The organism is Bacillus sp. (in: firmicutes) (assembly GCF_031983925.1).
Classification (GTDB): Bacteria; Bacillota; Bacilli; order Bacillales; family Bacillaceae_G; genus Bacillus_A; species Bacillus_A pacificus.
In genome coordinates, this window is sequence record NZ_DALYZR010000001.1 from 923182 (window position 1) to 980852 (window position 57671).

The following is a 57671-nucleotide window of genomic DNA, read 5'->3' on the forward strand; positions in this document are numbered from 1 at the left end:
TATGTTTCAGAAAGTTTAGCGAATTATATGATGCCATCAGCATTTGTATTGCTAGAAGAATTACCATTAACGCCAAATGGTAAGGTTGACAGAAAGAAATTACCTGCTCCTGATTTTAATGGAATGAACAATGAGAGGGTTGCTAGAAATCCGAAAGAAGAAATATTATGTCATTTATTTGCAGAAGTACTTAGTGTTTCTCGCATTAGCATTGATGATAATTTCTTTGAAATGGGTGGACATTCGCTTCTTGCATCGCGTTTAATGGCAAGAATTCGTGAAATGTTAAGTGTCGAATTAGGAATTGGAAAACTATTTGAATCGCCAACTGTTGCTGAATTAGCGAAACAATTGAATCAAGCGAAAACTGCAAGACCAGCAATTAAGAAAGTAAGAAGACCAAATGAAGTTCCACTTTCATTTGCACAACGTAGATTATGGTTCTTGAATTGTTTAGAAGGTCCAAGCCCTACTTATAATATTCCGTTAGTTATACGTTTGTCTGGAAAGTTGAACGAGGAAGCATTGCAAGGTGCCTTTAATGATGTAGTCGAGAAACATGAAACACTTAGAACAATTTTCCCTAACGTATTAGGTAGTTCCTACCAGGAAATTTTACATATGGAAAATTTAAATCTAGAAATGATTAAAACAAAAACATGTAAAGGTGAATTAGAAAGTGCACTTGCGGAAGCGGTAAGATATAGCTTTAACCTCGATGTTGAACCAGCAGTTCGTTTGCAACTTTTTACAGTGAGTGAAAACGAACATGTAATACTAATTCTATTACACCATATTGTAGGGGATGGCTGGTCATTACAACCGTTAACGAGAGATTTTACAGCGGCGTATAAAGCGCGATGTCAAGGTAACAAAGTACAGCTAGAGACACTTCCGGTTCAATACGCAGATTATGCACTTTGGCAACAACAATTGTTAGGGGATGAAACTACACAAGAAAGTCTCATTTCAACACAATTAGATTTTTGGAAGAAAGAGTTAAAGGGATTACCAGATCAATTGGAGTTACCTACAGATTATCAGCGTCCAATGGAAACGAGTTACAGAGGAGAAACCATTCATTTTCATATAGATGCAGGTATGCATAGTAGGTTAGTAGAGCTCGCACGGAAAAACGGAGTTAGTTTGTTTATGGTATTGCAAGCAGGACTAAGTGCGCTATTTACAAGATTAGGTGCAGGTACTGATATACCAATCGGTAGTCCGATTGCTGGAAGAAACGATGATGCACTCTCTGACATAGTCGGTTTATTTGTAAATACGTTAGTGTTACGTACAAATACTTCAGGAGATCCAAGTTTTAAAGAATTATTAAATAGAGTGAAGCAGGCAAATCTTGCAGCTTATGAAAATCAAGATGTTCCATTTGAACGACTCGTTGAAGTGTTAAACCCGGTGCGTACTCGAAATAGTCATCCGCTATTTCAAGTTATGTTAGCTTTCCAAAATACGCCAGAAGCAATCTTTGATGTCCCGGATATAGAAGCGAGCCTTGAAATTCAAAGTGTTGGCTCTGCGAAGTTTGATTTAACATTTGAAATTAGTGAGAGTAACGGGGTTGATGGTACTCCGAACGGTTTACATGGATTACTAGAGTTTAGTACCGATTTATATAAACATGAAACGGTTCAAAAACTAATAGAACGATTCATTTTGTTATTAGATGATGCGGCGACAAATCCGGATCAATCCATTGGCAGATTAGAAATATTAACTTTAGCAGAGAAAAATACAATGTTAGAAAAGTGGAATGGTGGTTTTCAAATTGTCCCAGAAATGACAGTATCACAATTATTTGAAAAGCAGGTTCATATAAATCCAAATGCTATTGCTGTCGTCTTTGAAAATAAGAAATTAACTTATGAAGAGTTAAATAGAAAAGCAAATAAAATAGCTCGATTCCTAATAGCAAAAGGAATTGGTCCTGATCAACTCGTTGCTTTAGCGATGCCAAGATCATTAAACATGGTTGTAAGTTTATTAGCTGTTCTTAAAGCTGGTGCTGGATACCTTCCGTTAGATCCAGATTACCCAGCAGACCGTATTTCATTTATGCTACACGATGCGAAACCATCATGTGTTTTAACGAATTCAGAAGTGGAAATTGAATGTAATGAGGAACTAAAAGTTTTAGTTGATAATGTAAAAGTAATAGAAGAAATTGAGAAACATAGTGAAGACAATATTGATGAAATGGAGCGCGTGAAGCCATTAACTCCATCACATATTGCTTACGTTATTTATACATCAGGTTCAACAGGTAGACCGAAAGGTGTTATGATACCTCATCAAAATGTAGTAAGACTTTTAGGAGCAACTGATCATTGGTTCCAGTTTGATGGAAACGATGTGTGGACGATGTTCCATTCATATGCTTTTGATTTCTCGGTTTGGGAAATTTGGGGACCTTTATTATACGGAGGGCGTTTAGTTGTAGTTCCACATACTGTAAGTCGCTCGCCGAAAGAATTTTTACAACTTCTTGTTAAAGAAAAGGTAACTGTTTTAAACCAAACTCCATCAGCGTTCTATCAATTGATGCAAGCAGATCGTGAAAATGAAGAGATTGGTCAAAAATTATCTTTACGATATGTTGTTTTTGGAGGTGAAGCACTTGAGCTAAGTCGATTAGAAGATTGGTATAGTCGACATCCTCATGACGCACCGAAGCTTATTAATATGTACGGTATTACTGAGACGACAGTACATGTTAGTTATATTGAGTTAGACGAAACAATCGTTTCTTTACGAGCAAACAGTTTAATTGGGTGCAGTATACCCGACCTTAAAGTATACGTATTAGATCATTATTTACAACCAGTGCCACCTGGAGTAGTTGGAGAAATGTATGTTGCAGGTGCAGGGCTTGCTCGTGGATATTTAGGAAGGGCAGGTTTAACTGCTGAACGTTTTATTGCAGATCCATTTGGCAAGCCAGGTACAAGAATGTATCGTACTGGAGACTTAGCACGTTGGCGTCAAGATGGAACGCTAGATTATATAGGACGTGCAGATCATCAAATAAAAATTCGTGGATTCCGAATTGAATTAGGAGAAATAGAAGCGGTCATAATGAAACACCCTACAGTTGAGCAAGTAGCAGTTATTGTACGGGAAGATCAACTAGGGGATAAACGATTAGTTTCTTATATCGTCGCATCAAATAATGAAGCGATTGATACGAATGAAATGCGTCTGTTTGCTAGTGGTAGTCTACCAGATTACATGGTTCCATATGCTTTTGTAGTAGTAAATGAGTTGCCTTTAACTCCAAACGGTAAATTAGATAGAAAGGCATTGCCAGTTCCAGAATTTATCGCATCATCTTCTAGTCGTGGACCAAGAACACCGCAAGAAGAAATGTTATGTGACTTGTTTACAGAAGTGCTAAGTGTACCTCAAATTGGAATTGATGACGGATTCTTTGATTTAGGTGGTCATTCACTCCTTGCAGTGCAGCTTATGAGCCGTATTAAAGAAGCGCTTGGGATCGAATTAAATATCGGAACTTTATTTGCAGCACCTACTGTTGCAGGCCTTGCTGAAAGACTTGAAGTGGGAAATGGACAAAGTGCACTCGATGTGTTGCTTCCGTTACGAGCAAGCGGAAACCAATTGCCACTATTTTGTGTACACCCAGCAGGTGGATTAAGTTGGTGCTATGCAGGACTTATGAAATCTTTAGGAACAGATTATCCAATCTACGGCGTGCAAGCACGTGGTATCGCTAAAAATGAAGAACTTCCAAGAAGTTTAGAGGAAATGGCAGCGGATTATTTAAAACACGTTCGTGAAGTACAGCCTCACGGACCATATCGTTTACTCGGTTGGTCGCTCGGAGGAAATGTTGTGCATGCAATGGCAGCGCAACTACAAAATGAAGGGGAAGAAGTAGAATTACTCGTTATGCTAGATTCTTATCCTGGTCACTTCCTACCGAATACGGAAGCGCCTACTGAAGAAGAAGCGTTAATCGCACTACTGGCTCTAGGTGGATATGATCCAGACAACATGGATGGCAAACCACTTACGATGGAAAGTGCGATTGAAATACTTCGTAAAGATGGAAGTGCATTAGCAAGTCTTGAAGAAGAGACCATTTTAAATTTGAAAGAAACATATGTAAATTCGGTAGGATTATTAGGGAGATACGTACCGAAAGTTTATAACGGAGATATTTTATTCTTTAGATCTACTGTTATACCAGACTGGTTTGATCCCATTTCTCCAAATACATGGCTAAATTATTTAGACGGACAAATTGTGCAGCATGATATTGATTGTAGACATAAAGATTTATGTCAGCCAGGTCCACTTACGGAAATTGGACAAGTATTAGCGAAATATTTGCAGAATAAGAAAGGGGTAAGGAGAGTATGACGAATCCATTTGAAAATGATAATTACACATATAAAGTATTAATAAATGAGGAGGGCCAGTATTCTCTCTGGCCTATCTTTCTTGATGTACCTATTGGGTGGAATGTTGTACATGAAGAAGCTAGTAGAAAAGATTGTTTACAATATGTTGAGAATAACTGGAAAGATTTGAATCCAAAAAGTAATCAAGCTGGCGAAAAAATAGTAGTAGGAAAACGATAATGAAAGAAAAAATAAATCCAAAAGTAGTGGTAAGTATCGTATATATAACAGCGATGTTTATGGCTGCTATGGATGCAACGATTGTAAATGTAGCACTACAAACGATAAGTAAGGAACTGCAAGTGCCACCATCTGCTATGGGGACAGTTAATGTTGGGTATTTAGTTAGCTTAGCTGTTTTCCTTCCGATTTCTGGTTGGCTAGGAGATCGATTCGGTACGAAAAGAGTATTTCTAACTGCTCTTTTCGTATTTACAACCGCATCTGCGTTATGTGGGATAGCGAACGATATTACTTCCTTGAATATTTTTCGTATTATTCAAGGTGCTGGTGGGGGGCTTTTAACACCAGTTGGGATGGCGATGTTATTCCGAACATTTTCACCAGAGGAAAGGCCGAGAATTTCTCGGTTTATTGTGTTGCCAATTGCTGTCGCACCGGCAGTAGGACCAATTATTGGTGGCTTTTTTGTAGATCAAATGTCTTGGCGCTGGGCATTTTATATTAATTTACCATTTGGAATTATGGCGTTACTATTCGGTCTTCTATTTTTAAAAGAGCATATTGAAAAATCAGCTGGTCGCTTTGATTATCTCGGTTTTGTTTTTTCAGCACCAGGGTTTGCGATGCTAATCTATGCGCTCAGTCAAGGACCATCAAGAGGCTGGATTTCTACAGAGGTTATAAGTACTGGAATAGCTGGGGTTGTATTTATTACACTGTTTATCATTGTAGAACTTAAAGTAAAGCAACCGATGCTAGATTTACGCTTATTCAAAGAACCAGTCTTTAGAAAAATGAGTCTTATTTCATTGTTTTCTTCAGCTGGTTTACTAGGAATGTTATTTGTTTTTCCGCTTATGTATCAAAATGTAATAGGGGTATCCGCACTGGAATCAGGCCTTACTACATTCCCAGAGGCCATTGGATTAATGATATCGTCACAGATCGTACCATGGTCATATAAGAAATTAGGAGCTCGTAAGGTAATTTCTATAGGGTTAATTTGTACGGCGATTATCTTTATTTTATTAAGTTTTGTAAATCACGATACGAACCCTTGGCAAATACGGGTATTATTGTTTGGCATAGGTATTTTCTTAGGCCAATCAGTTGGAGCAGTTCAATTTTCTGCATTTAACAATATAACGCCGCCTTCTATGGGGAGAGCAACTACTATATTTAATGTGCAAAATCGATTAGGTTCAGCGATAGGAGTTGCTGTTTTAGCTAGTATACTAGCCGGTTTTGGAAATAGCAGTGTACAACATAATACTCATTCAGATTTATTGCCATATCAAGCAGCATTAATTGGATCAGCAATATTTTTACTCGTAGCATTACTATTTTCTTTACGTATTTCTGATAAAGAGGTAATGTCAAAAAAGAAGAAAAAACCGTTACCTGTATTACAAAAAGAGAAAGAAATTGTCAATGAATAAGTTTGGTAATATTATTTTGGAATAAATCTACATTGGGTATTTAGAAGGAGAGAGTTTACATGATAGAAAGTAAAGTTGTAGATTCTATACCAATTTTGAATGAGAATGATTGTCAAATATGGTGGGGAAGGATTTCGGATTTACAATCATGGCATTACAATTTACTAAATGATGTTGAACGAGAAAAAGCAAATTCATATCATCATTCGGCAGATCGTGCCCGTTTTATAATAGGCTGTGTAATTAGTAGATTAGTTCTAGGTAAAATGCTTTCTATGTCGCCAGTTCAAGTTCCAATTAATCGAATGTGCCCAGTATGTAAGCTACAACATGGTAGACCACAATTACCAGAGGGGATGCCGCAGTTATCGGTTTCACATTCGGGTGAGTGGGTTGTTGTTGCATTTACAAAGTCTGCACCTGTAGGCGTTGATGTTGAACAAATGAATCCAAATGTTGATGTTATGAAAATGGCAGAAGGCGTATTAACCGACATTGAAATAGCGCAAGTTATGAAATTACCTAATGAACAAAAAATAGAAGGTTTTTTAACATATTGGACTAGAAAGGAAGCTGTGCTCAAAGCGACAGGTGAAGGTCTAATGATTCCACCAGTGGATATTACTATATCAGCTCCAAATGATTCTCCAAACTTGTTAGTTTTTAAGGATAGACAAGAGTTAGTAGAAAATACAGTGATGAGAGATTTAAGGCCAAGTGTAGATTATATGGCTTCAATTGCAATATTTAGTAAAGAAGTCACCGAAATCATACAGCTGGATGCAGTAGCGCTTTTAAATTATAAATAAGTTTAATAAAATATTTTATAGAAGAGGTGTTCCTCATGCTAGTAGCGGAAAATAGAACAAATGAATTCACTTATCATGTACAAGCAATTAAAAATATTTTATTTTCTGGAGATACATCATCTATTCATGCTTTAGAAAAGTTATTGAATGATACAGTTCAGTTTGATGTTCTAGAACAAGAGGTGCTGGATAGACAGTATATCCCGAAAGAAGCAAAGAGTTTCTTTGATAAAAACGGAACATTTCTTTACCGTGTATCCAATATTAGTTATAAAGGAAAAGTATTATCTGAAAATCTCATTTTTGCGGATACCTCGTTTTTACCAAATACAATAAAGAGGGAGCTAGAGAGTGGAAACATTCCAGTTGAAAAACTTATAGAAAAGATGGAAGTAAGAAGGAACGTATTATATGAAGGATATCAGCCTTCTGGGAATATTATTGAATTGTTCGATGGATGCTCTGTTTCGGCGCATGTGTATCCAACAAGAAAATATCAAATTGTAAGTAACTGCAGATGCATATTTTATATTTGCGAGGTGTATCATGCAGAAAATATAAAGCAATTACTAAATTAAAACAAGAAACCAGCCTATAAAATGGCTGGTTTCTTGTTTATTTCACAGCTTCTTTTAACTCTTTACCTGCTTTAAATGCAGGAACTTTACCAGCAGCGATTTGAATTTCTTCGCCGGTTTGTGGATTACGTCCTGTACGAGCAGATCTTTCACGCACTTCAAAAGTTCCAAAGCCGATTAATTGAACTTTATCGCCAGACTGTAATGCAGTAGCAATTGTGTCAAATACAGATTGTACAGCTGCAGAAGCATCCTTTTGAGAAATATCAGCTGATTGTGCGACATTTTTAATTAATTCTGTTTTGTTCATGTTTTCACCTCATAAAAAAATTTTTTGGAATGAATGATTTAGTATAATAGATAGTAAAGATAAAGCTATTTATATTGTTAGAAAGAATGCTATATAGTTATGTTAATTTCGTTGCAAGAAACTGAATCCCTGCTAACAATTAGGGATTAATTAAGAATTGATGAATAGAAAACGCTGTAATATGAGGATGAGGGGGAGTATACGGATGATTTTTCGTGAAAAGGATGAGAAAGAAAGTATATTAATTCGTCAACATGATCATGGTTTTTTAGCTGGAGAGATTGCAAAGCATATAAAAGAAGATTTTTTTGAAGATGATACATATTTAAAAGAGACAATTGATGCAATATATGAGCATGATAGAGGATGGATAGAACTTGATAAAGTACCAATTTTGAATGATGCTAAAAATATCCCATATACATTTATGGATTGTCCAAGTTCATTACGCTTTGTCTTTTATACGATTGGTTTGAATGAAATTGAAGATTCCAATCCATACGGAGCATTACTTTGTAGTAAGCATTTTTTATCATTTCCATTAAATGAGGAAGATGAAGAGATGATGACATTTTATGCAGGTGAATTGAAACGACAAAAAAGAATATTGACAACGCTAACAAAAGAGCAATTTATGATGTTCGATAAACATTATAGATTATTAAAGTTTTGCGATGAACTTTCTTTATATGTCTGTATGAATAAACCAGGTGTAGAAAAGGAAGAGGAAATTGATTTGTTTAAAGATGGTTTTGAAGGAACAGAAATGTTTAATAGTAAAGAGGAGAAACCTATTCAAGCTGAATGGATAGATGAGGAAACTATTCGGATTACACCGTTTCCATTTCAAACGGAATTTCATACACATGTAAAATATAAAACTATAGATAAACGTGAAATTGAAGAAAAAGGAATTGTAAAGGCTGATAGAGAATCAGAAATGAAGAAACAAACTATTCGTTTCATACAATAAGGAGGCGATTTCGATTGAAAGAGTACATGTTAAAACAAGTGGATTACCATGCTTGGGCTAATCTACGATTATTCAATCGACTAAAAGAATTACCAAACTATGATACTATTTTTACTGAACAGATGCAGAGTGTATTTCCATCAATCAAGGATACGTTTGCCCATATTTATATTACAGATCAAGTGTGGTTACACATATTGCATGGTAAAAGTATGAATGAAGCAATACAAGGCCGAGAAGAATTACGAAAACAAACGGAAAACAAATCGTTACATGAATTAGAAAAAATGTTTGAAAACATGGCAAATCAATATAAAGACTTTTTAAGTACAATACAAGATGTGAATGCTGTATTTGTTATCGAGAATCCATATGTAGGAAAATTAGAAACTTCAATTTTAGAGTTAGTACAACATGTTGTAAATCATGGTACATATCATAGAGGAAATATAACAGCGATGATCCGTCAACTTGGTCATTCGTCGACAATGATGGATTTTGTTCTGTATTTACATATGGTTAAAAAGCAGGGAGAGTAATATAGTTTATAAGAAGGAGAGGCTTTAGTTGTGGGAGTCTCTCCTTCTATTTTATTCCGCATGAATGGTAGATCAACTGATTAAAGTTTTACTTTATTTCTTAAGAAGCTTTATTTTCTTGTAATTGCTTCGCATATTGTACAGCCTTATATGCATTGACTCTACCGTTTTTCCAGTACGTACCTGTACCACTAATTTTATCAGAAGATGACTCAATAATTTGGCGAATTTGTGTATTGCTATATCCTTGATTTGCTAAAAGAGCAGCGACTCCTGCAACGTGAGGTGTTGCCATAGATGTACCACTTAATGATTGATACGTGCTTCCTTTATAAGTAGAATATATATTTGATCCTGGAGCTGCAACATCTACCCAGCTACCATAAGTAGAGAATGAAGATTTCTTATCTGATTGATCTGTAGAAGCGACTGAAATAACTTCGTTGTAATAAGCAGGGTAATTAGCTTTTGTATTTCCAGCATTTCCAGCAGCTGCAACTATAACAGAGCCTTTATTCCATGCATATTGAACGGCTTGTTGTAATGCAGTACCACCATTTGGAGCTCCTAAACTTAAACTAATTACTTTTGCACCCGAATCAGCAGCTTCTCGAATACCTTGCGCTACAGCATCGAGAGTACCACTTCCTTGATTATCTAATACGCGAACAGCATAAATGGAAGTTTGTGGGGCAACACCAGCAATTCCGACGCTGTTATTCGTAAGTGCTCCAGTAATTCCAGCGCAATGTGTACCATGACCATTACCATCATCAGATGTATTGTCGTTATCAACATAATCATGCCCGTAAATTACTTTCGAAGCCAAATCAGGGTGTGAGCCTTGAACTCCTGTATCAATAATGGCTACTTTTACACCAGGGTCACTTCGTTGGCTATCCCAAGCTTGTGGAGCTTGAATCTTTTGTAATCCATATTGATTATTAAAATATGGGTCGTTTGGAGTCCAAAAGGCGTGAACGTAATAATTCGGTTCTGCATATTCCACATCTGGATTATTTTTATAACTCTTTATTTTTTCTTTTACAGTACCTTTTGAAAATTGTACGACTTCAAAACCTAACTTATCATCTTTAGATAAGACATTAGCTCCGACAGATTTATGAAAAGATTGCACATTACTTAAAGATGCATTTTGTTTGAACTTAACGATTAATTGGTTAGGAACGTAATCAGTAGATGATGTTTCAGCACTTGAAGTATTCGTGTTAAAGAAGAAACCACCAATAATAAATGATAAAACAGATAGGAAAACAATGATTTTGTTTTTCAAAAGATTTTTCCTCCCTTTTCTTGGATGAGTTTTTCAGCGACACTTTAATGTCGCATTCCTTTTCAACTATATAGTTAGACCATACGATTTATGACATTTATGTGAAAAACTTTTGGAGGAAGAAAAAGGAGTAAACATTGATATAAATATATTTTTAATGATAGTAATAAAGTAAAAGAGGGGATGAAAAAAGGAATGCTCATCATGTATGAGTCATTCCTTTTTTCATAGATTAACTTGCCTGTTTTTTATTATTTTCTTTCAATTTCTCTGCTTGTAAAAAGCGATTCGTTTCAGCAACAACAATACCACTTAACCCAATAAGACCAATTAAGTTTGGAATCGCCATAAGTCCATTTGCAATATCCGCAAATGTCCATACGATGCCTAATTTTAAATTCGCACCAATAGCAATCATGACAATAAAGATTGCTCTATAATATTTAACAGCACGTTCTCCAAATAAATAAGCCACGCATTTCTCACCGTAATACGACCAGCCTAAAATAGTAGAGTAGGCGAATAAAATAATTGCGATACCAAGAATCATACTACCAGCAGTACCGAATACAGATTGGAACGCAAGTGTTGTAGCTTCAACGCCAGTTTTACCAGACTTCCATGCGCCTGTAGTAATTAATACTAGCCCTGTAATTGTACATACAATAAACGTATCTAGAAAAGTACCAGTCATTGAAACTAAAGCTTGCTTTGCAGGGGAATCAGTTTTTGCAGCCGCCGCGGCAATAGGGGCACTCCCTAAACCAGCTTCGTTCGCAAATACGCCGCGCGCCATTCCAATTTGAATAGCTGATGCAACTGTTGCACCGATAAAACCACCAGCAGCTGCAGTACCGCTAAATGCACCAGAAAAAATAAGTGAAAATGCTTCAGGAATTTGATCGTAGTGATAGAAAATAATGATAAGACCAGCAATGATATAAAAGAAAGCTTTAATAGGAACAACATATCCTGTTACTTTCCCGATTTTTTTTACACCGCCTAAAATAACGATAGCGATTAAAAATGACATTACTATACCAGTTAAAGCAGGAGGGAAAGAGAAATTAATTCGCATTGCCTCTGCAACTGAATTAGATTGCACCATATTCCCGATACCGAAAGAAGCAGTTGTACCGAATATAGCAAATAAAACTGCAAGCCATTTCTTACCTAGACCACGTTCTAAATAGTACATTGGCCCACCTGAATATTCACCATTTTCATTACTAACACGGTATTTCACCGCAAGAATTGCTTCGGCATATTTTGTTGCCATACCGAATAAAGCAGTAATCCACATCCAAAAGATTGCACCAGGCCCACCAATCGTCACAGCAGTTGCAACACCAGCTATATTTCCCATACCGATCGTTGCCGCCATAGCTGTCATAAGTGCTTGGAAGTGGCTAATATCTCCGGAGGAAGATGTATCTTCTGATTTTTTAAAAGCTAGTTTGTGAGCGTATAATAGTTTACTAAACTGTAAACCTTTTAAACGCACTGTGAGAATGATACCAGTACCAACGAGTAACAACAACGTTGGTAATCCCCACACATAGTGATTGATTTGTTCTAATACTTTACTTACTGTCTCCATCTTTATTCTCCTTTTTTAGAAAAAATAAAAACCACTTCAAGTAAATGAAATGGTCTCTGGAGAAACAAGGGATAGAAAAATAAACCGATACAAATCGGCATTTTCTTTCGCTTGTCTCTGTCCTTTTACCTGAGAGATTATCCGCTATAGTAGCGGATTTGCTCCTTCGGTGCTCGTTTTCCTCTACGCTATATAAAGCGAGAGGGAGTCTCTCCAGAGATTCGTCCCCATGCAGTTCTACTTGTAAACAAGACCTGAGAGTTTCAAAGTCGGTTAACAACTTTTTGCCCCGTCGGTAGATCAATAGACCTTCTCCTGAATGGTTCATCCGAATTATAAAATTAATAACCTATACGCATTGAATGTGTATAAGATCAATAAAAATATTATAGATATACTATTAGTGAAATGCAATCATTTTTTATTTTAAAATAGTAAAGAATTCTATTTTTTCGAAAGTCCTAATTTCTCTTCAACTTCAGTTAAAGTAGATAAAGCAATAACAATATGTTGATCCGCAAGCCCTAAAGCATGTTTCGTATTTTCAATTGTTGCACTGTTTAGAGTAGAGTTAGTGGCTCCATCTATAATTAAATCTGCCGCGTTTTTCATAAATTTAGAAGCAGCCTTAAATTCAGTTGTGAAATAAAGAAGTTGTTCTTGTATTTGTACTTCCGATATATTTTCTTTAATTTTCAAAATGTCTATTTCATTCATAATGTTTTCATATTGTTTGGAAACAGCATTCATTGTAACTAATAGTTTATCTCTGTCTACTGAATCACCGTTCGTGTTAATCTCTTCCCAGGCAGGCAACCAATCCTTTTCGATGATATCATTATAATTAGTAGTCAATTCATTAATTTTAGGCTGTAATTTCGTTTTGAAAGTTTTTGTATCCGCTGTTTCTACAGGGGCTTTTTCGGTGTTATTTTTACCATTCGTAACGTAGAAAATTGTACCGAAAATGATGAGAATAGAAATAAAAACTGTCCATTTAGTAAAAAGTAATTTTTGCAATATGTAACGCCTCCAAAATTTAAAAACTTATAATTATAATATATAACAATAATGTTGTTTAAAGTAGAGAAAATAGGAGTTTTAGTGAAAATGAATAGAAGAAAACTAGTTTCAAATATTTCAATGACTGTATTATTAGTTGGTTTAATTGCATTCATATTTATGAATAAAGAATCTAAAATTAAAGATTTTCCAGTGCTAATGTCAGTAATTCATATTAATGATGATAAGGAAGAGGAGTATAAATATATGAGTGTAATGCTTATTACACTGGTAAGTGGAGCGGAGGGGAAAGCGGGTATACTGTTAGTTTTAAAAAGTGGAAAGAAAGGTAAAGATATTACATTACCCAGGAGAAATTACGTATTATATATTTGAAAAATAATTGATAATAAAAGAGATAGGAAGTGAATGATAGTGTAGAATTGTTTACTTTCTATCTCTTTTGATTTTTAATTCTGAATTATTTAAATTATAATTACTATGTGTATAGAATAAAATAATATTTAGTATGGAGATGAGATAATAAATTGCCAAATATAAAAAAGATAGGTCGTTTTTGTCCTACTGATGATGAAGGATATATTATAAATGATGCACATATTGAAAAAGTTCAACCTATATTTATGGAGGTAATACAAGAAATAAAAAATACTTGTTGTGAATTGCTACAGGATGATTTACACAGTGTTTATATAAGAGGCTCAATTCCAAGAGGGATTGGAATTGAAGGAATTGCAGATATAGATGTGATTATAGTAGTACGAAAGGATCCTAAATTAATAGACTTAAGCTGGCGAAAGAAACTAGAAGTTCAAAGTTTGCAAAAGTTTAATTGTATAACAGGAGTGGAATTGAGTTTTTACAGTGAAAAAGAAGTGATAAATTCCAAGAGTTTTTCTTTTATAAGCTTTATGATACAGACACATGGAGTATGTATATTTGGTCAAGATGTAACATTGTCTTTACCTAAATATAAAGTAAGTGAGGAGTTAGCCTATGAACACCTTATTCAATTGCGGAAACAAATTGGACAAGCACGCGAAGAATTAATTCATAATAAAGGCGTGGATGATATTGTGGATTGTTGCCGTTGGATTATGAAGATAATAATCAGGTCAGGTCTAGCATTGACAATTGAGAGAGAAGGACTTTACTCCAGAGACTTATATCCTGCCTATGAATTATTTAGTAAGCATTTTCCCGAACAAGAAAAAAATATGAGAAAGGCATTACAATATGTAATTGAACCGATAAATGATATAAATGAAATTTTATTATTTTTAAGTACGTTTGGTGAATGGCTGATAGAAAGAGCGGATGATTTTTTGAATACTATAGATAACTAGAAGGATATAATTATGTTATGTAAACAAACAGGTGATCTAAATGTTCGTGATTTTGCAGACTATTATGGGATTCCGAAAGACGTGGCAACAGGAAGTTCAAATGGATGTTTAACAGCGTATCTTTTAAAGTAAAAAGATAAATATGCGTGTTGAACAAGGATACGAGATGAAATGGTCCTCTTTAATATATAAGAGCTGAAGAAATAGAGAGTAAAAATAATGTTCGTTTAGGGGAAAAGTAGAAAGTATTGCAGATGAGAAATGGAATGTAAGATAAGGGGGAATTAGATATGCTACTAAAAACAATCTATTGTAAGGTAGAAGAAGAGAAAAAGGAATTGTTTTCAAAAGCACAAGAAAAATGGCGTGATATACAGCATCTAGATGGATTTCATTGGCAATTTGGTGGATGGAATGAAGATGAGGCGTGTGTATTTACTTTATGGGAAAATAAAAGTGCATATCAATCATTTATGAATGGTGCCCACGATACAATTTATTTAAATAGTAATCAAGAGGATACGTTTCTTTTATGTGAAATTGAATTATTCCAAACTTTGTATGATATAACTGATACGCCTCTGAAAGACGTTGTTACAGAGGGATCATTCGTAAGAGTTGCTATATGTGATATTAAAGTGGAAAAAGAAAAGTATTTTTTACATAAACAAGAAACAATTTGGAATAAAGGGATGGAAAAAGCAAAAGGAATGTTAGCTGGCGTTGTTGGGAAGTCTTTAAAAAATGAAAATCGTTACATAGTGTTAACTTATTGGAAAGATGGAATGGCGCATCAAAATTATGTAGAAGAGATTTTCCCTGAGTTGTATAAACTAGCTAATATTCATGAAGATATAGAAGATATAAGAGGTAAACAAGCTATATGTAAGGAAGAATGGCTTGTATATTAAGCACAGAAAAAGTGCATAAATGAATGTATAATAAAGATAATTTCTTATAAACAAGAAATTAATAGAAGACGTTATATACCCTTTCATGTTAATATATTTAAGTTATAATAGGAGGCTTACCCTTTTGTATTGTACGGTAGAAGCAGTGTGAGCTTGAAATTTTTTTAGAAAAGGATGTGCCTAATTTGCGTATCAATAAATTTATTAGTGAAGCTGGAAAAGCGTCTCGACGCGGAGCAGATAAATTAATTAATGAGAGAAGAGTAATTATTAACGGTAAGGTTGCAAAAATTGGTGACCAAGTGAATCCAGGTGATGATGTACGCGTAAATGGAGAGCAACTTCGTATTGCTCGAGATCACGTATATATCGCTTTAAATAAACCAGTAGGTATTACATGTACGAGTGAAAAATCAGTAAAAGGTAATATTATCGATTTAGTGAATCACCCTTTACGAATTAGCCATATTGGACGTCTTGATAAAGACTCAGATGGTTTAATTTTGTTAACGAATGATGGTGATATCGTTAATGAAATTTTACGTGCTGAAAACAAACATGAGAAAGAATATATCGTTTCAGTAGATAAGCCAATTACACCTGATTTCTTAGAAAAAATGGCAGCGGGTGTTAAAATTCTAGGTACAAAAACACTTCCTTGTGAGATCACACAGTTATCAAAATATGAGTTCAAAATTATTTTAACACAAGGGTTGAATCGCCAAATTCGTCGTATGTGTGAAGCTTTAGGTTATCAAGTATACACGTTAAAACGTACGAGAATTATGAATATCGAATTGAATAATTTACCTGTTGGACAGTGGAGAGATTTAACGAAGAAAGAGAAACGACGTCTATTTGCAGACTTAAATTATGAACCACAAGATTGGTAAAATTGAGAAGGAGAAACCAAAAACATTTTTTGGTTTCTTTTTTTATTAAATAAAAAATCTTTTCCAAACACTTGCAAAAATAAAATGAATAAGATATAGTAAATAACAATTAATGGATGTATTAAAAAAAGCAAAGAAAAGGACACGAGTTATTTTCCCCGGTTATACAGAGAAGGAAGGAAAGCTGAGAACTTCCTAACGCAGAAAAATAACTTACCACCTTAGAGCTGCACTAGGGAAACGAAGTATCTAGTGCCGTGTAAGCGACGTTATCGCAAAAGAAGCCATTATGTTTTTTGTGATGGGAATCTGGGTGGAACCACGGATATAAGCATATTCGTCCCTATTTTAGGGATGAATATGCTTTTTTGCATTCAATTTCATAATAAGCGAAGAAAAGGACACGAGTTATTTTCCCCGGTTATACAGAGAAGGAAGGAAAGCTGAGAACTTCCTAACGCAGAAAAATAACTTACCACCTTAGAGCTGCACTGGGGAAATGAAGTATCTAGTGCCGTGTAAACGACGTTACCGTAAATGAAGCCATTATGTTTTTTATGATGGGAATCTGGGTGGAACCACGGGTATAAGCACGCTCGTCCCTATTTTAGGGATGAGTGTGCTTTTTATTATGAAATGGAGAGATGAAAAATGAAAGAACAAATGATTGAAATTAAATTTCCAGATGGTAGTGTGAAAGAATTTGTAAAAGGAATTACTTTAGAAGAAATTGCGGGATCCATTAGCAATAGTTTAAAAAAGAAAGCAGTTGCGGGGAAAGTAAATGATGGGTTATATGATTTACGCCGAAATATTGAAGAAAATGCGGAAGTAGAAATCATTACTATAGATTCAGATGAAGGTGTAGAAATTGCAAGACACTCCGCGGCACATATTTTAGCGCAAGCTGTAAAAAGATTGTATGGTGATATAAATCTTGGAGTAGGGCCTGTTATTGAAAATGGATTTTATTATGATATGGATCTTCCAAGTAGTGTAAACATAGAAGATTTACGGAAAATCGAAAAAGAAATGAAAAAAATCATAAATGAAAATATAAAGATAGAACGAGTTGAGGTTTCTCGAGAAGAAGCAGCTAAACTGTTTCAAGAAATGAACGACCGCTTGAAATTAGAACTTTTAGAAGCAATTCCTAGTGGGGAAAGTGTAACACTATATAAACAAGGTGAATTTGTAGATTTATGTAGAGGACCACATTTACCATCTACAGGTTATTTGAAAGCATTTCAATTAACTCACGTTTCCGGTGCATATTGGCGAGGTGATAGTAATAACCAAGTGCTTCAGCGCATATATGGTGTTGCGTTCGCTTCTCAAAAAGAATTAGAAGAGTATTTACATTTCGTTGAAGAAGCAGCAAAAAGAAATCATCGTAAATTAGGTAGTGAGCTTGAGTTATTTATGTTTTCTGAAGAGGCTCCGGGAATGCCGTTTTATTTACCGAAAGGTCAAATTATCCGAAATGAGTTAGAAGCATTTTTAAGAGAAATTCAAAAAGAGTATAAGTATCAAGAAGTACGTACTCCGTTTATGATGAACCAAGAGTTGTGGGAGAAATCAGGACACTGGGGACATTACAAGGACAACATGTATTTCTCAGAAGTAGATAATAAGAGCTTTGCATTAAAGCCAATGAACTGTCCTGGTCATATGTTAATGTTCAAAAATAAATTACACTCTTATCGCGAATTGCCAATCCGTATGTGTGAGTTCGGTCAAGTGCATCGACATGAATTTAGCGGTGCATTAAATGGACTATTAAGAGTTCGTACTTTTTGCCAAGATGATGCTCATTTATTTGTAACTCCAGAACAAATTGAAGATGAAATTAAATCCGTAATGGCGCAAATTGATTACGTATATAAAACTTTTGGATTCCAGTATGAAGTAGAGCTTTCTACACGTCCAGAAGATTCAATGGGTGATGATAAGTTGTGGGAACAAGCAGAATCGGCGTTAGCAAATGTATTACATTCATTGAATTATAAATATAGACTAAATGAAGGTGACGGTGCATTTTACGGACCAAAAATTGACTTCCATATTAAAGATGCTTTAAATAGAAGTCACCAGTGCGGAACAATCCAGCTTGATTTCCAAATGCCAGAGAAATTTGATTTAAATTATATAGATGAGAAGAATGAAAAGAAAAGACCAGTTGTCATTCATAGGGCAGTATTAGGATCTTTAGATCGTTTCTTAGCAATATTAATTGAGCACTTTGGAGGTGCATTCCCGGCATGGGTGGCGCCAGTTCAAGTGAAGGTCATTCCAGTTTCGAATGCAGTCCATGTACAATACGCAGATGAGGTTGCGGATAAATTAGCACAAGCTGGTGTTCGTGTCGAACGAGATGTACGAGATGAAAAATTAGGATATAAAATTAGAGAAGCACAAATGCAAAAAATTCCTTATGTACTTGTTATTGGGGATAAGGAACTGGAGAACGGAGCTGTGAATGTACGTAAATATGGAGGAGAGAAGTCAGAAGTTGTTGCGCTAGATGTATTTGTCTCAAGTATTGAAGAGGAAATAAAGAATAGAGGATATTGAGTGTAAAGAAAACACACCATTAAAAATTGGTGTGTTTTCTTGTTTACCTTACAAAAATGTAAGGTAAATGTAAGCGAAATCGAAGGAACGAGTTGTAGAAAGATGAGAATATGAAGTAGGAAATAGGTTCATGTTATCTGTATAACCTTTTTAGTTAGAATAATTAAAAAATTATTAAGAATTTACATGAGAAAAAGATAAGAAATGTGTGAGAAATTAAATTTATACAAAAGGGATGGAGTGAAAGAGATGTCAACAAATGTAGTTACTGTAGAAAGTGTAGAAAAAACGTATGGGAAAAGAAATGAGAATCAGTCAAAAGCATTAAGGGGTGTGTCATTAAATATTAAAGAAGGGGAATTTGTCGGGATTATGGGTCCTTCTGGATCTGGAAAAACAACTTTATTGAATGTGATTAGTACATTGGATCAAGCGACAGGTGGTAGTGTGACAATAGCTGGTACAAATATTACTTCTATGAAGGGGAATGCATTATCAGATTTTCGATCTCAAAAATTAGGGTTCATCTTTCAAGATTTTAACTTACTAGAAAATTTATCAATTTATGAAAATATTGCTTTACCACTTTCTCTGCAAGGTGTACCTTCAAGTGAGATTACTGGAAAGGTAAATGAGGTGGCGAAGAAATTAGGGATTACTGAAATTTTAACAAAATATCCAACTGCTGTTTCTGGTGGACAAAAGCAAAGAACAGCGGCAGCACGAGCTTTAGTACATAATCCAGCAATCGTATTAGCAGATGAACCGACAGGAGCGCTTGATAGTAAAAATGCAAAAAGCTTATTAGAAGCGATGCAAGATTTACATGAAAATCACAATGTAAGTATTTTGATGGTTACACACGATGCATTTAGTGCAAGTTATTGTGAGCGTATATTATTTATTCAAGATGGTCTTCTATATAAAGAGTTAAAGCGTCAAGGAACGCGAGAAGATTTCTATCAAGATATATTAGGTGTGCTTGCTCATATGGGCTCAGCTGCAGAGTCTAAGTAGGGGGTGAGACTATGTTATTCAAATTATCACGTCATAGTATGAAAAAAATGTTAAAAGATTATATGGTTTTACTTATCGGTCTCGTTATTAGCATTAGTATTTTCTACATGTTCCAAACGATGGCGATGAATAGTGAATTTACGAAAGATAATAGTCTCATTAGTAGTATTAGACTCGTATTTTGGGTAGGTGCCATACTATTATCTTTCATTACTGTATTTTATATTATATATGCCAATTCTTTCTTACTCACATTAAGAAGAAAAGAACTCGGTATGTACATGATGCTCGGAGCGAAAAAGAAAAAAGTAGCACAGTTATTATTTATTGAAACATTCGGTATGGGTATTGTTAGTATTATTATAGGAATTTTAGTAGGGATGTTACTTGCAAGTGTAGCAGGAAATTTTTTAATGAATGGTATGGAAATTTCAGCAAAAGGTAGTTATTCATCTGTATATACACCAGCAATCTTAGTTACAGCTATTTTCTTCGTAATACTATTTTTTATTACTGGTTTAATGAATAGTATCCGTTTATTACGAAAAACAGAACTAGAATTAATACGTGAAGATGAAACACTAGATGAAGTGAAGAAAAGTAAAACTCGCATTATTATAATGACTGTACTTGGTGTATTATTAGTAAGTACAGGATACTATTTTATGATAAATATAAAAACGTTTGCTGAACTCGGTTTTATAATAGCAACAATCGTTACAACACTTGGAACATATTTTATCTTTAGTTCATTGCTCCCATTTTTTGTGATGAAAATTAAAGGGAATAAAAAACGAAATGAAACGGGCTTAAATAGTTTTACATATGCACAGCTACGTTTCCGAGTGAATAGCTTATCGAGAGTACTAGGTACTGTAGCAATGTTAATTGCATTGGGCGCAGGTGCGATGACTGCAGGTATGGCATTCCAAAAAAATGTAGGTATTATGACAGACTTCTCACGTGTATATGATGTCGTAATTCATGATCCAAATGAACAAGATACAGCTGCATTAAAAGAAATGGAAATTGTTGAAGAAAGCCAGTACAAGTATAAAGTTGATGGAGAAGCGGTTTATTACTTACGTAACGATTTAACTGCGAAACCGCCACTTGTTTCAGACCACTTTGATACAAAAACCTTAAAAGAGCCTGTTCGTAAACGTGTGACTGAACCTTTAACTGAACCAGTATATTCTGCTTTAGAGTCTCCTGAATTAGCAAAATTTCCTCGTATGCCGAGAGATTGGGAAGATGCAATTGTAAGAGAAATACAAATTACACATAATCAATTTAACGGAAAACCTGTAAGAATTGCAGATGAAGCACATTATAAAGGAATTCAAGGAACAGAACACACTGTAACATTAGCAAAAGTAGACGATATGAAAAAATATAAACCGTTGTTGATTGATATAGATAAGAGACAAAAAGAACAAATTGAAAAAGCAACAGGTGCAAAAGTAGACTTATTTACGAAAATGACAATTTATCAATTTATGAACAGCTTCATGAGCGGAACAATGTTTATGGGATTTTTCCTCGGAATTGCATTTTTAGCAATGATGGCAAGTTCCCTTATGTTCAAAATATTAACAGGTGCTTCTCGTGACGTACGACGTTATGAAATGTTACGAAAAATTGGTGTGAGACGTAGTATGTTAACAAAAAGTATATATAAAGAAATTTCATATTTATTTATCTTCCCAGCGGTTATTGGAATTTCCCACGTGTTAGTAGGGCTAAACTTATTTAGCTTCATATTAGTTGACCCGTTTGTAAAAGTGTGGGTGCCAATTGGGATTTTCTTAGTCATTTATTTCATCTATTACTGGATAACTGTTCAACTTTATAAAGGTATGGTAATGCCGAAAGAAGAGGTAGCTAAGTAGTTTATGAAAAGAGTCCTTGTTTGAAAACAAGGGCTTTTTTTCTATATTTGTAATACCAGTGATCAAGTTTTTCTACGATTAATGTATTGAAAATTAAGAAGATATTAAGAGTTTATATAGCGGAATGTTAAGAAGTGTATAGGATATTAATAATGTAGTTTTATAGAATTAAATTGTTATTTTTACAAATTTATAAGAAAGGATGCGTCTTATGAAGAAGATAAAAAAATTAATAACATTTATTGGAGTCATAACTACACTAACACTAATGGTAGCGCTAGTATTTCCTACATGGACCTCGCAAATAAATAGGGAAAATAGTATAAGTACATTAGAGCAAGTAGAGATAAATGGAAGTGGTCATGAAATTATGATACGCGGCAAAGATAAGAACAATCCGGTAATTATTTTTGTACATGGTGGACCAGGTACTTCAGAAATACCATATGCTCAAAAGTATCAAAAATTATTGGAAGAGAAATTCACCGTAGTTAATTATGATCAAAGAGGAAGCGGGAAATCGTATCATTTCTTTGAGGACTATTCAAATCTTACATCAGATCTTCTTGTAGAGGATTTATTAGCTATGACAGAGTATATTTCAAAACGTATGGGAAAAGAAAAGGTAATATTAATTGGTCATTCTTACGGTACATATATCGGAATGCAAGCTGCTAATAAAGCACCTGAAAAATACGAAGTGTATGTTGGGATAGGGCAGATGAGTGATACAGTAGAAAGTGAAATGGATAGTTTAAACTATGTAATTGAACAGGCACAAAATGCTGGGAATACAGATGAAGTTTCCTATTTTAATGGATTGACTGAAAAAATTAAAAATGGCGATACATACACTCCGCGAAATTATGTTGCGAAATATGGTGGAACATCAAGACTCATTGAAAACCCAGATGGTGATAACATCGGAATGTTACTCAGTAATGAATATAACTTGTTTGACGTAATTCGTTATAACGTTGGATTATCAAAATCTCAAACAATCTTATTAGAAAAGGATTTAAAGAATCCATTGCCTACTAAGGTGACGAAACTGAAGCTACCGTTTTATTTCCTTATGGGGAAATATGACTATAACACTTCATCTCATGCAGCAAAAACATATTTTAATACAATTGAAGCAGAGAAAAAAGAATTTATTACTTTTGAAAAATCCGCGCATTATCCGCAATTTGAAGAGAAGGAAAAGTTTTATGAGTGGATGTCCGATACATTTGTAAAATAAATAAAGTGTATCCGAACTATAGAGAATTAAAAAAGTTAGCGAGATATATCATTAAAAAAAGCGAAGTTAAATAAAAAAGACTCTTCTATAAAAAAACAAGAGTCTTTTTTATAATGTTCTCTATATAGAAGGAAAAGATTGGATAATAGTCGAAAAATATAATATAACTTCTGAGAAATGACTAAAATAATACTATTTTGTCGAGAGAAAGGATACGAAGTATGAAAGAAATGTTACAGTTATTTCGCAACAAAGTGTATGCACGTTTTTTTCTAGCGAATATTTTAGAGCGACTCGGTTCTATGATTGCTGGAGTTTCTTTAATGTTTTATTTGCTAGATCAATATGGAAAACAACCAGTTTACGCAACGATGACACAAATTATGATGGCATTACCTGCATTAATCTTTTTTTTATTAGTAGGGACAGTAGTGGATCGTTTTGATAGACAGCGTATTTGTACGGTAAGTAACATATGCTGTTCGTTCTGTAATATTGGAATTCTAATTTCGCTTTATTACGGGATGATTATACTTGTCTTCATATTTTTATTTTTGGAAAATGCATGTATACAATTTTTCTCTCCATCAGAACAGTCGATGATACAGGGTGTAGTTGAATCAGACCAATACGGTGCAGCAGCAGGTGTGAATCAAATGGTAAATAGTTTGTATGCTTTGTTTGGTGTAGGAATTGCAACGATGGTGTACTGGACTTTTGGAATTTACGGGAGCATTTTAGTAAATACGCTCACTTTTATTATGAGTGGTATTTTAATTCAAACGATCTCCATTCCAGAAAAAGTTCGTTTACCAAACGGTATAACAAAATGGAAAGAAGTTAATTTGAAGATGTTAATAACAGAGTTTCAAGGAGGGATCAAGTATATATATCGAAATGAAACTTTAAAAAAATTACTTTTAGGATTTATCGTGTTTGGACTATTAAATGGTATTTTAAGCGTATCCACAACTTACATATTAAAATATAAATTAGCACCAGCAACGTATGAAAGTTTAGCGATGGTGGGCGGTGCAGTTGGAGGGATTTCATTACTAATTGGAAGTATAGTAGCAACAAGTGTAGGTAAGAAATATGCACCCAAACCTATTATTGTATTTGGTATGGCGGGCTCAGGGATCTTTTTCGGTATGTGTTACTTTGTAAACCACGTATGGTCTTTTTACGTATGTATCGCTTTTGCGACATTCTTTTTACCGTTTATTAATGTTGCAATCATGGGCTGGATGTATGAAATTGTAGAAGAGTCATTCATGGGGCGTGTACAAAGCTTACTTAGTCCATTAACGACAGGATTCCAGCTTTTATCTCTCGGTGCGATAGCAATGTTATTCCCAAAATGGATTCGTGCAGATACATTGTATATTATTTTATTTGGTTTATTATTATTTGTTACATGTTTATATCAAGCTATTCTACCTAGTGGGCAAAAGCGAGTACATGCTGTAGCTGAAGAGATGTGATATATTTAGTTTTTGTTTCTGAATATTCTATCGAACGGTAAGGGGAAATCGTTATGTTGATGAGAATGGTTAAGTGGTGTGGGATTACTTGTTTACAACTAGTAGCTGCAATTTTATGTATAATCTGCCTAGGAGCGCTACCGCGTTTATTTAAGGGATTACAAATTGATTTAATCGGTTTTTGGAACACGATTGTATTTCTTGGAGGGAAGTTACTTCAACCGGGTGAAATTACATATGGATTTCGGGATTCAAGAAAATTATTTCCGCAAATATGGATTCATTATATTGAAACGATGATTGTATTTCTATCAGCTTTTTTACTATCTTTGCTTATAGCGTATATACTTGTTGTTTGGGTATTACAGCGTTCTCATATGAAACAGAAAATGTGGAACGGGATTTTTCTTACGCTTGAGAGTATACCAGATATATTACTTATTTTATTATCGCAACTTCTTGTCGTAATTATGTTTCAAAAAACAGGATTTATGCCGATCAAACTGGCTGGATTAGGGGAAGAAAGGATACGTTTGTTACCAATTATATGTCTTACAATACCAACAACATTATTGTTTATTAAACTGTTGTTATTACGGTTTAAAGAAGAATTAGAGAAAGATTATAGTTTGTTTGCTAAGAGTAAAGGGCTAAGCTTACGGTATATTTTGACACATCATATTTCAAGAAATGTTTTATTAACGACAATTTATTACGCGAAAACAAATATTTTATTTATGCTTTCCAATTTATATATTATCGAATGGATTTTCAATACATATGGTATGTTTGTTTTTGTAAAAGAAAATTCGAAATTAGAAATATTTACGGTGAGTCTAGTAATATTATACGTACCGCTTTTTATACTATTTCGTTTATTACATACGTTCTTACAAAATGTTATAAAGGAGCGTGTGTAATATGTGGCAAGTTGTAAAAAGAGATGTGAGATTTTGGATAGGTACTACTTTTTTGAGTGTGCTAATGATTGTTAGTATTGGATATACGTTGTTTTTTGATGGGAATATTCGCGAACTTACGATGATGTATAACGAAAAAGGAGAATTAGAAGCAGCTCCATTTGCACCATCAAGTAAATTTTGGTTTGGAAGTGATGTGAAAGGTCGTGACCTTGTTCAATTAATAATAGAAGGTGCAAAATGGACAGTTGGAGCGAGTATAATTATAGCGATTTTACGAGTTATAGTTGGAGGGGGAATTGGTTTACTTCTTGGTATGTATGGTAAACGTTCTTTTCCAGTTATTTCATCCTTTTTTGATCCTTTTAGTATTGTACCGATGGTTATGATTTCTTATTTTATGTTAAATGAAGTATTAACGTTTGATAGTGGAGCAGAAGTTGTGCCGTTGTATTTGCGGGTAGCATTTCAAATTATAGTTCTTGTATGTCTTGCTGTACCAACAGTGATGTTGTATGTAGCGCAAGAAGTAAAACGTATTAAGAAAGAAGAATTTATGTTGGCAGCTACTGTGCTCGGCGGGAGTAAGTGGCAGAGGTTGAAGCGCCATATATGGCCGCATATGTTACCATCATTTCTTTTATTAGTAGCTCAACAATTTGTAAGTGTACTATTACTTCTTTTACATCTTGGATTACTTAAGTTGTTTTTTGGTGGAACGATATTATTTGGATTAGATGCAGATAGTGTAACAAAGGAATGGACAGGTCTAATTGGTCAAAATTTCCGTCACTTAACTACTCATACATGGATTGTACTTATACCGATTGCTTTTTACAGTATGACAATTCTCGCAGGAAATCTAGTTAGTAATAGTATGCAAGATGCGATTAAACTAGGAAATGTAAGAATGCCTAGGAGTAAGGATAAAGAAGTAAAGGAAGAGAAACAAGTACAATCTACTGTGAATGATTTTTCTTTCTATAGAGATATACAAAAATAAAAAAGATAGCTGAAGACAAATCGTTTTCAGCTATCTTTTTTGTTTATAGTGGAGGTAAATCAATCTTACCTTCTTCAAATAATTCTTTTATCATATGCTTCGTATAACCAGCTGCTTGACCAAATGTGATTTTTGCTGGCATTGGTGCTTCATTAGCATCTACAACTACATCGATAATACATGGTCTACTTTGTTTTACCGCACTTTCGAAAGCAGGAAGTAGTTCATCTAAATTTTCAACGCGGTATCCAATACCTCCGCACGCCTCCGCGTATTTTGCAAAATCAGGGTTTGTTAAGTCTGTACCAAATTCGATATTCCCCATAACTTCTTGTTCGAATTTGATCATGGCGATTTTATTATTGTTTAAAACGACGACAACGATTGGTAGTTTATATTTAACAGCTGTTACGAAATCGTTCATTGTCATTCCAAAACCACCGTCTCCACAAACCGCAAATACTTGTTTATCCGGGAAAGCAATTTTTCCAGCGAGTGCACCAGGTAAACCGCAGCCAAGAGTTGCAAGCCAGCTAGAAATGATAAATTGTTGATTTGTCATACGGAAGTGCCTTGCTGTCCATACTGTTACATTTCCGACATCGACTGATAATATTGCGTCATCTTGAGCTACGTGTTGCAGTGCATGCATAACGCGTTGTGGCTTAATAGGAGTAGAAGAATCGTCTTCTTGATTGTGTAATTTTTCTTCCCACTTTTTCATCATTTCTTGATGATGCTCTAAGAAGGAATGGTCCTCATGTTTTTCTACATTTTCAAGTAACCATTTTAATGTTTTATCAGCATCACCAGCTAAGCCGATATCTGTTACATACCGTTTTCCGATTTGGGCCGGATCGGTATCGATATGGAGTGTTTTTGCTTTTTCAGGTAAGAAACCAGTGAACGGATAGGAAGTACCAACCATAATTAAAGTATCTGCATGTTTCATTGCTTCATAAGAAGGTTTCGTGCCAATTAATCCTAATCCACCAATACAAAGAGGGTGTTCATCAGGAATAATTCCTTTAGCTGGCAATGTAAGTACGATTGGAGCACCAATATGTTCTGCCAATGCAAGTAAAGATTCTCTCGCATGTTTCGTACCTTTTCCAGCTAAAATCACAGGCTTTTTCGCTTCATTTATTGCGAGTTTCGCTGCATCTAAATCTTCTTTTTGCGGAAATAATTCAGGTAAAGTAAAAGAAGTGTTTGTAACACGAGCACCATTTTTTACTTCAAATTTTGGAACATCATCTGGAATCGTAAGAACAGATACACCTTTTTTCGTATAAGCCATTCGAATTGCTTGATTCACGACAGCTGGTAGTTGTTCTGCTGACATAATGCGCTGATTATAAACCGCGACATCATCGAACATTCTTTCCAAGTTTACTTCTTGGAAAAAATCCGTTCCGAGTAAATCAGTTTCTACTTGACCTGAAATTGCTAGCACAGGAGCCTTATCGAGTTTCGCATCATATAAACCATTTAATAAATGAATAGCTCCAGGTCCTGCAATTGCCATACAAACACCAAGTTTCCCTGTTAATTTCGCATAAGCAGCAGCTGCTAATGCGCCAGCCTCTTCGTGGCGAACTTGAATAAATTTGATTTTATCTTGTTTTTTTCTTAAAGCTTCAATAATAGAGTTGATAGAATCTCCAGGCATTCCGTATATGTGTTCTACTCCCCAGTCAATTAACAAATCAACTAGTGCTTCACCGGCCGTTTTCCCAAACATAATTGTTCCTCCTTATAGTAGGTAGATAACATTATGTTTTGGAGAAACAGGAAAAATATACAAATGATTATATTTTTAACTTTAATGATGGCCAGTAAATAGTGTAAATACTGTTATTAATAAAAATCCACTAGTTGCCCACATTAAAAATGTAAGGAAAGAAAGCTGTTTCTTTGCCTTCCAAAGCATTTCATGAATTGTAACATAGCCAAGGGAACCGATAGCACTCCCCATAATGAGTCCTTGTAAATGAAGCGCTTTTCCTTCCATTAAGATACCAAAAACCGTACCGGTACCGAGAATAAGAGAAAGTAATAAAGTTGTTAATAAAAATGAAATATATTTATGTTTTGTAAAGAGAAAGGGGATGATTAATGCTAAGCCTTCAGGAATATGGTGAACGACGATCGCTATTAAAAAAGGTATGGCAGAGTCAGCATGATTAATAAAAGCAGTACCTAAAGCAAAGCCACTCGGCAAATTATGAATAAATATAGCAAAAGAAAGAAAAAGGAAAGTTTGCCATGCTTGTTGATTTTTTTTATGTATGGTTGGATGGTGACAATAGTTATCTAATAAGCTCATAACTAAAATACCAATAGCTATACCAAGTATAGGCCCAATTATTTCATAGCTTGCAAATGTTTCAGGAATAATTTCAAGGGATAAAAGACCAAGCAAAATTCCACCACATAATGCATATAAGCGATGCATTTTTTCTTCAATTAGCTGGCGCGTAGCAATGCCAACAGCACCGCCTAATAATAAGCCACCAAATGAAAAAAATGTAACTATCATAGGAATCCATAATCGTTCCATCGTATCACACTCCGATTCTTCCACCTTATTTTTAGCTTACGAAAAGGAAAGTTAGATTAGTCCAAGTAATTATGTTTGATTATAGAGAAAAAACTAATAATTCGTTATAATTTATATATTAAATTTAAGTGTAAATATGAAATGAGGAAGAATTTTGCAATCAAAATGGAGTTTATCTGAATACGAAAATCCAAAACGATATGATATTGAAAATAAAAGTTTGTCAGATTTTCCGTTCTTACTATCATGGGCACAAAAACTACATATACAAAATGAATGGATTCTAGATATTGCTTGTGGAACAGGAAGAATTACAATTCCATTTATAGAAAACGGATATCAAATGATCGGTGTAGATATACATAAAGGAATGCTTGCTGAAGCGAAGAGAAAAACTATGGATTGTAAGAAGGTAAAATGGTTACAACAAGACTGCTTACAATTGAACATTGAAGATACCATTTCGCTAGCATTTATGGTGGGGCATGGATTCCAGCATTTCCTTACAAATATTCATCAAAATCAATTATTAACATCTATTCATCATGTGTTAGCTGAGAATGGTATATTCATATTCGATACACGTTTCCCTTCAAAAGAAGAATTAATACAGCCATCTGCAGAAGAATATTGGACAACTATTAGTGATGAAAAGGGAAGAAAATGTGATTTATATACTGAAATGATATACGATTCAATTCAGCAAATACAGCATTACATAACAACAAGAAGGTTTTATGAGGACGATGTACTAGTAGAAGAACTGAAAACAACGATAGATCTTCGCTATACATACCCGCAGGAGTTAGAAAGATTATTAGTAGCGAATGGTTTTGAATTATTACATATATATAATGATTGGGAAGGCAATGAGTTAGGGGGAGATTGCTATTCTATGGTAGTAGTTTGCCGGAAGAAAAAATAGTATTATTTTAAAAGTATGAGTGTAAAAAGCCTTTAAGGAGAGAAAAAGATGTCTTGGTACTTAGATAATGTTTATGAAATAAATAAAGAAGCGCCCTATACATTCTATCTTCCTAGCTCAGAAGTGTTGGAGAAATTAAAGATTGGAGATTTGGTAAAGCTAATTTTTGTATCTAAAAATGAGGAAGAAGATGGATTTAATGGTGAAAGAATGTGGGTTGAAATCATTGAAAGAAATGAGAAGAAGTTTGTAGGGGAACTGAGCAATGAACCATATCGCTTAGATTTAAAAATAGGTGATAAAATTTCATTTGGAATTGAAAATATATGTGATACGGAATATAACGACCCATCTTCAAAAGATTGGGATTTTTATTTTGATACGAAGGTAATTGTTAGTAATGATGTACTTGAAAGAAGAGAATTTAACTTTATGCTTAAGGAGGATTCGAGAGAAGAAGGCGACTCTGGTTGGTCAATTTTAAGTGGCTATGAAAGTGATGACTATGTGAATGATCCTAAAAACTTTCAAATTATTTCAATTGGAGTCATATTGAATATAGATGATACTATTTTGAAATTTCTTGAGGAACCACCATTATGTGCATATGAAAGAAATGATGAAGGTAGATTCTATAAAATTGAAGACTACGATTGGGATGCATATTTAAATGGATAGAAAAATTTACTATGTTTTAAAGAAAAGTATATTTTGTTTCGGAATCGTATTTATGTTTTTATTAAGCGGATGTATTAGTTTTGGTAAAGAAACTACAGGATACTATATACTTAATTCCTGAAGAGTACGAAGGGGATTTGATTGTTGTGTACAACGTACCTGGTGCTAAGTTGTTACCGAAGGAAGAGGAGTTTAGTATTGTCACTTTTGCAGCCGACGGGACTGCTTTGACATCTACAAAAAATATGAAATATGGCACGGTAAACGATTTATATTACACAGTAAATAAAGAAGGTCAGCGTACAAAAATTGATTCGAGCTGTATACACTTTGCTTCAACTGGAAGTAGAAGCGAAAATTCGTGGGAATTTCCAGTTGCAAACTTAGAAGTAACTCGTACAGCATGTTCTCAAAAATTTTCAGCAAATGGCAGAGAGGTACCAGAGAATCAAGAACATCCTGCTGAAAAGAAGATGAGAGATTTAATGCAGCATGTACAAGAACAGTATATGAATAAAGTGAAATAGTTATTATGTTAGATTGCAGAAATTTAAAGTGGTGGAAATTGAAGAGAGTAGTAGTAAATGGAGGGTTTTGTAATGCAACAAATTGAAAAAATAGGAAACTCATTTTGGTATATGACACCAGTTTCTGAAACAGATAGACCTATATTAGGAATGGTCGTTGGAAAAGAAAAAACGTTAATGATCGATGGAGGGAATTCAGAGGAACATGCACAATTATTTTTAGAAATGTTAAAAGAAAAAAATGTATCGAATCCTGATTTTGTAGCACTAACGCATTGGCATTGGGATCATATTTTTGGATTATCTGTATTACAGAATGCATTAACTATTTCGCACGCTGAAACGAAAAAAGAAATGCAGTCAATAGTATCTTATGAATGGACAGATGAAGCGTTGGATGCACGCGTGAAAGAGGGTACTGAAATTGCATTTTGTGCGGATTGCATAAAAAAAGAGTTTGAAGAAAAAGCGAGAAATATTAAAATTATTCTTCCAACCTTAACGTTCCAGGATCAAATTGAATTAGACCTTGGTGGAGTGACATGTGTGTTAAAACATGTGGGCGGAGATCATGCACATGATTCAGTTGTTATTTACGTGAAAGAAGAAAAGATATTATTTTTAGGAGACTGTATATATGTAGATATCTTTTCTTCAAAGTGGAACTATACGACGAAAAGAACGTTTGCATTAATAGATGAATTAGAAAAATTTGATGCTGAAACCTATATCCTTTCTCATGGGACAGCTATAAATCGGGATGAGTTTTTACAAGAAATGCGTTTACTAAAAACAGTAGGAACTTATACTGAAATACATAAAGGCGATGAAGGGAAGATAAAGGAAGCGTATAAACGAGACATAGATAGAGAATTAAATGAAGATGAATTAGAAACAATAACGTTTTTTGTAAATGGTTATGAAATGAATAATCTGTAAAATACAAATCTAATCAAATAGCATTAAATTATACAAAAAGAGTATTGAGAGTAAGTGCAATACTCTTTTTGAAATTAAATTTGAAGTTATGAAAAGTCATCAATAATCTCGACTACTTCAATTTCGCCATTAATGAGTAGCTCAGGGAGTTCGTTATTCACATTTCCTTTCCAATATTCTCTAGCTTGTTCCATTTTTTGAGAAAAAGGAATAGCATCTTCTTTCGGTAAAAGATTCCCGTCACCTTCAAAAGAATTTCCGATTACTCGTAGTTTAACAATCTGCAAAACTTCTCGATTGTAAGAATCAAATAACGCTTTCCATTTCAAAGCATCTTCATAGCTTTTAGCAGCATATAAACAAGACAATCTTGACGGATAATTAGGATATTCTTGCAGTCTAATCATTTCCACAATCGTTTCTCTAATGGCTCTAATTGTTTGATCCATGTAATTCATAACTACTGTAGCATTTTCATTCTTTATATGTAATTCTTCATTTGTATAATGCTCTTTTAAAATTTGCATAGAATCTTTACCACTAGAATTTAAATGTTCTCTTTCAAAAAAGAAGTGGAATAGGGTATTTGTTTGATTTTTATTAAATTGAATGATCTGTCCGATCTTCATTTTCTTCCTTGTTACGATATGATATACGAAAAATCCTTGTTCATTCATGGTTCTCCTCCTAGTAGTAATGTTTCAATGTAGTAGTTCAACATTGAAATATATAAAACCTTTATAAGTAAAATTGAGAATTTGGGATGAAAGTAAAGGAAAAATGTGAAAGCGTTTTAAATTTGTTCACAAAATGTTCACTTACGAAGGGGTTTCCAATATCGATATAATGACAAAGACTCAAAGAGAAAGGATGATGAATTTTGCCAACAACAAGAAAGGAAAACCTCCAATTTGGTATGATGATGTGCCTTGGGATGGTTATCGTAATGACGTTTTACAATTTACTAATGAATGGATCAGGAGGGCCAATTCATATTAAGGAGATCGCATTAGAACTATTAATCGGATTCATTATTGCACTATTAATTGAAATGTGTATCGTTGGACCTTGTGCGAAAAAAATTGTATTCATGTTACCGTTTGATAAATCGAAGAAAATAAATATTATTATTGCAATGGCGACAGCAATGGTAATTGGAATGGTGTTCTTTATGTCATTTTTCGGTATGGCTATGATGTATTTACATAATGGACTACATGGTGACTCATTCGTTTCAATGTATTTCTCAATTTTTATTAAAAACTTTATGATGGCGTATCCGTTGCAATTAATTATTATGGGGCCACTTGTGCGTTTCTTATTTGCAAAGTTTGTTTTAAAGAATAAAGTTGTAAAAGTAGTGTGAAATGATTCCTATTATTCGATTATAAAAATTTAATAATATTAATATGCTCTGTGGCATGCAAAAAGAGGGTTGCAAATGCAACCTTCTTTTTACGTTTCTATAAGCTATACCGTGCCAAGGAATATAATATATATAAGAATATGTGCATTGATAGGATTATTGTTTGGATTGAACCAAATCAAAAAAGGATTGTACGTTTTGAGGGCTTGAAAAATTGTCAAATACAATAAAATCGTCTCCATGGTTCATAGTTATTTTTTTGATAAAGGGGATCGCAGACATCTCTAATACAACTCCATCCGTATGACTGAAATCTTCTATTTCAGTGTATTCGAATTCCCATTTTAGCCCTTTTCCAAACATGGCATCAGAGCAGAACAATAATTTTTTATTTGTAGCAGCTAAAATACCAGATCTGCTCATATAACCAAAATGTATTACGCAGTAGAGAGTAGAAAGAATATCTTCCTCACTGTTTAAGTGTTCTTTTATTGTTCTTAGATTCGCCTTCATGATCATGCCTCCTTATTGTTGAAAGTAAAGTGTAAAGTTTTCGTATCTATTTTATCATATATTAATCTTTTTTGATTTTACATCCTATAATCAAAAAATCCCTTTAGAATGGAAATATGTAGTGCTGATTTTTATGTAAGGAATGAAAAGAGAGGGAAGCCTTCTAGTTTTTGTACAATAAAAAGTAAGGAGTAGTGGTGTATGTGTGTGTACCATAATGCAAAGATATTTTAGTTAGAAGCGATGAAGTTCGCGGAACATGTTACAAAGAAAATTAGCTCAGCCTTTCTATGACAAATTCGTTGGTAGTTATAAGGAACTTTGAACTAAGAAAAGCGCCCACTCAATTAAGCTCGTTAAGAGGTACTAAGTGGGGGAGTCGACTATATAAGGTATTAATATGTTACTTCTCAAACCGCAAATGAACAAACTTCAACATCTTTATTAAGTTTACAATTCGTATCATTATACGCGTACTTCCATCCCAACCTTTATTTGTAGGTATATTTTTAAAGAAAGGGGAGCAGCTTAATACTTTTATGTTTGGAGACCATTTTTCTAATGTCTTTGGATTATTTATATAAAAATACATTAGAGCGCCATTATTACCAGATTTTTTTACTGTAGCATTTGAAAGATTTAGGGCAAATTTTGATTCAGCGTCAAAGTATAACTCGCCTCCAGGAAAACGTTTTGACATAGCGACTACAATCTTTTTTAAATCTTCTTCTTTAAAGTAATAAAACACGCCTGCTGATATGAACAGAATACCGTCATTTGGATCATATTTTATATCGTCAAACCAAGAAGTATCAAAAAATGATTTAGCTATACTAGTATTCCTCGATGTATCTTCAATTAAAGTTTTGCGAAAGGAAATGGCATCGGGCAAATCTAGATTATACCAATGTATCGTTCCATTATCAATTCTAGAAAAAGTAGTGTCTAGTCCGGAACCGATATTTACTATAGTAGCATTAGGGTGTTTTGTTATGAATTGTTTTATCGTATCGTCAATTTTTCGTGCACGGGTAATGTAAGTAATACATCCGTATTCGCCAAATGTATTTTCTATTGTTGAAAAGTCAAAATCAAATTCTTTAATAATTCGAATTGCTTCTGTATCATCTAAAATATTCTTATTTTTCTCACTACCATATGCCCTTCCCCATAGTGGAATAAGCATCGTACCTTGTACGGATTGTAAATCTAATTCTTTAACCATGAAACATCCTCCGTTTAGTAATAAACAATATATTTAGTTGTTATTTAACATTTTTGAGAGCATTGTATTTGTTTTATATAGTCCGTAAGTTAAATCCCGCTGATCTTCTTCACTTAGTTTTTCAAGATTGTGAGTGAAATTATTATATATTTGTTTCCATCTCTCATAATGTACTTTTTTAGCTTTTTCTGTCAGAGAAATTAATATGGCTCTTTTGTCTACCGTATCTTGCTTTCTTACAATGTATCCGTTTTGTTCTAAGTTACGTACTGTTACACTTAATTGCTGTTTAGGTATGTTTAAATAACTAGCAATCATTTTTAAATTTACAGGCACCTTTTGCTGGGCGATATACTCTACTACGTGTTGCTCTAAATGTGTAAATTCAGAGGATTTCTCCGATAGTAATTTGAAAGTACCCGACATATTTAATAATAAATTCATGTATTCATTTAATAATTCATTTTGGGTCATTGTTTCACTTCCTTTATGCATTTAGTAAATATTTTATTACTATTTTTATTGTTAATCAAGCATTTCAATTAATAATAGTAAACGTTTTTTTACTATAATTCGTTTTTGAAACTAAATGAATTAAAATAAAAGAGCATAAGGGATGCTTTTAGGGGAGAAGAATATAAACGGAAACAAAATATTACTAAATACATATAACTAATGAATTCAATGTCTTTTTTAGTTATTATGTTGTAAATCATTTTATGATAAAATCTTTTACATAATTTAATAAAGGGGTAGTATTCTATGGGTTATTTTTCAAATGGTTTATTAGTTTTGTTTGTGCTAATCGTATGCAGTTGTATAATTTTTGGTTAATAATATAATGAGAGTCTTATATAAAGGAAGTTATCTCTAGTGAGATAACTTCTTTTTATTTTATATTGAGAAGGAATTCTATCTTTCTTATTGAAGTTTGTTCTAGTTATTTTCACGTCAATCGCAATTTTCATAAGGGGAATTTTATGGAACATTAACAAACTATAGAATAGGGAGTATTTACATGGAAAATAGTATACGCTACACAAGTGAACATCCTACAGATTTTAATGGATTATTAGCCTTATACGAATCTTTAGGATGGAATTCTCTTAAATTAACGGTGGATGAATTGGAACAAATGTGTAGACAAAGTTGGTATGCGATATATGCTTTTGATGATAAGAAGCTAGTAGGGATGGGGCGTATTATATCAGATGGTGTAATAACAGGCATTATTTGTGGTGTTTGTGTATTGCCAGAGTATCAGTCCATTGGTATTGGAAAAGAAATAGTAGAACGATTAATCCATCACTGCGAACAAAACAAGGTTATTCCTCAACTTATGTGTGTGGAAAAGTTGCAATCTTATTATGAATCTATAGGGTTTCAGGCATTTTCTGTTGGAATGAAAAAACATATTATAAGATAGTAGAGCTTTATATTTCCAGTTTACTCGTACATATTTTCACACTTCAGGATAAAGGAGAGTTGCTATATGGAGATTGCAAAAGGGGTAGAAATGTTACAACTTGAGTTTCAAGAATTTATAATTCACCCAATTCTTTTATGGGATGATGAAATGGCAGTTTTAATAGATACTGGTTTCCCTGGACAATTTGAAGATATTCAAGTAGAGATGGAGAGAGTTGGGGTATCTTTTGATAAGCTAAAAGTTGTGATTTTAACGCATCAGGATATAGATCATATAGGTAGCCTTCCTGAATTATTGGAGAAAGGTGTAAGCGATATTAAAGTTTATGCACACGAGCTAGATAAACCATATATTGAAGGGGAGTTTCCTTTATTGAAGGATGGACAAATAAAGAGTCCACCAAGTGGAAAAGTAAGTGATACTGTGATTGACGGGCAAGAACTTCCATATTGCGGTGGGATACTAATTCTACATACTCCAGGGCATACTCCGGGGCATATTAGTTTATATTTGAAACAAAGTAAAACTCTTATTGCAGGAGACTCGCTGTATAGTGTGAATGGAAAGTTAGGAGGAATTCACGCCCCAACAACTTTAAATATTAAAGAAGCGCAGCAGTCTTTGAAGAAGTATTTAAATTTAGATATTGAATCTGTAGTTTGTTATCATGGTGGATTAAGTAAGGGAAATATAAATATTCAAATTCAAAAGTTGTAAAGGTAGGAAGTGAAATTTTTTTGTTAAATAGTGCTAAAATATAATTTAATTACGAGTATATAAATAATAAAAAAACATGTTTGAATTTTTTAAACATGTTTTTTTATTAAATGGAATCTATTCATATTAACGGCCTAATCCGTTCCAATAAAAAGAAACAATTTCTTGTGCTAATTCATCTATATTTGTAAGAATAGGATTGTGATTCTCATCTTTAAAATTCCCAATTGATAATAAAGATACGAATGCATGAGCCACAAACTTAGCGTTCCCTTTTGGGATTTCTCCAATTTGCATCGCGTTATCGAGTGCTTTTTCTAATACTTCATACATGTTGTCTTCAGCATGTTTTAATTGTTTCAATTGTTCTTCAGATAAAGATAGTTTTGCATCTTTCATAAAATTCTTCATATCAATATCCATCGTTGCGTGTAAGTATACTTTAGCAAAGTCCAATAATCTTTCTTTTAAAGTCTTATTTGTAGAAAGGATTTGAAACATATTCTCGCGTATACGTACCATCATTTGAATCATAGTAGCAGTAAATAAATCTGCTTTTGTTGAATAGTAATAGTAGACGGTTGCTTTCGTAACACCACAAACTTTTGCGACTTCATCCATGGAAACGACTTGATAATTTTGAGTAAGAAATAGCCGAGTTGCCACTTCCAAAATGGTTTCTTTTGTAGATTTTGTATTTTTATTTTGACGAGGCCTTCCAAGAGGACGTTGTTTTTGTTCCAAATCTATTCGCTCCTGACATGTATTGTTAAGATAATTATAACACAAATTTTTATTCATTCTTGATTAATTAACCGACCAGTATATATAATTAATAGTGGAAGAGAAAAGGAAGGTGGGTTTTATGAAAAAGCACCGGTTACATATGTTAGGGAGGTTTGTAGCAGGGAAGCATACACAATGGATAACTTTATCGGTATGGATTTTTATTACATTAGTACTTTCATTTACGTTACCACAAGTAAACAATACGAAAGAACCGAATCCGAAAAATTTACCTGAAACAGCTATGTCGCAGCAAGCGGAAGCACTTATGAAAAAAGAGTTTCCGAATAATGCAGGGAATCCTTTATTAGTAGTATGGTATAGAGATGGTGGATTACAGTCGCAGGATTATAAACTCATACAAGACGTTTATAAAGAGTTAAAAGCTAGTCCTTTAAAGGAACAATCAACGTTACCACCATTTGATACAATCCCGGAACAAGCATTATCAAAAAGTGCATCAAAAGATGGTACATCATTTGTTACACCAGTATTCTTTAACAAGTCAGCTGGAACAGATATATTAAAAGGAAATCTTGATGATTTAAGAAAGATAGTGAATAGTAAGGTGGATGTAGATCCATTTAAACAAAAAATAAGTGATTCTGGATTACATGTTCGATTATCTGGACCAGTAGGCATTCAAACAGATGCAGTTAGTTTATTTAGTCAAGCAGATGTAAAATTATTAGTTGCTACTGTATTACTCGTATTAGTCCTATTAATTTTGCTATACCGTTCACCAATTTTAGCAATTTTACCTTTACTTGTTGTTGGCTTTGCATACGGTATTATTAGTCCTACACTCGGTTTTTTAGCTGATCACGGATGGATTAAAGTCGATGCCCAAGCGATATCAATCATGACAGTGTTATTGTTTGGTGCTGGAACGGACTATTGCTTATTTTTAATTTCGAGATATCGGGAGTACTTGTTAGAAGAAGAAAGCAAATATAAGGCGTTGCAACTTGCAATTAAAGCTTCTGGCGGGGCAATAATAATGAGTGCATTAACTGTTGTACTTGGATTAGGAACATTATTACTTGCTCATTATGGTGCCTTTCATCGGTTTGCAGTGCCATTTAGTGTAGCTGTATTCATAATGGGAATTGCTGCTTTAACAATTTTACCAGCGTTATTATTAATTTTCGGTAGAGCTGCATTCTTCCCGTTTGTACCGAGAACAACTTCGATGAATGAGGAATTAGCAAGAAGGAAAAAGAAAGTAGTAAAAGTTAAAAAATCAAAAGGTGCCTTTAGTAAAAAACTTGGAGATGTTGTAGTACGTAGACCGTGGACAATCATTATGCTTACTGTATTTGTATTAGGTGGATTGGCATCATTTGTACCACGTATTCAATACACGTATGATTTATTAGAATCGTTTCCAAAGGATATGCCTTCACGCGAAGGGTTTACGTTAATTAGTGATCATTTTTCAGCTGGTGAACTAGCGCCAGTAAAAGTTGTTGTTGATACGAAAGGAAAAGAGCTTCCTATGAAACAAGAACTAGAGAAATTCTCTTTCGTAAAAACAGTTAAAGAGCCAAAAGATGGGAAAGAAAATAAGCAAATTAAAATGTATGAGGTTTCTTTAGCTGAAAATCCATACTCAATTGAAGCGTTAGATCAAATCCCTAAATTGAAAATCCATGTAGAAAAAGTATTAAAAGATGCTGGGGTTACCAAAGCTGAAGATCAACTATGGATTGGCGGAGAAACAGCTTCATTATATGATACAAAGCAAATTACAGAACGTGATGAAGCGGTTATTATTCCAGTAATGATTAGTATTATAGCTTTATTATTACTTGTTTACTTACGATCAATTGTCGCGATGATTTATTTAATTGTAACAGTTGTTTTATCATTTTTCTCTGCATTAGGAGCAGGATGGATATTACTTCACTTCGGTATGGGAGCACCGGCCATTCAAGGCGCAATACCTTTATACGCATTTGTATTTCTAGTTGCTTTAGGTGAAGATTATAATATCTTTATGGTTTCAGAAATATGGAAAAACAGAAAGACACAAAATCATTTGGCTGCAGTAAAAAATGGGGTTATACAAACAGGTAGTGTCATTACATCAGCAGGTTTAATTTTAGCAGGAACTTTTGCGGTATTAGGTACACTTCCAATTCAAGTTCTTGTTCAATTTGGTATTGTAACTGCAATTGGTGTATTACTAGATACGTTTATTGTAAGACCATTACTTGTACCAGCAATTACAGTTGTTTTAGGTCGCTTTGCTTTTTGGCCAGGGAAACTTTCGAGAAAGAGTGAAGAGATACAAAAAGTGGATGCATAGTTGAAAAAGCCAAGGATATTTTCCTGGGCTTTTTTCAATGTAATTAATTTTTTGAAGTTAAATCATCAGATGTAGTATGATCAGCATCTTCAATAGCAGTTTCTGGCATTCCATATAAGCCGTTCATTGCTTGTTCTTCGATATTAAGATTTGCAGTATTATTATTTTGAATAGGTGTAGCGTTTTCGGTAACATTTTCTTTTTTATTTACATTTTTGTTATTCATGTATGAATCCTCCAAATTTCATTTGATTTATTTATAGTATGTGGATAGGTTTCCATAAATATGTGAATGGATTCTTATAGATGTTATATAATTAAATAAACAATTAGTGTGAAATGTAAACTGTTAGGAGTGAACAATTATGGTGAAAGCAAGGAAATTAGCCTTCTAAAATAAAAAGAAAATTTTAGGAGGCTATTAAAATGAAGTTTCATGTAATTGACAGAGAAAAATGGAATAGAAAGCAGTATTTTGAACATTATCTAAAGTTGAAATGTACATTTAGTATGACTGTGCATGTTGATATCACAAGGTTATTAAAGGAATTACATCAAAAGGGAATAAAATTTTATCCCGTTTTTATATACTTAATTTCTAAAGTAGTAAATAATCATAAAGAATTTCGAACATCTTTTAATGAGGAAGGAGCTTTAGGATATTGGGAGGAAATGATCCCAAGTTATACAATCTTCCATAAAGATGATAAATCTTTTTCAAGTATATGGACGGATTATTCTAGTGATTTTCACATTTTCTATAGAAACTATCAAGAGGATATGAGGTTGTATACTAATGTTCATGGTCTCTTCACGAAAGAAAACATTCCTCCCAATGTTTTTCCGATTTCTAGCATACCTTGGGCTAGTTTTACTGGATTTAATCTAAATATTAATAATGAGGGTGATTTTCTATTACCGATTATAACTTGTGGGAAATATTTTAACGAAGAGAATAAGGTTATGTTACCAGTTTCATTGCAAGTACATCATTCGGTTTGTGATGGGTATCATGCGAGTCGATTCCTAGAGGATTTACAGCAACTAATTAGTAATTGTAACAAATGGCTTAAGTAATTTTTATTTTTTAATGAGAATAAGTTTTGATATTTAATAGATAAAGTAGAAAATAAAAAGAAGAGCATCTGTATATTTTACAGATGTTTTTCTTTTTATACATGTATATTATTTTTTTGGTGGAAAATATAGATGTATTCGTAGTTTAATAGAAGAGAGATTAATAGTTTGAATTTTCTTTATTTTTAAATAAATATAAAAGTTGAATGATTTATCGGTTTTAATAGGAGGGGAAAGTAGAATGGAATTTTTACGTATTGAAAATGATGAGGTTTTAATCAATAATATGGCACAGTTATATTGTAAAGCATTTGAGAAAACAAATTTCAATGAAATAATTGAGCGAATGAAAAGACATGTAGAATATACAGATTTTAAAGGTATAGTAGCAATAAATGATGAAAATGAAGTGGTTGGTTTTACTTATGGTTATCGCTCATTAGAAGGACAGTACTATAATCAATTAATGAGAGAAGCGTTGAATCTAGAGCAAGTAGAAGAGTGGTTACAAGATTGTTTTGAATTTGTAGAGTTAGCAGTTCATCCACAATATCAAAATGAAGGTCTTGGAACAAAATTACATAATGAATTACTAAAAAGGATTTCAAATAGAACGAGTGTTTTAACAACGCAAATAAATAATGAAAAAGCGCGTTCGTTATATGAAAGATTAGAGTGGGTAAATATATTGGAGCCATTCCATCCAAGTAAAAATGATGTTCCATATATAATAATGGGAAAAACATTAAAAACAAAAGTGAATTGATAATTATTTTGTTCGCAAAGGTTATTATCTTGTAATAATAAAGGGGAAAGCAAAAATGACAACAATATTTATAGAAAAAGCTACAATTTTAGATGCAGAAAAGTTAACAGAAATAATGACAAGAACATTTGATGAAGAAGAAAAACGATGGTTATGTGGTCAAGGTGATGTTATTGACTATAACATCCAACCACCAGGGTATTCTTCAGTAGAAATGATGAGATATTCAATCGAAGAATTGGATTGTTACAAAGTGATAATGGATGGAAAAATAATCGGGGGAATTATAGTTACGATCTCAGGTAAATCATATGGCCGAATTGATCGTATTTTTGTAGAGCCTGTTTATCAAGGAAAAGGAATTGGGTCATATGTAATTAAATTAATAGAAGAGGAATATCCGAGCATAAGGATTTGGGATCTCGAAACATCTAGTAGACAACTTAATAATCATCATTTTTATAAAAAGATGGGCTATGAAACTATTTTTAAGTCTGAAGATGAGTATTGTTATGTAAAAAGAATCACTGTAGAGTCAGCTGAAGAGAACCTAATAAAAAATAAAGATATGAAAAATAGCCAATACGAAAACTGTAATCTAGCAAATACAGAGTATTATCAAGTGAATTTAAAAAACAGTTCCTTTGTTGGTAGCAATATGATGAATATGAAGATGAGTAATTGTAATGTGAGACAATCAAATTTTAGAAATATAAATTTTAGAAATTCTTCATATGCAGATTTAAATCTTTCTGGTAGTAAATTTAATTTTGTGACTTTAGGTGGAGTTCAATTTAAAGATACAAGTCTCGGAGAAGATAAAGATCCTATTTCATTTAATAGATGTGATTTAGAAGGTAGTACGATAAGTAATAGTAATCTAAAAAATATGGACATAGAAAATTGTGATATAACCGGTATGAAAATAAATGGTATTCCAATTGAAAAACTGCTTGCGTTATATAATAAAGTAAAAAGTTAACCGTAATGTAGATAAGTTGCTCGCGAATCTAATGTTATACTGAAATAATTATGTAAAAATAATATAAAGAAATAAAGAAGAGAAGGGGTTTCATGCAGGAGGATAGAAATATGTATTGTTATGAATATGGAGGGAAGAAAATATGACGATCAAAGTAAGAGCGGTAGAAATACAAGATGCTAGAGCGATTCACCGTATATGCATACAAGATGACGTTTTACCTTATATGGTTTTCTTACCTAGCATGCGTGTAGATGCGATGGAAAATAGAATTCGAAATTTAGCTTCAAATCAATTTGAATTTGTTGCAGAGTATGATGGGGAAGTTGTAGGATTTGTTGGATTAACCCAAAGTCCAGGACGTAGATCTCATTCGGGTGACTTGTTTATCGGGGTGGATAGTGAATATCATAATAAAGGCATTGGAAAAGCTCTTCTTACAAAAATGCTTGATTTGGCTGATAATTGGTTAATGCTAGAGAGAGTAGAACTAGGTGTTTTAGAAACGAATCCGAAAGCGAAATCTTTATATGAAAAATTCGGATTTGTAGAAGAGGGAGTAAAGATAGGGAATTTGAAAGCTCACGGAAAGTTTATTAATGAAATTATGATGAGTCGTTTTAGACCTGACGGTTTAATCGTACATAATGCATAGTGAAAGCATGACAGTATAATGTCATGCTTTTTTGAAAAATTCTTTGTTATAGTATATTGTTTTTATATTTGTAAGATTTTACATACGTGTTTTACTTTTACTAATTATGTAAATAGGCTATACTAAAATACATACATTTTAGTATTGGAGAGAGAAGTAAAACGACATGGAATTAGTGAAATTGGAAAAAGTAATTGAAATAAAGAAAGAAGAACTTTTATATTTAGTATCAGATTACGGAATTCAACATGAAAAAGTATTGGCATTAAGTCAAGAAATAGACAAATTAATTAATTACTTTATGTTTTTAAAATAGGAAGAACTATGACATGATGTGAAAATGTTATAGTTCTTTTTTATTTGGAAATTCAGATGTATATTCTATATACTAATAATAGATGGAATATTCTGTTTTGTTGGAGGGGAATATATGATATTACATACACACATTTCAGGTGAAGGAGAACCAATTATACTTTTACACTCTGGTGGTATGACAGGTTTAGTAGAATATGAAGAGCAGGTAGCATTTTTTCGAGAACAAAATTATCAAGTCATTCGCCCTGATTTAAGAGGGCATGGAAGATCAGGAGGAGCATTGGAGGATTATTTCATACGTTCTGCAAAGGATTTATATGATACGTTAGAGCATCTACAAATTGATAGATGTCATATAGCTGGTGTTTCACTAGGAGGATTAGTCGCTTTATTATTTGCAAAAAAGTATCCAGAGAAAGTGAGAACATTAACTTTTTCAGGTATATTTCCGGTTAAGAGGGATAATTGGGAAGAGTCTCTGGAGTATGAAGCGAAGTGTCACCAGCAATTGATGGGAAATGAAGAAGTCGTAACTTATATGAATCAAATTCATGAAAAAAGTGATTGGAAAACATTGCTTGAATCGTGGCAAGTTAAAGATTGGTATCCTTTCGATGAAACTGGTGATGTAGCGAATCTTCAAATACCTACACTTTGTATTGTTGGGGGAGATTCAGAAGATGAAGTTACAGCTGCAACAACGTTCAAACAATTAAACAAAAATATTCATATTGCCGTTATTCCGTTTGCTGGTCATTTAGTGCATAATGATCAACCAAAAATTTATTCGAATATATTGTCTAATTTCTTACAGAACGCGCAAGTTGCTAGTCGAATATAAGGACTTTTGGGTATAATAATAAAGGAATTATTAATTGTATCGGTTAGGAGCGCAATACATATGAAAACAGTTGTTGTCATCGGTGGAGGTATAACAGGACTTTCTACTATGTTTTATTTAGAAAAATTAAAAAAGGATTATAATATAGATTTAAATTTAATCCTTGTAGAAAAAGAAGAGTACTTAGGTGGGAAAATCCATAGTGTAGAAGAAAAGGATTTTATTATGGAATCCGGAGCAGATTCTATCGTTGCTCGTAATGAACATGTCATGCCGCTTATAAAGGATTTAAATTTAGAAGAAGAAATGGTGTATAACGAAACGGGTATTTCTTACATATATTCTGATAATACTTTACATCCAATTCCTTCTGATACTATATTTGGGATACCGATGAGTGTCCAGTCGTTGTTTAGCAGTACGCTAGTATCAACGAAAGGGAAAATTGTTGCTTTAAAAGATTTCATAACGAAAAATAAAGAGTTTACGAAGGATACTTCTCTTGCTGTATTTTTAGAAAGCTTTTTAGGGAAAGAGTTAGTAGAAAGACAAATTGCTCCGGTGCTTTCAGGTGTATATTCCGGAAAATTGAATGAGCTTACTATGGCGTCTACACTACCGTATTTACTGGATTATAAAAATAAATATGGAAGTATTATTAAAGGTTTTGAAGAGAATAAAAAACAGTTTCAATCAGCAGGAAATAAAAAGTTCGTATCATTTAAAGGTGGATTATCTACGATTATTGATCGTTTAGAAGAAGTGCTGACTGAGACGGTTGTTAAGAAGGGTGTTGTAACGACAGCTGTAAGTAAACAAGGTAATCGCTATGAAGTCTCCTTTGCAAATCAAGAATCAATCCAAGCTGATTATGTTGTTTTAGCAGCTCCGCATGATATCGCAGAAACTTTATTACAGTCTAATGAGTTAAACGAGCAGTTTCATACATTTAAAAATTCATCACTTATAAGTATTTACTTAGGATTTGATATACTAGATGAACAATTACCAGCGGACGGCACAGGATTTATCGTAACAGAAAACAGTGATTTACATTGTGATGCTTGTACATGGACAAGTCGGAAGTGGAAACATACATCTGGAAACCAAAAGCTATTAGTGAGAATGTTTTATAAGAGCACTAAGCCAGTATATGAAACGATTAAAAATTATAATGAAGAAGAACTAGTACGAGTCGCTTTATATGATATTGAAAAAAGTCTCAGAATTAAAGGTGAACCAGAAGTAGTTGAAGTGACAAAATGGAAAGATTTAATGCCGAAATATCATTTAGAACATAATCAAGCAGTTCAAACATTACAAGAAAAAATGAAGGATCTATATCCTAATGTATACTTAGCGGGTGCCTCATATTACGGTGTCGGCATTGGTGCGTGTATTGGAAATGGAAAGAACACTGCAAATAAGATAATTGCAACATTAAATGAACCGACAAATTAATATAGCATATATAAATAAAATGTCCCTCCGTTATATTGGAGGGACATTTTATTTATTTTACTTGAATTGAGATCTTTTGATTCGTTTTATGATTCTCAGTAATCGTTAATGTTATGTTACCGGATTCTTTAAATGAATATGATGAGAGTTGATAAAGCTCTTTTATACCATGTTTCTCTTTTAATTTATTGGCAGGAATTAATGTAATGTTCGGTTTCCATGTTTCCTGTTTACCAGAAGGATAGTTTACTATTATTTCTGGATTATTTAATTGCATTTGTTTCCAAGAGGCAAAATGTAGCTTAACTTCTGTATCTTTTTTTAGTAATTCTTCTGAGAAATATCCAAGCTCTCCAACATTACCGAAAACAGTAAAGTTTTGATTTTGAAGTGTGATATCTAAATGTTTAGGTTGATATGTTGCTGCGTGATAGATTCCATATGAAAGAGAAAGAGTAGCGGCGATTAAAATGCTGATTGAAAATGTTTTAAAGCTATTGCCTTTAAAACTAGTCATCATGAATGAGTTTGGGGCGAACTTTTTCGCAAATAAAAATATGAGTAATATGAGTAAGAGGGATAAGCTGATGAATATATACAAAGGAAATTTACACCTCCACAATAAAATAATGTATCAACTATATTTTACCATAAATGTATGGGGTAGGGTGTTGTTTTAGAAGGGAAAAGTGAGTATGGAATAAAGAGATGGTCAGTGTACTATGATCATCTCTTTATTTTTTCTCATCATGTGAAAGCAAGAAGGGTTACTCTTAGTTCGTATTGAATTAAGAGGGTAGGCTACTCTTGAAATATTTGATTAATGAGACATTGAGGACTTTCCTAATTATAAATATGTTTTCTGCTATAATGAATAAGTAGAAAGAAAGGAGTGATCCTATGGCATTTCCTATATTAGAAACAGAACGTTTGCGTTTAGTTGAAATAGAACAATCTTATTGTCAAAAAATATTTGAAATCTTTTCATTGGATGAGGTAACGTGTTTTTACGGTATGAATTCTTTTACGGAGTTTGGACAAGCTTCACGTATGATTGAATCTTTTTCAAAAAATTATTTTGAGAAAAAGGCAATACGATGGGGGATTGTATTAAAAGAAACAAATGCTTTAATAGGTACAATTGGATTAAATAATTTACAATTATGGAGTAAACGATCTGAAATTGGATATGACTTACATCCTCGTTATTGGGGGAATGGTTATGCGTCAGAAGCAGCCAGGGAAATTATTCATTATGGATTTCAAGATTTAGGCTTATTTAGAATTGGTGCTATTACATACCCTGAAAATGTTACTTCTTGTAAAATGTTATCTAAAATAGGCTTTCATAAAGAAGGGTTATTACGTGGATATATTCATCAAGGAAATAAGCAACATGATGCACTATTGTATTCTATAGTTCGAACGGATGTTGAAGTTATAAATTTATAATAAAAAACCCCTCTTAAATAAGAGGGGTTAAGCTAAAAATTAACCTAACTTAGGTAATAAACGTTCTCCGCTTTTCATGCTACTTTTACATAAAGGGCATTTAGGCTCTTCTTCAAATGAAAAGTTCTTTCTCATCCATCCTAAACAATCCTCTGCTTCACATTCCCAGACAGGGGTTTGTTCTGGTGGTACTTCTGCTACATCGTTCTTTCGATTGCGATACATGTAACCACTCCTTTTATGTAAAAAATTTTAGTTATATATTAAAAAGGTTGTTAACCGTGCTGGTAACAACCTTTTTATTGTTTGAATTATAGCTTTACAACGTTTTTAGCTTGAGGTCCACGGTTACCGTCTTCAACTTCGAAGCTAACTTCTTGACCTTCGTCAAGAGATTTGAAGCCGTCGCCAGTGATAGCTGAGAAGTGAACGAATACGTCGTTGCCACCTTCAACTTCGATGAAACCGAAACCTTTTTCGCTGTTAAACCATTTTACTTTACCTGTTAATGTCATGGTAATGCCTCCTAAAAATTAAAAAGATTACAATATGTTCGGCCTTATTTGAATGAAAAATAAAATTTCACATATTATCAAAAACCCATAAGGAATATAAAATGTTCCTGATTGATACTTGATAATATGCAAAGAAAATATACTGTTAAATTGACCTTAATTACTATCTTACAACAAATGGTGGGAAATAGCAAGTGCTGGTAATACCAGTGTGAAATAGGATGGTAAAAGACGCAAAAACATCTCTTTTATTTATATATTATTCCTAATTTTGGTTTATGCAAAATCATGTAAAAAATGGAGTGAAATATTATTAATAGGTCACTTGTGGTAAAATATGGTTGTTAACTGATGGGAATTAAATATTAATAAAGGAAAAGGAGGAAAGAGAGTGAAAAATAATTCATTTAAAATAATTGAAGCAGCAAAAACAGGGAGAAAAAAAGTCCATCCAATCTTTGCTGTAATATTAGCCATTATATTTTTGACTTTAGGTGAAATATTTATGTTGTTTATGTTATTTTTACCGAAAGTTGAAACAACATTCATGAAAGGAATTTATGATAATATTAGAATGCTGTTAACATTTGGAGGAGCTATACTCATTTTATTTATATGGATTCGTTTTGTAGAAAAAAGGCCATTTTCATCCATTGGTTTTTGGAAAGAGAAATGGATGAGAAAGTATTTAAAAGGTGCGTTAATAGGGTTTGTATTTATTTCAATACCAGTTATTTTGCTGTTACTAATGGGAAGTGTAAAATTACAAGTACAACATATTACCTCAACAGTAATAGTAGGTATATTAGGATCCTTAATTGCATTTTTAATACAAGGGGCAACTGAAGAAATTATTGTGCGAGGTTGGTTATTCCCGGTTCTTTCTATTAGAAGTCGTATATGGGTTGGAATAATTGTTACTTCTTTTTTATTTGGATTTCTTCATCTCCTTAATCCGGGAATTACAATATTATCTATATCGAATATAATATTAGTTGGAGTATACGCAGCTTTATACGTATTGAAAGAAGATGGTCTATGGGGAATATGTGCATGGCACTCAATTTGGAATTGGGCACAATATAATGTATATGGTTTCGCCGTTAGTGGTACAAATGTATATTCCACTCCGATTTTTAAGTCTATAACAAATGGACCAGAAATATTGCATGGAGGCACATTTGGTATTGAAGGTAGTATCATTACAACAATAATGCTCTCTATCGCTTCAATTGTTCTATGGAAACAGTTATGGGGGAGAAAAGCGAAACAACGAAATCTAAGTTAATGAAAGAGGGAGAAACTATGGGGATTATAGCGTTTGAGGGAGCGAGCGCGGTTGGTAAGAGTACCACATGTCGTGAGTTAGAAAAGAATTATGGAGCTTATATTATACCTGAAGTGAATTTTTTATTTGAAAGACCAAAAAATGAACATAGAACATGGTATTTTGAAAAACAAGTAGAGCGCTGGAAAATAGCAATGCAGAAGTCAGAGCAATATAAATTAATAATACTTGATGGAGACATTTATCAGCCGCTTAGTTATAATTGGTGTTTCCATTTTGAAATATTTGATCAGCCATTATCTTTAATAGAAGACTTTTATAAGGAAAAGCTGGTTAATAGGGAAATTGGTTTTCCTGATCAATATTTTTATTTATATACAAATGATGAAGAACTTAGAAAACGGAAAGAATCTGACGAGACTAAAAGAAGAAGAAACTTTGAAAAACATTTATATATATCAAAATCGTTTCAACGTTATTATGAAAATTTAAATAACGTTACAGACGGGTACTGTAAAATAATTGAAGCGAAAAGTGTGAAAACGAATGAACTAGAAATTGTAAATAACTTAAACAGTTTACATGTGTGTGAAGAGAGTCGTTTTGATGTTTCGAGATTAGATGCGATTACGAAGTGGTTAAAAGAAAATCGCGCATAAAAAGAACGAGGTTGTCCCAAAAGTAGCTGAATAGCTACTTTTGGGCAACCTCTTTCTTTACGGAAAATATAAAAAAGAATCGTCCATTTTTGATATAATTAAGTCACCACAACCAAATCATCAAAAGAAAGGAACGATTCTTTTGTGTTTATAGATTATAACAAAAACCAACTGACTTTTCCACTAGATGTTGAGGTTCATATTCCTGAACATCATCTTTCACGTGTGGTTCATACGGCTGTAGAAGCGATGGATCTCTCTATCCTCTTATCACGTTATCCAGGTGGTGGCAGACCACCTTATCACCCAAAAATGATGTTGAAAATTTTATTATATGCCTACGCAAAAGGAATCTATTCTTCTCGAAAAATTGAAGAACAACTCCATGAAAATATCCATTTCATGTGGCTTTCTGATGAAAAAACACCAGACTTTCGTACGATCAATCGTTTTCGATCGGAGCGCATGAAAGACGTGATTTATGAAACTTTCTTCTCTCTCATCGACCTGTTGAAACAAGAAGGGCTTGTCAAACTCGAAGATTATTTTCTAGATGGAACAAAAATCGAGGCAAATGCCAATCGATATACGTTTGTATGGAAAAAATCCACAGAAAAATATGATCAAAAACTAGATGAGAAGTACCAAAAAATTGTCGCGACAATTGAACAAGCAAGTGAAGACGATCAGAAAGCGGAATTAGAAGAAGAACAAATGAAAGATACCTGTTCGGTCACTTCAGAAAAAATTAAACAAACCATTCAAACCTTAGAAAAACGCCTACAAGATGAACCGAAAAATAAAACGATGAAAAAAGCAAAGCGTCAGTTAGAAAATGATCTTCTTCCGCGCAAAATAAAATACGAAGCTCATAAAGAAACATTTCAAGAAAGAAATAGCTTTTCGAAAACAGATACAGATGCGACCTTTATGCGGATGAAAGAAGATCACATGAAAAATGGTCAACTAAAACCAGGGTACAATATACAAATCGGAACCGAGGATCAATTTATTACAGGGTTTAGTATTCATCAAAAAGCGGGAGATACAACCTGTTTGATTCCTCATTTTGAAATATTTGAGAAGTACAATCGTGTAAAGCCTCAAAATGTAGTTGCCGATTCTGGTTATGGAAGTGAAGAAAACTATGCATTTTGTGAAGAGAAAAAAATGAAAGCATATGTGAAATACAATACGTTTGAAAAAGAACAAAAGAAGGCGTGGACGAAACAAATAGGTCGCGTGGAAAATATGTTTTATGAGGAAGAACTAGATGAATGGATTTGTGCAAATAAAAAACGCCTTATTTTTTCACATGAAAGCAAACAACAAACAAGCAATGGTTATACTTCTATCAAAAGAACCTATCGTTGTACAGAATGTTTAGGCTGTCCATTTCAAGAAACATGTGCCAAAGGAAAAGAAACAAAATCTATCAGTGTCTCTGTCAAAAATCAAAAACAGCGAAAAGAAGTACGCGAACGTTTACATACAAAAGAAGGTAAAGAATTATATGGAAAGCGAAAAATAGAGGTGGAACCCGTATTTGGTCATATTAAATACAATCGTTTCTTCCAACGTTTTTCCTTACGAGGCCTTTCCAAAAATCGACTGGAATGGGGTCTTATTTGTGTTGCCCATAATTTACGGAAATGGACAACAACAGCTCAATCAAAAGCGAAAAAACCCCAATCATAAGTAGAAAAACAATGGGTTTTCTATTTATGATTGGGGTTTTTATCCATATAAAGGTGAAATATAAGAAATTGTCTCCAAAAGGTCGTTTTTAACGACCTTTTGGGACAACCTCGTTCTTTTTACGCATATTGAATATGTAAGTTCGTTTCATAAATTGTTTTTAAAATTTGTAAGTTTGCTTGTTCATTTTTATGGATAGCATTTTTATATTTAGGTAAGAAAAGTTGAGAAGGATAAACTGGGAGTTCACCGCAAATATCAATACCATAAATAGATTTATTCATAATTAGAGAATGAATAAATTGTAAAAGTCTAGATAATTTCATGTGTCCTTGATCCCAATTGGTAATAGTAACTTTTGGATCTAAAACATCTTTATCAATGCTTACATATATTGTTTCTGTATGAATATGTGAAAGTATTGTATGTATGGATACTTCATGTGATATATCAATTGGAAAAATTTCTACGTATGGACAATCATTAGAATGAATTGTTAGAGAAGAAGGTCCAATAATGATTACCTTCTTTAAATTATCATTATTTTGAAGAGAAAATGATACCCAAGATCCACAGGAAATAAGAGTCTGTTCATTCGCTCCCTTTAAGTTCATATCAGTATGATGATCAAATAGTATAAGGGTAAAAGGCTTGTCCATTTCTTCTAATAGTAAATGAGATACATAATGATAATTTCCAGAACCTATAAAAGTAATTCCTTTATTCTTTCTACGACTTAATGCTCTTTTTATATGCATTAAAGAAGTGTTTTCGCAATATAGATTTGAGTGTTCTAAATGAGTAAAATCAATATCTTCATGTGAATAAGAATGTAGTTTATTTTGTAATAAATACGTATCATCAAAGTTTAAAAAAGTTAAACCGTTATGCAATAAACTCATATTTATTCATCTCCTTTATATGTAGGCTAGCACATATTTTTATAAAATTAAAATGAAATGCTTAGAGGTGAAGTTGCATTTGAAAAAGATGGTATTTTTGACGGAATAATCTTTCAATTCATAAAGAAAAGGAATACAATATAAGGAAATATGTAGCAAATGGAAATGATACTGGGAATTAAATTGAGACAAAAAGAAAGTTGAGATTAACTATCGGCAGATGCTATGTTGATTCGAAAAAATAGCCAATATTTCGAATCATTATTCATGAAAGGAGAATAAAGATAAGTATGAAAAAGATTATTATTTCAGACCTTGATGGGACTTTATTAAGAAGTGATAAAACAATTTCAGAGAAATCTATTAATATTCTAAGGGAATGTAAAAATAATGGAGACGAATTGATTTTTGCTACAGCAAGGCCGCCAAGAGCTATAAAACAATATATTCCCAACGTGTTAAAGAGTGAGATTATCATTTGTTATAACGGGGCTTTAGTTCTTAAAGGTAATGATATTTTATATGAAATGAAGATTTCTAAAAATGACATTTTAGAAATCATAGAAATTGCAATAAAGTATAATCTTCATCAGATTTGTCTTGAAATAGATGATAAGTTGTATTCCAATTTTGATGTTACTGATTATTTTGGTAATGTACCGTTTGAAATTATTGATGTAAGAGATTTAAACTTTGAAAAAGCTTCTAAAGCAATTATTTGTACTAAAGGTTCAATAAACAAGGAATTTATTAAAGAATTGCCTGATGAATGCAGGGGAGTCATTACAGATGACGGAACGTTGTGTCAAATTATGCATGCAGAAGTTTCAAAATGGAATAGTATTCAATATGTTCTACAGCACTTAAATCGAGACGTATCTGAAGTTATTGCCTTTGGAGATGACTACAATGATATGGAAATGATAGAGAAATGTGGGATTGGTGTAGCGATGAGTAACGCTGTTGAGGAATTAAGGGCAGTCGCTAAATATATTGCTAAAAGTAACGATGAAGATGGAGTTGCTACATTTTTAGAAAGTAAAAGTTATGTTTATGTTAACTAGTATGAAAAAAATTGTAGTAAGCAGCGAAAAAAAGAGATGCTGCATCTGTTTTTGATAAATAGATATTATGAATGAGATATGCGGGAGGAAACAAGCAAGATGAAAACATTCTTTAAAATAATTGGAATTATAGCTGGCATGGCGGTAATCGGAGTAGGTTTAACATATGGTATGCTGTATTATTTGAATAATAGTAAACCAGCTGCGAAAAAGGCATCACCAGCTGCTCCGGCAGCAGAAGTGCTGGCTGATAGTAATGTAAAAGCTGAAGATGCAAAGCTTTTAGAAAATGGCAATCATTCATTACCGAATAGCGGTTTTAATAAAAATTTTAAATGGACAGATGAAAACATACAGACAGCATTACATGAAATGGCACATCAAAAAACGAAGGCTGATCAAAAATGGGGTTATATTTTTATTACACAAGAACGAATTGAAAGTTTGCTTGATATTGTAAAAAGTAATGATCTAGTACAAGGAACTACATATGCAGACATTTTAGAGAGATGGAAACAAGGACAATATGAAAAGATGGATGAGGATCATAATAAGATTTGGAAATTACAAAGCGGGAATTTAGGAGAAGGAAAAGGAGTAATGTCAGAAGCGGAACAAAAAGAGTTAATTAATCAAGTGTTTATGCAAAAAGGTACATATTCAGGTAGTAAATTAATTGCAGGTGGAGAACAGACTAATAAATAAGAAGTATGTTGATTTTGAAACACCTTTGTTGTTATGCATACAAAGGTGTTTTTGTTGACACAAGAAATAAATGGGAATATGATTCATATATGAAATAAATTAGAGGGGCTTACATATGAATAACAGAGAGCTTTACGGTAATATTCGTGATGTTTATCATTTACTCCAAAAAAATCTAGATAAGGCAATCGAACAGTATGATATAAGTTACGTACAATTTGGAGTGATTCAAGTACTCGCAAAATCTGGGAAAGTATCTATGTCAAAGTTAATTGAAAACATGGGATGTGTTCCAAGTAATATGACAACAATGATTCAACGGATGAAGCGTGATGGTTACGTAATGACAGAGAAGAACCCGAATGACCAACGTGAAACGCTCGTTTATTTAACTAAAAAAGGTGAAGAGACGAAAAAGCAAGTCGATGTGCAATATAGTGATTTTTTAAAAGAGAATTGTGGTTGTTTTACGAAAGAAGAAGAAGGGATTTTAGAGGATTTATTATTAAAGTGGAAGAAGCACTTGAATTAAATATAGTAAAAATGTAACACTCTGTTACATTTTTATTTATATAAATACTTCATATGTGAAATAAAATGTAGAGTAGTAAAAATTGAAGAAGGGGTCATAATAAAGGGTTATTTCATATATGAAATAAAGGGGAGTTATATATGGAGTTAAAGTCAATGATACGCATTTTGGCAATTGTAGCTTTTTTTGTTGGATTAGATTCATTATTAGTGGCACCTTTATTACCAGTAATTACAGAAACAATTAGTATTCCTGATGGAAGTGGAGGGTTATTAATTACTATTTATGCACTTTGTTATGGAATAACTGCACCTGTACTTGGAACGATGTCTGATAGAGTTGGAAGGAAACGTATGATCATAATAGGATTTACTATTTTCTCTATTTCTACATTTTGTACGGGATTAGCGAAGAGTTTTGAAATTCTTTTATTATTTCGCGGCCTAACAGGTTTATCTGGTGCGATGATTATGCCAAGTGTTTTTGCATTAGTAGTTGATAAAGTTACATATGAGTCAAGAGGAAAAGCGATGGGAACGATTATGGGAGCAATGGTAGGTTCGACAGTCATCGGAGTACCTATAGGTGCATTTTTATCTGAAGTAGGAAATTGGCAATGGACATTTTATAGTATAGGACTATTAACTTTATTTCTTACATTACTAGTTAATCGCATATTAAGAAATGAAAAACAGAGAAACAATGTGCATGTTTCTATAGCGAAAACGTTAAGTGCGCCACTTAAAATGGTTTTAGTAAATGTTTCAGTTTTATTTGCATTATTAGCAACGTTTCTATGGACAATTGGATTACACGGCATGTTTTCGTACATAGGTGTTTATTATGGGAATAATTTTGGCCTTTCCGTTGGTGAAATAGGTGTTGTAATCTTTTTGGCGGGAGTTGGTAGTGTAGCTGGTAACATTTTGGGTGGGAAGTTAGCTGATAAAATAGGAAAGAAGAATGTTATATCCATTGCGAGTATTGTAACCTCAATAAGTGTAATATTATTCTCGCTTTCCATAGAAAATCTAGTAATTGCAATTACTTTACATATCATTTGGAGTTTATTTATTGGATTTGGCCAAGCATCATTAACGGCACTAATTTCAGAATTAAAACCAGATGTGCGGGGGACTGTGATGGCATTAAATAGCTCTGCCATGTATATTGGGATGACTATTGCTTCTGGCTTAGCGTCGCTTACCGTAAGTAATGGATTTCCGTTTTCTTCTTTAGGAATAATGTGTGCAATTGCTAGTTTACTCGTCCTTCCGATTATATTTGTTCTAGTTAAAGGAAAAGCATTATCTAATAAAAAGAAGATGACTATATAAGGAGTATGAAAGAAAACGTGGATTGATATTCTTCAAAGGATTTCAATTCATGTTTTCTTTCATATTCTTTTTATACTTTCATCACTTTTAATAGTGAAAGAAACGACTGTACTACAGGGGAAATCCATCTAGATTTATGATAGATTATATGACTTTGAATAACAGTTGACGTTTCGATAGGCTGAAAACAGAGTTGTTCTTTTTGACAACTTTCTTGTACAACGATGTAAGGAAGAATTGAAATTCCTAACTCACACATAACGGATTGTTTAATAACTTCAACGTTGGAAGTTTCAAATGTTTTAGCTGGAATATTCCCGCTTTGACGTAAAAAACGATCTACCATTGGTCTATAACCGCAGCTTTGTTCAGTAAAAATAAACTGAGTATCCTTTAATAAACAAAACGGATTAGATTGTATAGAATAATGAGGTGGTAAAATCCATCCAAATGTTTCATTACTAAATGTACGCGTAATGAAATCATTATGTTCTATACATTCTCCAATTATGAAGACAATGTCTGTTTCTCCTTCACGTAATTTTTGTAATGCTTGTTCATTTGTATTTGTTTCAAGTACGATATTTACTTTCGGATTTTTCTGTTTGTAAGTACGTAATAATTGTGGTAAACGGTACACTGCTAATGATTCGTTTGATGTAATACTTAATGTACCTTCTAATTGATCGGTATTTTGAGGAATTTCTTGCGCTTTTTCATAAATTGCAAGTAATTCTAAAGCATAAGGATGAAATTGATGACCTGCTTTTGTAAGAAGTATTTTTTTCCCTAATCGATCAAAAAGAGGGAGGTGTAAATCGTTTTCTAATGCTTTCATATGCGCTGTTACAGTAGATTGCGCATAACCTAACGCGTGAGCAGCTTTAGAAAAGCTACCATACTTAACGATGGCACAAAAAGTTTTAACATGTCTCATTTCCATAAAAAATCCCTCTTTTATTATCAT

Annotated in this window: 56 protein-coding genes, 2 pseudogenes, 1 riboswitch and 2 other annotated features (1 of these 61 running past the window's edge); of the genes and pseudogenes, 41 read left to right on the top strand and 17 right to left on the bottom strand. The window is 33.2% G+C overall.

Going from position 1 to position 57671, the window contains the following annotated elements:
* The 5 genes in view from RTP99_RS04840 to RTP99_RS04860 are tightly spaced (at most 59 nt apart) and all read left to right on the top strand, a layout consistent with a single transcriptional unit that may run on beyond the window.
* Window positions 1–4401, top strand: the 3' portion of a protein-coding gene (locus RTP99_RS04840; RefSeq protein WP_001133934.1) for an amino acid adenylation domain-containing protein. 2757 nt of this gene lie to the left of the window's left edge; 4401 of the gene's 7158 nt are visible here — the last part of the coding sequence; the start codon falls outside the window, past its left edge; it ends in the stop codon at window positions 4399–4401.
* Window positions 4398–4622: an MbtH family protein gene (locus tag RTP99_RS04845; RefSeq protein WP_000184061.1), complete on the top strand. Its 225-nt coding sequence runs from the start codon at window positions 4398–4400 to the stop codon at window positions 4620–4622. The genes RTP99_RS04840 and RTP99_RS04845 overlap by 4 nt, the downstream gene beginning before the upstream one ends.
* Window positions 4622–6064, top strand: a complete 1443-nt coding sequence (locus RTP99_RS04850) for an MDR family MFS transporter (RefSeq protein WP_000659965.1) — start codon at window positions 4622–4624, stop codon at window positions 6062–6064. The genes RTP99_RS04845 and RTP99_RS04850 overlap by 1 nt, the downstream gene beginning before the upstream one ends.
* Window positions 6065–6123: 59 nt before the next feature.
* On the top strand, window positions 6124–6873 hold the full coding sequence (gene sfp, locus RTP99_RS04855) for a 4'-phosphopantetheinyl transferase Sfp (protein WP_000572994.1): 750 nt from the start codon (window positions 6124–6126) through the stop codon (window positions 6871–6873).
* Between the two features lie 35 nt (window positions 6874–6908).
* On the top strand, window positions 6909–7451 hold the full coding sequence (locus RTP99_RS04860; protein ID WP_000959131.1) for a hypothetical protein: 543 nt from the start codon (window positions 6909–6911) through the stop codon (window positions 7449–7451).
* Between the two features lie 37 nt (window positions 7452–7488).
* Here RTP99_RS04860 and RTP99_RS04865 read toward each other — a convergent pair whose 3' ends face one another.
* The gene (locus tag RTP99_RS04865) at window positions 7489–7761 is read right to left on the bottom strand and encodes an HU family DNA-binding protein (protein ID WP_001043907.1); all 273 of its coding nucleotides are present in this window, start codon (window positions 7759–7761) and stop codon (window positions 7489–7491) included.
* Window positions 7762–7966: 205 nt separating this feature from the next.
* On the opposite strand from RTP99_RS04865, the gene RTP99_RS04870 reads away from it, so the two are divergent.
* Together RTP99_RS04870 and RTP99_RS04875 are read left to right on the top strand one after the other, a co-directional pair.
* Window positions 7967–8734 (top strand): DUF3891 family protein, encoded by a 768-nt coding sequence (locus RTP99_RS04870; protein ID WP_000577262.1) that lies wholly within the window; start codon window positions 7967–7969, stop codon window positions 8732–8734.
* Between the two features lie 14 nt (window positions 8735–8748).
* Window positions 8749–9273, top strand: a complete 525-nt coding sequence (locus RTP99_RS04875; RefSeq protein ID WP_000666445.1) for a DinB family protein — start codon at window positions 8749–8751, stop codon at window positions 9271–9273.
* 100 nt (window positions 9274–9373) lie between these two features.
* Here the strand turns inward: RTP99_RS04875 and RTP99_RS04880 are convergent, their stop codons facing one another.
* The 3 genes from RTP99_RS04880 to RTP99_RS04890 all read right to left on the bottom strand — a co-directional run bounded on the left by RTP99_RS04880 (window position 9374) and on the right by RTP99_RS04890 (window position 13187).
* Window positions 9374–10567 carry a S8 family peptidase gene (locus tag RTP99_RS04880; RefSeq protein WP_000790936.1) on the bottom strand — a complete coding sequence of 398 codons (1194 nt, stop codon included), beginning with the start codon at window positions 10565–10567 and terminating at the stop codon, window positions 9374–9376.
* Between the two features lie 232 nt (window positions 10568–10799).
* Complete coding sequence (locus tag RTP99_RS04885) at window positions 10800–12167, bottom strand: alanine/glycine:cation symporter family protein (protein WP_000451027.1); 1368 nt, start codon at window positions 12165–12167, stop codon at window positions 10800–10802.
* 107 nt (window positions 12168–12274) lie between these two features.
* Window positions 12275–12394, bottom strand: a riboswitch (glycine riboswitch).
* A gap of 217 nt (window positions 12395–12611) precedes the next feature.
* Window positions 12612–13187, bottom strand: a complete 576-nt coding sequence (locus RTP99_RS04890; protein WP_001170864.1) for a hypothetical protein — start codon at window positions 13185–13187, stop codon at window positions 12612–12614.
* A 51-nt stretch (window positions 13188–13238) separates the two neighbouring features.
* Between RTP99_RS04890 and RTP99_RS04895 the strand changes: the two are divergent.
* The 11 genes and pseudogenes from RTP99_RS04895 to RTP99_RS04950 all read left to right on the top strand — a co-directional run bounded on the left by RTP99_RS04895 (window position 13239) and on the right by RTP99_RS04950 (window position 26473).
* Window positions 13239–13572 (top strand): annotated as a pseudogene (locus tag RTP99_RS04895) (hypothetical protein).
* Window positions 13573–13717: 145 nt separating this feature from the next.
* A complete protein-coding gene (locus tag RTP99_RS04900; protein ID WP_001132912.1) occupies window positions 13718–14536 on the top strand; it encodes a nucleotidyltransferase family protein in 819 nt (272 codons plus the stop codon).
* Between the two features lie 290 nt (window positions 14537–14826).
* Window positions 14827–15447 carry a YdbC family protein gene (locus RTP99_RS04910; protein ID WP_000925146.1) on the top strand — a complete coding sequence of 207 codons (621 nt, stop codon included), beginning with the start codon at window positions 14827–14829 and terminating at the stop codon, window positions 15445–15447.
* A 185-nt stretch (window positions 15448–15632) separates the two neighbouring features.
* Window positions 15633–16340: a 23S rRNA pseudouridine(2604) synthase RluF gene (rluF, locus tag RTP99_RS04915; RefSeq protein WP_001222167.1), complete on the top strand. Its 708-nt coding sequence runs from the start codon at window positions 15633–15635 to the stop codon at window positions 16338–16340.
* Between the two features lie 124 nt (window positions 16341–16464).
* Window positions 16465–16688, top strand: a binding site (T-box leader).
* A gap of 35 nt (window positions 16689–16723) precedes the next feature.
* Window positions 16724–16947, top strand: a binding site (T-box leader).
* A gap of 44 nt (window positions 16948–16991) precedes the next feature.
* A complete protein-coding gene (gene thrS / locus RTP99_RS04920; RefSeq protein ID WP_000663048.1) occupies window positions 16992–18914 on the top strand; it encodes a threonine--tRNA ligase in 1923 nt (640 codons plus the stop codon).
* A 249-nt stretch (window positions 18915–19163) separates the two neighbouring features.
* Window positions 19164–19931, top strand: coding sequence for an ABC transporter ATP-binding protein (locus RTP99_RS04925; RefSeq protein ID WP_000106418.1), 768 nt, complete (start codon window positions 19164–19166; stop codon window positions 19929–19931).
* Between the two features lie 11 nt (window positions 19932–19942).
* Window positions 19943–21823, top strand: coding sequence for an FtsX-like permease family protein (locus RTP99_RS04930; RefSeq protein ID WP_000897897.1), 1881 nt, complete (start codon window positions 19943–19945; stop codon window positions 21821–21823).
* A 211-nt stretch (window positions 21824–22034) separates the two neighbouring features.
* On the top strand, window positions 22035–23066 hold the full coding sequence (locus RTP99_RS04935) for an alpha/beta hydrolase (protein WP_000721366.1): 1032 nt from the start codon (window positions 22035–22037) through the stop codon (window positions 23064–23066).
* Window positions 23067–23287: 221 nt separating this feature from the next.
* A complete protein-coding gene (locus RTP99_RS04940; protein ID WP_000661750.1) occupies window positions 23288–24550 on the top strand; it encodes an MFS transporter in 1263 nt (420 codons plus the stop codon).
* Between the two features lie 53 nt (window positions 24551–24603).
* The gene (locus RTP99_RS04945; protein WP_000929039.1) at window positions 24604–25470 is read left to right on the top strand and encodes an ABC transporter permease subunit; all 867 of its coding nucleotides are present in this window, start codon (window positions 24604–24606) and stop codon (window positions 25468–25470) included.
* Window position 25471: 1 nt separating this feature from the next.
* The gene (locus tag RTP99_RS04950) at window positions 25472–26473 is read left to right on the top strand and encodes an ABC transporter permease subunit (RefSeq protein ID WP_000267892.1); all 1002 of its coding nucleotides are present in this window, start codon (window positions 25472–25474) and stop codon (window positions 26471–26473) included.
* 43 nt (window positions 26474–26516) lie between these two features.
* On the opposite strand, the gene RTP99_RS04955 is transcribed toward RTP99_RS04950, so the two are convergent.
* Entirely contained in the window at window positions 26517–28217 is a 1701-nt protein-coding gene (locus RTP99_RS04955) for a pyruvate oxidase (protein ID WP_000467237.1), read from the bottom strand.
* Window positions 28218–28298: 81 nt separating this feature from the next.
* Window positions 28299–29036 (bottom strand): ZIP family metal transporter, encoded by a 738-nt coding sequence (locus tag RTP99_RS04960; protein ID WP_000440596.1) that lies wholly within the window; start codon window positions 29034–29036, stop codon window positions 28299–28301.
* A gap of 154 nt (window positions 29037–29190) precedes the next feature.
* Here RTP99_RS04960 and RTP99_RS04965 point away from each other — a divergent pair, with 154 nt between their 5' ends.
* From RTP99_RS04965 to RTP99_RS04980, 4 genes and pseudogenes are all read left to right on the top strand, one after another.
* Window positions 29191–29961, top strand: coding sequence for a class I SAM-dependent methyltransferase (locus tag RTP99_RS04965; RefSeq protein ID WP_001190950.1), 771 nt, complete (start codon window positions 29191–29193; stop codon window positions 29959–29961).
* Window positions 29962–30009: 48 nt separating this feature from the next.
* On the top strand, window positions 30010–30639 hold the full coding sequence (locus tag RTP99_RS04970; RefSeq protein WP_000119251.1) for an immunity protein Imm33 domain-containing protein: 630 nt from the start codon (window positions 30010–30012) through the stop codon (window positions 30637–30639).
* Window positions 30632–31166, top strand: a pseudogene (locus RTP99_RS04975) (DUF6843 domain-containing protein). Before RTP99_RS04970 ends, RTP99_RS04975 begins: the two are co-directional and overlap by 8 nt.
* Before the next feature lie 72 nt (window positions 31167–31238).
* Complete coding sequence (locus RTP99_RS04980) at window positions 31239–32105, top strand: MBL fold metallo-hydrolase (protein ID WP_001184062.1); 867 nt, start codon at window positions 31239–31241, stop codon at window positions 32103–32105.
* Between the two features lie 86 nt (window positions 32106–32191).
* Here the strand turns inward: RTP99_RS04980 and RTP99_RS04985 are convergent, their stop codons facing one another.
* Window positions 32192–32782, bottom strand: coding sequence for a DUF2441 domain-containing protein (locus RTP99_RS04985; protein ID WP_001005237.1), 591 nt, complete (start codon window positions 32780–32782; stop codon window positions 32192–32194).
* A 203-nt stretch (window positions 32783–32985) separates the two neighbouring features.
* On the opposite strand from RTP99_RS04985, the gene RTP99_RS04990 reads away from it, so the two are divergent.
* Window positions 32986–33471, top strand: a complete 486-nt coding sequence (locus RTP99_RS04990) for a DUF2798 domain-containing protein (protein ID WP_001143418.1) — start codon at window positions 32986–32988, stop codon at window positions 33469–33471.
* Between the two features lie 156 nt (window positions 33472–33627).
* On the opposite strand, the gene RTP99_RS04995 is transcribed toward RTP99_RS04990, so the two are convergent.
* The 3 genes from RTP99_RS04995 to RTP99_RS05005 form a co-directional block, all read right to left on the bottom strand.
* The gene (locus tag RTP99_RS04995) at window positions 33628–33984 is read right to left on the bottom strand and encodes a PH domain-containing protein (protein WP_000646624.1); all 357 of its coding nucleotides are present in this window, start codon (window positions 33982–33984) and stop codon (window positions 33628–33630) included.
* A 403-nt stretch (window positions 33985–34387) separates the two neighbouring features.
* Window positions 34388–35209, bottom strand: coding sequence for a class I SAM-dependent methyltransferase (locus RTP99_RS05000; protein WP_000237910.1), 822 nt, complete (start codon window positions 35207–35209; stop codon window positions 34388–34390).
* Window positions 35210–35242: 33 nt separating this feature from the next.
* On the bottom strand, window positions 35243–35683 hold the full coding sequence (locus RTP99_RS05005) for a MarR family winged helix-turn-helix transcriptional regulator (RefSeq protein ID WP_000192926.1): 441 nt from the start codon (window positions 35681–35683) through the stop codon (window positions 35243–35245).
* Window positions 35684–36227: 544 nt separating this feature from the next.
* Here RTP99_RS05005 and RTP99_RS05010 point away from each other — a divergent pair.
* A complete protein-coding gene (locus RTP99_RS05010) occupies window positions 36228–36635 on the top strand; it encodes a GNAT family N-acetyltransferase (RefSeq protein ID WP_000431728.1) in 408 nt (135 codons plus the stop codon).
* Between the two features lie 66 nt (window positions 36636–36701).
* Window positions 36702–37355: an MBL fold metallo-hydrolase gene (locus RTP99_RS05015; protein ID WP_000401486.1), complete on the top strand. Its 654-nt coding sequence runs from the start codon at window positions 36702–36704 to the stop codon at window positions 37353–37355.
* A gap of 126 nt (window positions 37356–37481) precedes the next feature.
* Here the strand turns inward: RTP99_RS05015 and RTP99_RS05020 are convergent, their stop codons facing one another.
* Window positions 37482–38105 (bottom strand): TetR/AcrR family transcriptional regulator, encoded by a 624-nt coding sequence (locus RTP99_RS05020; RefSeq protein WP_073569364.1) that lies wholly within the window; start codon window positions 38103–38105, stop codon window positions 37482–37484.
* A gap of 115 nt (window positions 38106–38220) precedes the next feature.
* Between RTP99_RS05020 and RTP99_RS05025 the strand changes: the two genes are divergently transcribed.
* On the top strand, window positions 38221–40452 hold the full coding sequence (locus RTP99_RS05025; RefSeq protein WP_000716608.1) for an MMPL family transporter: 2232 nt from the start codon (window positions 38221–38223) through the stop codon (window positions 40450–40452).
* A 43-nt stretch (window positions 40453–40495) separates the two neighbouring features.
* Here RTP99_RS05025 and RTP99_RS05030 read toward each other — a convergent pair whose 3' ends face one another.
* The gene (locus RTP99_RS05030) at window positions 40496–40678 is read right to left on the bottom strand and encodes a DUF4021 domain-containing protein (RefSeq protein ID WP_001060704.1); all 183 of its coding nucleotides are present in this window, start codon (window positions 40676–40678) and stop codon (window positions 40496–40498) included.
* Window positions 40679–40878: 200 nt separating this feature from the next.
* Here RTP99_RS05030 and catA point away from each other — a divergent pair, with 200 nt between their 5' ends.
* From catA to RTP99_RS05065, 7 genes are all read left to right on the top strand, one after another.
* Window positions 40879–41529, top strand: coding sequence for a type A chloramphenicol O-acetyltransferase (gene catA, locus RTP99_RS05035; protein ID WP_000668545.1), 651 nt, complete (start codon window positions 40879–40881; stop codon window positions 41527–41529).
* A 241-nt stretch (window positions 41530–41770) separates the two neighbouring features.
* On the top strand, window positions 41771–42295 hold the full coding sequence (locus tag RTP99_RS05040; protein WP_000395071.1) for a GNAT family N-acetyltransferase: 525 nt from the start codon (window positions 41771–41773) through the stop codon (window positions 42293–42295).
* 55 nt (window positions 42296–42350) lie between these two features.
* The gene (locus tag RTP99_RS05045; RefSeq protein ID WP_000207432.1) at window positions 42351–43277 is read left to right on the top strand and encodes a GNAT family N-acetyltransferase; all 927 of its coding nucleotides are present in this window, start codon (window positions 42351–42353) and stop codon (window positions 43275–43277) included.
* Window positions 43278–43419: 142 nt separating this feature from the next.
* Entirely contained in the window at window positions 43420–43932 is a 513-nt protein-coding gene (locus RTP99_RS05050) for a GNAT family N-acetyltransferase (protein ID WP_000153565.1), read from the top strand.
* 166 nt (window positions 43933–44098) lie between these two features.
* Window positions 44099–44248 (top strand): aspartyl-phosphate phosphatase Spo0E family protein, encoded by a 150-nt coding sequence (locus RTP99_RS05055; RefSeq protein WP_000424361.1) that lies wholly within the window; start codon window positions 44099–44101, stop codon window positions 44246–44248.
* A 114-nt stretch (window positions 44249–44362) separates the two neighbouring features.
* Entirely contained in the window at window positions 44363–45091 is a 729-nt protein-coding gene (locus RTP99_RS05060) for an alpha/beta fold hydrolase (RefSeq protein ID WP_000600635.1), read from the top strand.
* Window positions 45092–45151: 60 nt separating this feature from the next.
* Window positions 45152–46552 (top strand): protoporphyrinogen oxidase, encoded by a 1401-nt coding sequence (locus RTP99_RS05065; protein WP_000860375.1) that lies wholly within the window; start codon window positions 45152–45154, stop codon window positions 46550–46552.
* A gap of 52 nt (window positions 46553–46604) precedes the next feature.
* On the opposite strand, the gene RTP99_RS05070 is transcribed toward RTP99_RS05065, so the two are convergent.
* Entirely contained in the window at window positions 46605–47153 is a 549-nt protein-coding gene (locus RTP99_RS05070) for a hypothetical protein (protein ID WP_046646963.1), read from the bottom strand.
* Between the two features lie 299 nt (window positions 47154–47452).
* On the opposite strand from RTP99_RS05070, the gene RTP99_RS05075 reads away from it, so the two are divergent.
* A complete protein-coding gene (locus tag RTP99_RS05075; RefSeq protein ID WP_000885372.1) occupies window positions 47453–48004 on the top strand; it encodes a GNAT family N-acetyltransferase in 552 nt (183 codons plus the stop codon).
* Between the two features lie 39 nt (window positions 48005–48043).
* On the opposite strand, the gene RTP99_RS05080 is transcribed toward RTP99_RS05075, so the two are convergent.
* Both RTP99_RS05080 and cspD read right to left on the bottom strand, forming a co-directional pair.
* Window positions 48044–48229 (bottom strand): cold-shock protein, encoded by a 186-nt coding sequence (locus tag RTP99_RS05080; protein ID WP_000286198.1) that lies wholly within the window; start codon window positions 48227–48229, stop codon window positions 48044–48046.
* 86 nt (window positions 48230–48315) lie between these two features.
* The gene (cspD, locus tag RTP99_RS05085) at window positions 48316–48519 is read right to left on the bottom strand and encodes a cold-shock protein CspD (RefSeq protein ID WP_000176368.1); all 204 of its coding nucleotides are present in this window, start codon (window positions 48517–48519) and stop codon (window positions 48316–48318) included.
* Between the two features lie 391 nt (window positions 48520–48910).
* On the opposite strand from cspD, the gene RTP99_RS05090 reads away from it, so the two are divergent.
* The 3 genes from RTP99_RS05090 (at window position 48911) to RTP99_RS05100 (ending at window position 52164) form a co-directional block, all read left to right on the top strand.
* Window positions 48911–49807, top strand: a complete 897-nt coding sequence (locus RTP99_RS05090) for a CPBP family intramembrane glutamic endopeptidase (protein ID WP_046646966.1) — start codon at window positions 48911–48913, stop codon at window positions 49805–49807.
* Window positions 49807–50466, top strand: coding sequence for a nucleoside/nucleotide kinase family protein (locus tag RTP99_RS05095; protein ID WP_000657881.1), 660 nt, complete (start codon window positions 49807–49809; stop codon window positions 50464–50466). Before RTP99_RS05090 ends, RTP99_RS05095 begins: the two co-directional genes overlap by 1 nt.
* Window positions 50467–50610: 144 nt before the next feature.
* Window positions 50611–52164 carry an IS1182-like element ISBce1 family transposase gene (locus RTP99_RS05100; RefSeq protein WP_000469434.1) on the top strand — a complete coding sequence of 518 codons (1554 nt, stop codon included), beginning with the start codon at window positions 50611–50613 and terminating at the stop codon, window positions 52162–52164.
* Window positions 52165–52283: 119 nt separating this feature from the next.
* Here RTP99_RS05100 and RTP99_RS05105 read toward each other — a convergent pair whose 3' ends face one another.
* Window positions 52284–53066: an arginase family protein gene (locus RTP99_RS05105; RefSeq protein ID WP_000054642.1), complete on the bottom strand. Its 783-nt coding sequence runs from the start codon at window positions 53064–53066 to the stop codon at window positions 52284–52286.
* A 290-nt stretch (window positions 53067–53356) separates the two neighbouring features.
* On the opposite strand from RTP99_RS05105, the gene RTP99_RS05110 reads away from it, so the two are divergent.
* The 4 genes from RTP99_RS05110 (at window position 53357) to RTP99_RS05125 (ending at window position 56704) form a co-directional block, all read left to right on the top strand.
* Window positions 53357–54130 carry a Cof-type HAD-IIB family hydrolase gene (locus RTP99_RS05110; RefSeq protein ID WP_000720251.1) on the top strand — a complete coding sequence of 258 codons (774 nt, stop codon included), beginning with the start codon at window positions 53357–53359 and terminating at the stop codon, window positions 54128–54130.
* A 99-nt stretch (window positions 54131–54229) separates the two neighbouring features.
* On the top strand, window positions 54230–54835 hold the full coding sequence (locus RTP99_RS05115) for a PRK06770 family protein (RefSeq protein ID WP_000846579.1): 606 nt from the start codon (window positions 54230–54232) through the stop codon (window positions 54833–54835).
* Window positions 54836–54950: 115 nt separating this feature from the next.
* Window positions 54951–55367 (top strand): MarR family winged helix-turn-helix transcriptional regulator, encoded by a 417-nt coding sequence (locus tag RTP99_RS05120; protein ID WP_001065033.1) that lies wholly within the window; start codon window positions 54951–54953, stop codon window positions 55365–55367.
* A gap of 140 nt (window positions 55368–55507) precedes the next feature.
* Complete coding sequence (locus tag RTP99_RS05125; protein ID WP_000421212.1) at window positions 55508–56704, top strand: MFS transporter; 1197 nt, start codon at window positions 55508–55510, stop codon at window positions 56702–56704.
* Between the two features lie 70 nt (window positions 56705–56774).
* Here the strand turns inward: RTP99_RS05125 and RTP99_RS05130 are convergent, their stop codons facing one another.
* The gene (locus RTP99_RS05130; protein ID WP_000425921.1) at window positions 56775–57647 is read right to left on the bottom strand and encodes a LysR family transcriptional regulator; all 873 of its coding nucleotides are present in this window, start codon (window positions 57645–57647) and stop codon (window positions 56775–56777) included.
* Window positions 57648–57671 lie beyond the last annotated feature (24 nt).

Coding starts and splice junctions, on each gene's coding strand:
- RTP99_RS04845 (WP_000184061.1), top strand. CDS start 4,398: ATGACGAATCCATTTGAAAATGATAATTACACATATAAAGTATTAATA.
- RTP99_RS04985 (WP_001005237.1), bottom strand. CDS start 32,782: ATGAATGAACAAGGATTTTTCGTATATCATATCGTAACAAGGAAGAAA.
- RTP99_RS05080 (WP_000286198.1), bottom strand. CDS start 48,229: ATGTATCGCAATCGAAAGAACGATGTAGCAGAAGTACCACCAGAACAA.
- thrS (WP_000663048.1), top strand. CDS start 16,992: ATGAAAGAACAAATGATTGAAATTAAATTTCCAGATGGTAGTGTGAAA.
- RTP99_RS05130 (WP_000425921.1), bottom strand. CDS start 57,647: ATGGAAATGAGACATGTTAAAACTTTTTGTGCCATCGTTAAGTATGGT.
- RTP99_RS05115 (WP_000846579.1), top strand. CDS start 54,230: ATGAAAACATTCTTTAAAATAATTGGAATTATAGCTGGCATGGCGGTA.
- RTP99_RS05045 (WP_000207432.1), top strand. CDS start 42,351: ATGACAACAATATTTATAGAAAAAGCTACAATTTTAGATGCAGAAAAG.
- RTP99_RS04940 (WP_000661750.1), top strand. CDS start 23,288: ATGAAAGAAATGTTACAGTTATTTCGCAACAAAGTGTATGCACGTTTT.
- RTP99_RS05030 (WP_001060704.1), bottom strand. CDS start 40,678: ATGAATAACAAAAATGTAAATAAAAAAGAAAATGTTACCGAAAACGCT.
- RTP99_RS04995 (WP_000646624.1), bottom strand. CDS start 33,984: ATGAAGGCGAATCTAAGAACAATAAAAGAACACTTAAACAGTGAGGAA.
- RTP99_RS04960 (WP_000440596.1), bottom strand. CDS start 29,036: ATGGAACGATTATGGATTCCTATGATAGTTACATTTTTTTCATTTGGT.
- cspD (WP_000176368.1), bottom strand. CDS start 48,519: ATGACATTAACAGGTAAAGTAAAATGGTTTAACAGCGAAAAAGGTTTC.
- RTP99_RS05095 (WP_000657881.1), top strand. CDS start 49,807: ATGAAAGAGGGAGAAACTATGGGGATTATAGCGTTTGAGGGAGCGAGC.
- RTP99_RS05065 (WP_000860375.1), top strand. CDS start 45,152: ATGAAAACAGTTGTTGTCATCGGTGGAGGTATAACAGGACTTTCTACT.
- RTP99_RS05005 (WP_000192926.1), bottom strand. CDS start 35,683: ATGACCCAAAATGAATTATTAAATGAATACATGAATTTATTATTAAAT.
- RTP99_RS04935 (WP_000721366.1), top strand. CDS start 22,035: ATGAAGAAGATAAAAAAATTAATAACATTTATTGGAGTCATAACTACA.
- RTP99_RS05025 (WP_000716608.1), top strand. CDS start 38,221: ATGAAAAAGCACCGGTTACATATGTTAGGGAGGTTTGTAGCAGGGAAG.
- RTP99_RS05060 (WP_000600635.1), top strand. CDS start 44,363: ATGATATTACATACACACATTTCAGGTGAAGGAGAACCAATTATACTT.
- RTP99_RS04885 (WP_000451027.1), bottom strand. CDS start 12,167: ATGGAGACAGTAAGTAAAGTATTAGAACAAATCAATCACTATGTGTGG.
- RTP99_RS05050 (WP_000153565.1), top strand. CDS start 43,420: ATGACGATCAAAGTAAGAGCGGTAGAAATACAAGATGCTAGAGCGATT.
- RTP99_RS05055 (WP_000424361.1), top strand. CDS start 44,099: ATGGAATTAGTGAAATTGGAAAAAGTAATTGAAATAAAGAAAGAAGAA.
- RTP99_RS04860 (WP_000959131.1), top strand. CDS start 6,909: ATGCTAGTAGCGGAAAATAGAACAAATGAATTCACTTATCATGTACAA.
- RTP99_RS05105 (WP_000054642.1), bottom strand. CDS start 53,066: ATGAGTTTATTGCATAACGGTTTAACTTTTTTAAACTTTGATGATACG.
- RTP99_RS04850 (WP_000659965.1), top strand. CDS start 4,622: ATGAAAGAAAAAATAAATCCAAAAGTAGTGGTAAGTATCGTATATATA.
- RTP99_RS04910 (WP_000925146.1), top strand. CDS start 14,827: ATGCTACTAAAAACAATCTATTGTAAGGTAGAAGAAGAGAAAAAGGAA.
- RTP99_RS04925 (WP_000106418.1), top strand. CDS start 19,164: ATGTCAACAAATGTAGTTACTGTAGAAAGTGTAGAAAAAACGTATGGG.
- RTP99_RS05110 (WP_000720251.1), top strand. CDS start 53,357: ATGAAAAAGATTATTATTTCAGACCTTGATGGGACTTTATTAAGAAGT.
- RTP99_RS04955 (WP_000467237.1), bottom strand. CDS start 28,217: ATGTTTGGGAAAACGGCCGGTGAAGCACTAGTTGATTTGTTAATTGAC.
- RTP99_RS05010 (WP_000431728.1), top strand. CDS start 36,228: ATGGAAAATAGTATACGCTACACAAGTGAACATCCTACAGATTTTAAT.
- RTP99_RS04870 (WP_000577262.1), top strand. CDS start 7,967: ATGATTTTTCGTGAAAAGGATGAGAAAGAAAGTATATTAATTCGTCAA.
- RTP99_RS05075 (WP_000885372.1), top strand. CDS start 47,453: ATGGCATTTCCTATATTAGAAACAGAACGTTTGCGTTTAGTTGAAATA.
- RTP99_RS04970 (WP_000119251.1), top strand. CDS start 30,010: ATGTCTTGGTACTTAGATAATGTTTATGAAATAAATAAAGAAGCGCCC.
- RTP99_RS04930 (WP_000897897.1), top strand. CDS start 19,943: ATGTTATTCAAATTATCACGTCATAGTATGAAAAAAATGTTAAAAGAT.
- RTP99_RS05040 (WP_000395071.1), top strand. CDS start 41,771: ATGGAATTTTTACGTATTGAAAATGATGAGGTTTTAATCAATAATATG.
- RTP99_RS04950 (WP_000267892.1), top strand. CDS start 25,472: ATGTGGCAAGTTGTAAAAAGAGATGTGAGATTTTGGATAGGTACTACT.
- RTP99_RS04865 (WP_001043907.1), bottom strand. CDS start 7,761: ATGAACAAAACAGAATTAATTAAAAATGTCGCACAATCAGCTGATATT.
- RTP99_RS05000 (WP_000237910.1), bottom strand. CDS start 35,209: ATGGTTAAAGAATTAGATTTACAATCCGTACAAGGTACGATGCTTATT.
- sfp (WP_000572994.1), top strand. CDS start 6,124: ATGATAGAAAGTAAAGTTGTAGATTCTATACCAATTTTGAATGAGAAT.
- RTP99_RS05015 (WP_000401486.1), top strand. CDS start 36,702: ATGGAGATTGCAAAAGGGGTAGAAATGTTACAACTTGAGTTTCAAGAA.
- catA (WP_000668545.1), top strand. CDS start 40,879: ATGAAGTTTCATGTAATTGACAGAGAAAAATGGAATAGAAAGCAGTAT.
- RTP99_RS04980 (WP_001184062.1), top strand. CDS start 31,239: ATGCAACAAATTGAAAAAATAGGAAACTCATTTTGGTATATGACACCA.
- RTP99_RS04945 (WP_000929039.1), top strand. CDS start 24,604: ATGTTGATGAGAATGGTTAAGTGGTGTGGGATTACTTGTTTACAACTA.
- RTP99_RS05125 (WP_000421212.1), top strand. CDS start 55,508: ATGGAGTTAAAGTCAATGATACGCATTTTGGCAATTGTAGCTTTTTTT.
- RTP99_RS05120 (WP_001065033.1), top strand. CDS start 54,951: ATGAATAACAGAGAGCTTTACGGTAATATTCGTGATGTTTATCATTTA.